Genomic DNA, 57,671 nt, shown 5'->3' with positions numbered 1-57,671 from the left:
GCCAAAGTCGGTGTCAAACACACCAAAACCCGCGCTTTTTCCTGCAACACTCCCGGTTCAATCTGCCAGCCACAATTATCCCAGCTTTCACACCAAGCGGGATTTGCCCATGCTTCAAACCAAGTTATTAAATCAGCAATTTTCATACTATAATTTCCAGGCAATTATTTTGTATATAGCAAGTAGCTAAATACTTGCCTTTTAAAGGGTTCCATTTTTGAATTTTGTTAGCGCAGCGTTAGCGAGTCCGCGTACTCTTACAGAGAAGCAAGCTACGCTTTTAGCGTCTCGTAGAGAGCGTCATTTTGAATTTTGAATTTATTATCAGTGTCTCTGTGGTTGAATATCTAATTTTAATGCTAATTGCTGGCGCATTTCCTGAAAAGGTTTGTTCCATACAGGGCTAGCATTCCAGTTCCACACTGCCACCGGGATAAGTTGTTCTTCAGCAAGATAAGTTAACAGACGATATTCATCTTTTGGTTCACGAGAAAAAGTGAAGGGATTTCGGTAGCCAGTATCACACAGTTTATAAGATGTGATCTGACCATGATTAATACGTTGTAAAAGTTCTTTACCTTTGACGAGCAAATAATCTAAAAAAACCAGACTAAAAGGCTCTATATGTGCGCGTTTATGTGGCTCTTTTTGTACCCATCTTGCCCAGTCAAATCCATACATAAAATCGTGAACGTAACGAAAGCGCATTTCCGTTTTATTTCCGAACATCTCTGTCAGAGAAACCATCTTTTCGCCAAAAACTGTTAAAAAAGGTATAGCGCCCTCATCTGCTACTAAAGCCTGCCTAAGCATACTACTTACCAGAAAATCAAAATCCCAGAAGATGTTTTCTGGAAAATTTTGCAACTGAGTATATACTATGCATTCGAGAGTTTCTTGAAGGGTTGTGAGGAGTTGAATGTCAGGGTTTTGTTCAGTAATCAAATTTCCCAATTCTGTAAAACTGGTAATTAATGTCTTTTGGGGATTAAGTGATAATAGGTTTACAGACTGCTGGGCAAAGATTTCATCAATCAATCGGAAAGTATGAGTTGGTGTCAGTTCTTGCTTCATAGTAATTGAAATAGCCCAGGCAACTTACACTAAACATTAGTGTATATCGCAATAAGTAGATGATTAAATAATCACAAATAAACTTAACTTTTGAATTTACAAATTTACACAAATTATTTAGGATGTGCCTGATTAATTTTGCACCAATAATTTTCATCAGAAAGTTACCACTGCAAAATTTATTGAATATTTACAAATGGTTACAATATTACACTTACCTACTTACGCAGTAGAAACTGGGTATTTAAACTCTACAAAGCTACACTTTAAATAAATGAAACATGAGAAATTTCTATCCAGAAATATGGACAACCAATTCTCTTAAATGACTGCGCTGGCGGTGTTCCCAAATATAAATTCCCTGCCAAGTTCCTAGCACCAAATGACCACGATTAATGGGGATATGTTCAGAAGTATGGGTAAGTGCGGTACGAATGTGTGCCGGCATATCATCGGTGCCTTCTGCATCGTGGATGTATTTGCCTGATTCTGGGACGAGTTTTGCCATAAAATTAGCTAGATCCACAAGAACATCAGGATCAGCATTTTCTTGGATAACTAAACTGGCTGAAGTGTGGCGTAAAAATAAAGTACAAAGACCAGTTTCAACTCCCGACTCTGCAACTGTGGCTTCAATTTTTGCAGTGATATTGTAAAACGATTTGGCAGTGGTGGAAATTTTTAGTAACTTTTGGTAGTGACTCATTTAAAACAGTAATTATTGATGAAAGTAAAAGCTAATTAGCAGTTGAATCTACTTGATTTGGTTGTTGTTCTGCCGTTGGTTGATCACTAGACTGAGTATCTCTTCTCCTGAATAGGCTTAACACGGCATTTACAGAATTTTTTCGGATATCTGGGATGATCGGTGTGTTAGGCAGATTGTGAGATAAAGCTGTAATGTTAGCCCGATCTGGCTCTGGCAGCTGTAACCTGTTTTTCGAGGATGTTGTATCCTCTTGGTTGGTATTCGTAGTTTTTGTAGTTCAGGAATGAAATAAACTGTTACTTGATGTAACAAGGCAACAAAGGCAATTCCGGCAGTCACAAAAGTAGCATATGTCAAGGATTGAGAAATATCCTCTACTTGCTTCTGGTTTTCATTATATAGCCGTTCTCGGTTAAATGAGGTACAAGAACCCGACCCCCAAACCCCCTCCCCGCTCTTCGAGAGGGGGCTATGATGTACCTCATCTGATTAGGAAACCCTATAAGTCTCTCTCAAGTTAACTAACATCTGTGACTGATACTCTTGAGGTGAGAACTTCAAATATTTATTGTGGTTTTGAATAACTTTATTTTGAGTCGAAATACTTAATAACGGCATGAGCGATCGCTTCATTACCATCCTTAGCAATTGGTTGAGATTGCTTTGGTGATTGAGGTAAATCATGGAGAAAATCCCAAGTTTCTTGAAAAAACTCAGATGGGGTGATGATTTGATGCTGATTATAATTAGTTATACCTTCTATTATAAAAGTTGCTTCGGCAAAGTCCTCACGTGGGATGCTAACAATAGGTACTCCTAGTAGTGTGGCTTCCGAAAAAGTGCTGTAACCAGGTTTAGAAACGACTCGTCCACAAATAGGCATAAAATCTACAGGGCGATATTTACGGTCATTAATTTTCACTAAATTAGGTAAATCAGGGGCAGATTGATCAAAAACGATAAATTGCCAATCTGAAAATCGCCGCAGGTTATGATATGGGATTTGCTGCAAACCCAAGCCGCCAAAGGTCAACAAAATAGTTTTTTCAGCTGGTGCAGTTATTCCCCAAAGAGAGCGTAAATCATCAGCAGAGTGACGGGGAGAACCGCCTGTTAAGCCGACATCTGTGATATTGTTAAAAGCTGGCATTGGTTCGTGGAAGGGAAGACGAAACAGGCGATCGCACTTTGAATACCAATCACTAATCCAATCAGCAATTGTGGTAAATTCGCCTCCCCAATCTCGGTAGATCAAGTCCCAGCCAAAGTTACTCATCATCCAGCAGGGAATGTTTGCAGCTTTGGCAAACCCAGGAGCGAGGAAGGGAATATCTGCCAAGATGAGATTAACGCGATTTTGGCGGATAAAATTCACTTCTGAAGCAATCAGGGAATTTTGATGCTTCTTAATATCGAGCAACTTTTCTAAAGTCGCTACTTTATCCATTGTCAAACTATCCGTTTGCACCACACCCAAATCAAATGCACGGGGACGATAGATAAAATCGCCTTCTATATAGCACTCTAACAACCAGCGTGGGGCAGTAGTCGCTAGAATTAGCAGAACTTCTGGACATAACTTTTGAATTGTCGCAGCGACAGAAGCCGTGCGGGCAGCATGACCAAAGCCGTGGTTAGTTATGGCTAAGTATAAGATTGGACGTTCCATTTTTAAGTTAAGAGTTAGGAGTTTAAAGTCTGATTGACTGACAAAAGTCCTCAAGGTCTTGTTCTTTCGCTTTCATCCCCCTTGGGAATCAATTCCCAAGCTAATAGCTTAAGTCTACTAAAGTAGACTCAAAAGTATATTCAGTCCACTTTAGTGGACTTGAGCTATTAGCCCGCAATTTATTGCAGGGCGGGTTAAGGTGAAACGCATTCATATTAGGACTTACGCAACAAAATATCTATAACTCCAAATTTTTAACTAAGTTTTGCAAAAACCTTGAATCGCCTCAACCAATTGGTCGATTTCCGATTCTAAAGTCAAGTAATGAACAGTGGCGCGTATACAGCTAGGATCGGCAATTGTCCGAGTTAATATTCTTTGTAAGTCTAAAAATTGCACCAACTTCAAATCAGCTTGCGGCTGATTATTTATTAGTTGAAAAGAAACTATACCGCTTTCGGGTGGAGAAGTTCGCAAACATTTAATATCGGGTAACGCCGTCAATTCTCGCCAGAGGTACTCACTATTTTGACAAATTTGCTCGTAACGTTCCTGTGACGTTCCCCATTGCTGATGAATTGCGATCGCCTCGCGTAACCCAACATATAATGGAGAAGCTAATGTAGACACTTCGTATCGTCGCCCATCTGGAAGCCAATCCACAGACTGCTGAGATTCACTATCAAAAACAATACCACGCAAGCCAATAAACGTAGGTTTCAAGCTTTCTCGTGCTTCTGGTCGAACATACAAACCACCAGCACCCGCAGGGCCACATAACCATTTGTGACCAGTGAAAGCATAAAAATCTACTCCCAATTCAGTCAAGTTTAAAGGCAACAAACCAGCAGATTGAGCAGCATCTATCAATAGTAAAGAATGATTATTTCTGCATACTTCGGCAATTTTATCCAGAGGTAAAACTTGACCAGTATTCCAGAAAACATGACTCAATATTACAAGACGGGTATTTGGGCGCAAGTGCTGGGCAATAACTTTTACAGGATCGCCCTCATTTAAAGTCGCTTTTAGAGGACAGGTGCTAACTTCCACAACGAATCTCCGCGCGATTTCCTGGGCTATGGCAATCACGCCTGGGTGTTCGCAGTCTGAGAGCAGCAGATGGTCGCCAGCTTGCCACTCAATGCCCCAGATGGCGATATTACAGCCAATAGTGACATTCTCGGTGAGAGTAATTGTTTCAACTGGTGCATGTAACTCGGAAGCGATCGCAACTCTAGCAGCTTTAGTCTGAGGCGCTATCCAGCGATACGCCTCATTGCCAAAGGGTCCAATATGCTGAATATGAGCTTGAGTTTGGGTCATAACATCCATTGCCCTTTGGGGCATCGGCCCTTGTCCCCCATAATTGAAATAAGTCTTATTCGCTAAAGCGGGAAATTGCTCTCGATGGCTATGCAGCCTAGTTTGTGCAACAGAAGTACTGGTCATACCAATTTTAGATTTTAGATTTTAGATTAGTCATTCGGCGTCGGACATAAAAAAGTGAAGTTCTAAGTTTCGTTAATGGAGTTCAAAGACTCATCTACAAAGCTCGGAGGTTGATTCACAAAGCTCGGAGGTTCATTCACGAGTTCCATTTATACCAATTCGCTAAATTATAGCTACTGACCGAAGGAGGAAAGGATACAGAGCAAATAAATTTATTTATGGGGATTTGAATTTTGAATTTTGAATTTTGAATTCCCCGTTCGCGTAGCGTCTCGCAGAGAAGGGGTTGATCTCTGCTCCCCATCTCCCCTATCTCTCTTGTCTCCCGTACTCCATTATTACAGCAGATTTAAAGGAAAGTGAAGTACACAACGATTCGTCTTAAACCAAGGTATAAAGCCTATTTTACTTCTGAATTCTGACTCCTGAATTCTAACTCCTGAATTTTGAATTGTGCTGTAATTGTCTGAGTTACTCCCAGAGTGTGCTAATTCTTGTTAACTTAAAAGAATGCTAATTAATGCTGAATCCCTACTGCAATACCAACGCTGTAAACGCCGGCCTTTTCTAGATATCCACGGTGACAAAAGTCAGCGCGATGCTCCCAATGAGTTGCTAGGGAAACTCCAACAGGACAAAATCGCCCATCAGCTAAGTGCTTTGGCACAGGTGACTTATGATCAACCAAATTATTCTTATGGAAACTGGGAAAACGCAGAGAAGGCAACTTTAGAATTGATGCAGCGTGGCGTTGAGTACATATATAAAGGAGTACTGTCAGCAACTTATTCTGAAGCATACACCTTACTAAGTCGTCCAGATTTACTCGTGAAACGGCCAGGAAAATCCTGCTTTGGAGATTGGATGTACGTTGCAGCTAGTATTGAACTCGGTAAGCGCCCTAAGCAAGAATATCAAGTTGTTGCCGCATTTCACACGCAAGTATTGGCAACAGTACAGGAGTTTGCACCAGAAACAGCTTGGCTGATATTGCGTACCAAAGATAGAAATTATCCTGTGGATTTGTTTAAATGGATGCCACGAATGCAGCAGATTCTGGAGGAGTTTATTCAAGTTTTAGAGTTACCAAATCCGCCAGAGGTGTTTATTGCTCGGCAAAAGTGCAATCTTTGCCATTGGTATAGTCAATGTTATGCGATCGCACAATCTGAAAAACATCTCTCACTGGTACCAGGCGTAACACCCATTCGCTACACTCAACTGCAAGCCTTAGCCATCACCACACTGGAATCTCTCGCTAACACCAATCCCAGCACTCTCGAAAATCTGCTTGGTTTTGACAGCGAAGTAGCGCCTAAGCTAGTAGTGCAAGCTCAATCTGCACTGGAAAAACGACCGCTTATTTTACCCTACCCGCTACCAATAAAAGATATTACATTTACAGCACCCATAGAGCTTTACTTTGATATTGAGGCACAGCCAGACTTAGATTTAAATTATCTTTTGGGGGTTTTAGTCGTTGATAGACTTGCCAACACAGAACAGTTTTATTCGTTTTTAGCAGACAAACCAGAAGACGAAGAATTAGTTTGGCAGCAATTTTTGGATTTGGTTTGGCAATATCCCGAAGCACCAATTTATCATTTTTGTGTCTACGAGGTTGATACAGTCAAACGGTTAGCAAAACTTTACCGCACTCCCTACGCCTCAGTGCGTCCTGTATTGAGTCAATTTGTGGATGTGTATGAACAATTAACCCAAAGTGTAGCATTGCCGATAGAAAGTTATGCCCTGAAAGCGATCGCTCGTTGGTTAGGATTTGAGTGGCGGGAAAAAGAAGCCAGTGGTGCCAAGTGTATTTATTGGTATGATCAGTGGCTAGAAACAGGCGATCGCACCTTACTAGAAATTATCCAAAGCTACAACGAAGATGATTGCCGCGCTACCCACAGAGTCAAAGATTGGCTTGTCAACTTTTTTCAGGATGAATATGGTTTGCGACGAGCTTAATTAATTTCGTATTTTCTAAAAGTTTTTAATTTGTTGGAATATATATTATACCAATTCAAAATTAAGAAAACCTGATTTCATAAGAGTTTTCAGGCTTGTATCTTTCACATTCTTTTTTTTCATTGGTATTATTTGTAGGGGCGCATAGTTGTCATACGTGTCAACTTAACGTGAAAGTTAGTCTAGAACCAGCTTTTAGAGATTGTCTCGTTAAGAGTCTCTGACTGGGAATGCCTATGCGAGGCTCCGCCTCTTGACTTGCAGCACCGCAATGAGCAACATTTCCAGCCAGAGGCTGGAAACGAGGTTTTAAAAGGGTTTTGGCTTAAGTTGATACCAATGAGCTTTTTCTGTGCCTCCCTACCGCCTTTTAATTTAACAAAAAAATTATATGCAGCTAATTAAAAAAATCTTCGTATTCCCACGAATTATTTACTTCTTTATCCCGATTTTAATTATCATTTACTTCTTCATAAACTTACTTTCAAATGCTGTTGAAGTTAGTAGCATAGAATTTATCGGTGAAGGGACTTTACCGAAAGGTTTAATCTTTAAAACAACTGAAGTTGGAGGTTTATCTGGAATTACTTATGATCCAAAAAGCAACCTTTATTATGCTATTTCCGATGACCGTGGGCAAAAAGCAGCCGCCCGTTTCTACACCTTGAAAATCGACTTAAGCAAGGGTTCCCTACAAAAAGGTGGAATTATTCCAGTCAGTGTTACCACATTATTAAATGAAAATGGTCAAACATTTCGCCCTGGTGAAACTGATACAGAAGGTATTGCCTTAACTAATCAAGCAACTGTGTTTATTTCTTCTGAGGGCGATGTGAGAAAATTAATCAATCCTTTTATTAAAGAGTTCTCCCTATCTTCTGGTAGGGAAATTAAAACACTTCCCATACCAAACAAATTTTTGCCAGATAAAAGTAGTCAAAAAGGTATCCGCAACAATTTGGCTTTTGAAAGCCTCACCATCACACCCGATAAAAAGCATATATTCACAGCCACCGAAAATGCTCTAATTCAAGATGGTATCGCAGCTAAACCTAACATCGGTAGTCCTTGCCGGATTTTGCAATACAACTTGCTCAACAATCAGCCAGAAAAGGAATTTCTTTATCAAACTGAACCAGTTACACCATTTTTGGATCTGACTGGCAAATTCGCTAGTGGATTACCTGATTTACTTGCTCTCGATAATCAAGGACACTTCCTAAGTTTAGAACGGTCTTTTACTGGTTTAGGATTTGCTATTTCCCTGTTTCAGGTTTCTTTAGAAGGAGCGGATGATATTCATAAAATAGATAGCCTTTTAGCAGTTGACTCTAAGAATATTAAACCAGTTCAGAAAAAACTGCTGTTAGATTTGAGAACCCTAGATGTACTGCTAGACAACATCGAAGGCTTAACTATTGGCGCTAAACTACCCGATGGACAGCAATCACTAATTCTCGTCAGTGATAACAATTTCAACTCCTTGCAACGCACCCAGATACTAGCCTTTAAAATTAAAATTGAAACACCATTAATTAGATTATTACGCCGTTTGCTCCCGAATTTTAACCATTAGCTGTACGGAGATAAAAGTGCGTTCGTGTCTTTACTGTTATTTACTTATTTGCAGCCTATTTATGTGTATTTACGGAATCTACTAGACAACTTTTTCTAGCGTTTTTGTAGTTTACGTGTAATTTCTCAACCGGATTCATTAATAAATATGTTATAGAATGTTTAGGAAATTTTGCAGAGTGATTAACTATGATTACAGGAGATAATTAGTTTTTTCCAAATCATGATATTTTTTAGATTTAAATTTAATAATTAGTCTAGACTTATTAAAGGATTTTGCCAACAATATTTTTTATAAATAATTTTTATGTCACAAAATAAAATCGATAAAATGGTAGGGCAAAAAGCAGAGTTAGACAATTACATTGGACAATTTTTAAATAATCGCTATTTAATCAGAGATTTGATTGGCAAAGGGGGGATGGGTAGAGTTTATTTAGCAGAAGATACTGCTAAAGGTGGTATGGCGATCGCAATCAAAATCTTATCACTCAGTTTGGCAAACCAGCAAATGTCCCAACGCTTTGCCAGAGAGATTTTTATTGGCGCTCAATTGGGTCGAAAAAGTGAACATATTGTGCGGATTTTAAGTTACGGAGTTACTGAGGATAAAACTCCGTTTTATGTAATGGAATATCTCCAAGGAAAAAACCTCAAACAAATTCTCAAAATTCAGCCTTTAACATTATCGGAGTTTTTAGATATTTCTACTCAAATTTGTTTAGGCTTACAATGTGCCCACCAAGGAATCAGCCTCAAAGGAGAGATTTATCCCATTGTTCACAGGGATATAAAACCAGAAAATATATTCATTAGTGAAGATAGTAAACAAGGAAAAATTGTTAAAATATTAGATTTTGGGATTGCCAAGTTTTTAACGGAGCGAAGTGGGATGACCTTGACAGATTCTTTTATTGGCAGTTTGCCTTACTGTTCTCCAGAACATATGGAAGGGCGCAAATTGCTAGATGTCCGCTCTGATATTTACAGTTTGGGAGTACTAATGTTTGAGATGCTAACAGGAAAACATCCATTTCAGACAAAAAGTAACTCCTTTGGTACTTGGTATCAAGCACATCGTTTTCAAATGCCACCTACAGTTGAGCAAGTGAATCCGCAAGTCAAAATCCCGCAGATATTAGAAAAAATGTTGATGAGTTGTTTAGCTAAAGAAATAAGCGATCGCCCTCAAAATATAAACCAAATATTAGAAGATTTAGAAAAGGTTAAGATTCAGCTTAATGAAGTTAGTCATAACAATAGTAGTGACATTATTAACCTCTCAATTCCCATCCAATTAGTACCTGTAACATTATTATCAGAAAAAGAGTGTTTGCAGAAAAAATGGCCTAAAAATAAACCAATTGCGCGAATTGGATTTCCCCATTTACTACATACTACTCAAAGACCTATACCAACTTTTTGGGCAATGTTGCCCAAACAAGAGATTACAAACTTTTCGGACAAAATACATGGCACTGAATTTATTACTCAAATGAATGTATACCCGATGCTATTATGGGTTACAGTCTTATACAATTCCCAGCCTTCTCTGACTAAGTGGCTACCTTATTTTTTGGATTTGAAAGATAATAGAGGGGAAAAGATAGCGCGTAGTTTAGCAGAAGTAGGCTACTACCATCTGCTATTTTTTGCCCTAGAAGATCCAGACTGTTGCTCTCACGTAATGACTTTAAGCCTGACGGCTAACCAGCGCCAGCAACTTGTAGATTGCTTAGATATGAATCAACAGTCAAATGAAATAATTTTGCCTAATCAAGCTAAAAATCTGCTAAAAACAGAGTATGAAAAACTGAAATTAGATATCTTACGAAAGTTAGCCGCAAAGCCAAAAAATGAGAAAGAAGTTTCAAAAAATTGGATGGCTAAATTTTTGGAGATTTTTTTAAAACTTTTATCACGTCATTGAAAGTCCGCTATCAAAATAAAAAGCCTTGCCATCATTACCTAATTATATTCTTATGTGTGTATTGCTAACTTTAAATGGACTCAGCAGCAAAGGTGATCAAAGTGAATCAAAGCCTATTTACATCTCCAATTAGTACGGGCTTGCTTGCCAATCGTTATCAACTCAAGCAATTAATTGGCAGTGGTGGCATGGGAGAAGTTTTTTTAGCAAATGATATTTTGTTAGGAGGTATACCAGTTGCTATCAAGTTTTTGACTCAGACTTTTGTCAATACCAAGATGCAACAAGACTTTGCTCGTGAAGCTTTAATGAGTGCAGCTTTGAGTCAAAAGAGCCTACATATAGTACGGGCGTATGATTATGGTATAAATGAGCAAGGAAAACCATACTACGTTATGGAATATCTAAGTGGTAAGAGTTTAAAGGATTTAATTCCGTTGCCCCTGCCCATGTTTTTAACTCTCTGCCGGCAAATTTGTTTGGGCTTACAGTGCGCTCATCAAGGTATTAACATTGATGGCAAAATTTGTCCGCTAGTTCATAGAGATATTAAGCCTGCAAATATATTAGTAATTCCCGATCCGATATTGGGTCAGTTAGTTAAAATTCTCGATTTTGGTATTGCTAGATTTTTGAATTATACATCAACAGCTAGTACAAGTAGGGGATTTAATGGCACCTTACCCTACTGTTCTCCAGAACAGCTAGATGGGGAAAAATTAGATAGTTGCTCTGATATTTATAGCCTGGGTGTGATGATGTTTGAGATGCTCACAGGTAAAAAACCTTGGCAACCAGAAACTGATTACTTTGGTGCTTGGTATAAAGCACATCACTTTGAACAACCAAAAGCGATCGCAGATATTAAACCCACTCTTGAAGTACCTGAAAAACTAAATCATTTAATCATGTCTTGTCTTGCTAAAAAAGCAAGCGAGCGCCCACAAAATATCGCTCAAGTTCTGGAAGTATTAAACAGTTTAGAACAGCCGAATTATCCCAGCTTACCGACAATCTTAGCTCCTACTTCCATCCTTACCCCTCCCTTATACTCTGGATTACCAATCACAGTAGAACAAAGCTGTCAGCAACTTTTGTGGCCTGAAAATAAACCAATTCAAGAAATTGTTTTTCCCCAGCTTTTAGACACCGCACAAGCATCGATGACAGCACTATGGTTGATGTTGCCTAAAGAAGAAATCAAAAAGTATGCCCTTTCTACTCGTTACAACCAATTTATCTTCATGACATCCCCTCACCCAATGCTGTTGTGGGTGACTGTACTGTACAATCGGCAATTGGCTCCTAAATGGCTACCGTGCTACTTTGATATGCAAAATCCCCAAAATCTTCGGCTGGTAAGTTTCCTGGCTGAAAATGAACGCTACCCTTTGATTTTCTTTACCCTAGAAGCACCACATTCCTGCACCAACGTTCTCACAAGTGGCATTGAGCCAACTCAGCGGCAAATGTTGAAAACCTGGATGGAACAGTGTCATAGTCTACCAGCTGCTTCTCAACTCCAGTTGAGCAAACAGCTATTAAAGCAGCAGTATAAACAAATGCAATCCCGGATATTGCAGTATCTGGAATCAGAGCCACTGGTTGTATTATCAGGCTCTATTTAACGAAGAATTTGCACCTTGGAGAGACTGGACAAAAATAAGTTCTAATTCCCAACTCCAAAACACTTGACAAGTAGAAAATAAATAGCGATAATAGCAAAGTTGACAAACAAGGGACTGTAGTTCAATTGGTTAGAGCACCGCCCTGTCACGGCGGAAGTTGCGGGTTCGAGCCCCGTCAGTCCCGTTTTAAATTTATCCTTCTTTGTTTTGGTTGGAGATCCAACTTTAAGTAAAGCTAAGTTTGGGTGCTTCAGATATAAGCTACATTGATCATGCTTTGCGAAAGAGAGAATTAGCTGTGACTGTCAGAGTCCGAATTGCACCGAGTCCAACCGGAAATTTACATATTGGTACAGCTAGAACGGCTGTATTTAACTGGTTATTTGCCCGCCACCACGGCGGGAAATTTATCCTGCGAATAGAAGACACAGACTTAGAGCGATCGCGTCCCGAATACACCGAGAATATTCTTGAAGGACTGCGCTGGCTAGGACTGAACTGGGATGAAGGACCATTTTTCCAATCCCAACGCCTGGATCTTTATAAAGAAGCAGTAGAAAAACTGCTAGATCAAGGATTAGCCTATCGCTGCTACACCACTTCCGAAGAACTAGAGGCTCTGCGAGAAGCCCAAAAGGCTAGAGGTGAAGCTCCTCGCTATGACAACCGTCACCGTCACCTCACGCCAGAACAACGCGCCGCATTTGAAGCCGAAGGTCGTTCCTCTGTGATTCGCTTCCAAATCGAAGATGGGCGGGAAATTGTCTGGAATGACCTAGTAAGGGGAAAGATGTCTTGGCAAGGTAGCGATTTAGGTGGTGATATGGTCATCGCCCGCGCTTCAGAAGAGGCTAGCGGTCAACCTTTATACAACTTTGTAGTTGTAGTGGATGACATCGATATGCAAATCACCCATGTCATCCGGGGAGAAGACCACATTGCCAATACTGCCAAGCAAATTTTACTCTATGAAGCAATGGGTGCAAAAATTCCAGAGTTTGCTCACACGCCACTGATTTTGAATACGGAAGGGCGCAAGCTTTCTAAGCGAGATGGTGTCACTTCTATTTCGGAGTTTCAGCAAATGGGCTTTATTGCTGAAGGCTTGGTGAATTACATGACATTGCTGGGTTGGTCGGCACCAGACTCGACGCAAGAAATATTTACCTTAGAAGCAGCAGCTAAAGAATTTGGCTTTGAGCGTGTAAATAAAGCAGGTGCAAAATTTGACTGGGACAAGCTGGACTGGTTGAACAGTCAGTATGTCCACAAGACACCAGTAGATAAACTCACAGATTTAGTCATACCCTATTGGCAAGCGGCTGGGTATAAATTTGATGGTGGAAGAGAACGCCCCTGGTTAGAGCAACTAGTAACTTTAATTAGCCAAAGTTTGACTCGTTTAGTAGATGCAGTACCTCAAAGCCAACTGTTTTTTAGGGATACAGTTGAATTTAGCGAGGAAGCCAGTACACAGCTGAAGCAAGAAGGTTCGGCTGCTGTGCTTGAGGGGATTGTCACAGCTTTAGAAAACCAGCCGCAACTCTCGGAAGCCGCCGCCCAGGAGATTATTAAACAAGTGGTGAAAGAGCAAAAAGTCAAAAAAGGCTTAGTAATGCGATCGCTCCGAGCAGCCCTAACTGGAGATGTTCATGGCCCCGATCTGATCCAATCTTGGTTACTACTAAATCAGATTGGTTTAGATAAGTCGCGCTTGAGTCGGGCGATAACGGAAGTTAATTAGTGATTACTTCCAGATTTTAGAAATATTTTAGATTTTAGGGGCGCACAAACGTGCGCCCCTAAAATCTAAAGTAGAGCAACTATAGCAACAATAAATCATTGACTAATTACTAATGAATTATCCCCAATTTCCAATCTAAAATAGGTAGTCAATTCTCCTCACATTGGGAACTTGGTGTGTAAAATTCATGTCTTCAAAAACACTTAGAAGCGAAGTAATTACAATGCCGACAAAAGCGCTCAAAAGAGGGATGAGATTATCGTTCATGATAGTTACGCTCTTCATCACACCGACAGTTAATGCTGTTACTGATGCTCAGGAAGCGCCAACGATATTTGGAGATGTCACCATTGACCCCCAGTTTTCGCCAGACCCCCTGACAGTTCGCGGGATGAGTGGTGGTTCAATATCTGGGAGTCAAGTAGCCGGGAGGAGCGAAACAGCCACTGGCCCTTGTACTGGATTTGTTGATGAAACACCAGACCATACATTAGCGCTAACAAGTAAATTTGACTACCTGAAGTTACAAGTGCAAAGTCCTGAAGACACCACCATAATTATCAAGGGACCCGGTGGTACTTGGTGCAATGACGATTTTGATGGCAAAAATGCCGGTATGATTGGCGAATGGCTGGCTGGAAGTTACCAAATTTGGGTTGGTTCCTACGAAAAAGGCAAGTATCTTCCTTACACTCTACAAATTACAGAAGTTAAATAGGGCATTGAGCATGCGGCATTGGGCATTGTCGGGAAATAATAACTCCTGTTACAGACGCGATTAATCGCGTCTCTACTTCAAACTCCTAACTCCCCACTCCCCCAGAATGATGATTGACAGGGACTTAAACGACACGAGGAGCATTCTGGAGAAATTCTCCGTGTCTTTGCATCCCGTTGCGCTCCCTTTTCTGGTGCGATATTGTATTAAAATTAAGTTAACTTTGATTAAGATTCTTGTTGGCATCGCCATAATGCGCCGATCGCTCTATGGGAGTGCATATAAGAGATCAAATTAAACAAAATGGAGTTATAAACATCCGTTTAACAGCCCAAAGTGACAGAGTAATAGAACATTCGGTTGCTAAGGCTGATGAGTTGTATAGGCATCTAGAGGCAAATTAAGATGAAATTCTCTTGGAAAGTACTAGGACTCTGGACATTGCCGGCTTTGGTAATTGGCTTTTTCTTCTGGCAAGGAGCCTTTGCAGGCGCTCCTGTTGACGCCAGTAAGAATACAGCCAATACCCGCATGACCTATGGTCGCTTTCTAGAATACTTGGACGGCGATCGCGTCACCAGCGTGGATCTGTACGAAGGCGGTAGGACAGCAATTATAGAAGCTCGCGATCCTGACATCGAAAACCGTGTCCAAAGATGGCGGGTGGATTTGCCTATTAACGCTCCTGAGTTAATTAGCAAGCTGAAAGAAAAAGACATCAGTTTTGATGCTCACCCGATGCGGAATGATGGCGCAATTTGGGGATTGTTGGGCAATCTCATATTTCCAGTTTTATTGATTACTGGGCTGTTCTTTTTGTTCCGGCGTTCTAGCAACCTCCCCGGCGGCCCAGGTCAAGCAATGAACTTCGGCAAATCCCGCGCCCGCTTCCAAATGGAGGCAAAAACTGGGGTGAAATTTGACGACGTAGCCGGAATCGAAGAAGCTAAGGAAGAATTGCAAGAAGTCGTCACCTTCCTCAAACAGCCAGAAAGATTTACCGCAGTAGGCGCACGCATTCCCAAGGGAGTGTTATTAGTTGGACCTCCTGGAACTGGTAAAACTTTACTAGCAAAAGCGATCGCTGGGGAAGCAGGCGTACCTTTCTTTAGTATTTCCGGTTCGGAATTCGTGGAAATGTTCGTTGGTGTGGGTGCATCCCGCGTCCGCGATTTGTTCAAGAAAGCTAAAGATAACGCCCCCTGCATCATCTTCATCGATGAAATCGATGCCGTTGGACGCCAACGGGGTGCTGGTATCGGTGGCGGTAACGATGAGAGAGAGCAAACCCTCAACCAATTGCTCACCGAAATGGACGGGTTTGAAGGTAATACAGGCATCATTATTATTGCTGCCACCAACCGTCCTGACGTACTCGACTCAGCCTTGTTGCGTCCTGGTCGCTTTGACCGCCAAGTAACAGTCGATCCACCCGATATCAAAGGGCGCTTGGAAATCTTGCAAGTCCATGCGCGGAATAAGAAACTAGACACTAGCGTATCTTTGGATGCGATCGCTCGCCGCACTCCCGGATTCACTGGTGCTGATCTAGCCAACTTACTCAACGAAGCGGCAATTCTCACTGCTAGAAGACGCAAAGAAGCGATTACCCTCCGCGAAATTGATGATGCGGTCGATCGGGTAGTTGCGGGGATGGAAGGTACTCCTTTGGTGGATAGCAAGAGCAAGCGCTTAATTGCCTACCACGAAATTGGACACGCCTTAGTTGGGACTTTGTTAAAAGACCATGACCCAGTACAGAAAGTCACCCTCATCCCAAGAGGACAAGCACAGGGTTTAACTTGGTTTACTCCCAACGAAGAACAGGGGTTAATTTCCCGTTCTCAACTCAAAGCCAGAATTACTGGTGCTTTGGGCGGTCGCGCTGCCGAAGAAGTGATTTTTGGGGCTGCGGAAGTTACCACTGGTGCAGGTGGAGACTTACAACAGTTGTCGGGAATGGCACGCCAAATGGTGACGCGGTTCGGGATGTCAAACTTAGGCCCACTTTCCTTAGAAAGCCAACAGGGAGAAGTCTTTTTGGGTCGTGACTGGACAACCCGATCTGAGTATTCCGAATCCATTGCCTCGCGCATTGATGCTCAAGTTCGAGAAATTGTTGAACAGTGCTATGACAATGCTAAGAAGCTGATCCGCGATCATCGCACTGTCACCGATCGCTTAGTCGATTTGCTGATCGAAAAAGAAACCATTGACGGCGAAGAATTCCGCCAGATTCTGGCTGAGTACGCTGAAGTCCCTGAGAAGCAGGAGTATGTACCGCAACTGTAATAGTTGACTCTTTTCTGGGCTAATACCTGGAAATCAGCAAGGAAGCAAAAAATCGAATGAGGATGCTATGTGCCATCCTCATTTTTTATGTAAAATTTTATAGTTTTAGGAAGACGCTTGCTGCTACGACTCGCTTGTTTATTAGACTTCTTGCATAAATCAAAAAAAGAACCCCACCCCGCCTTTGACTTACGTCAAATTCTCCCCTCCCCGCCTGCGGAGAGGGGCTGGGGGTGGGGTGTTAGGGACTTTTGCAAGAGGTCTATTGATTTCAAAGCTAGTTCTTTCCTTACACTTTTATATTAAAAAGCCAGTCATCTTAGGAGTTTGCGCTTTTCTTAGTGCTATTCGGTTCTAATTACTTAGCTCCTCCAACTGGAATATCTCCACCTATACCCCACAAACGGCTGAAGGAGTTGGTGAAGTTGCTAGAGGATGTAAGCACAAACCACGTACCAAGAGCGCCAGGAAAACCTCCATTGTTAGGAGGCCACACCACCATATCGTCTCTGCCGTCCTTATCAAATTCTAAATTCCCTATAGGAATATCCCCACCTTAGTCAACAGCTTGAAAATCCAAAATTGGCAATATGACTATTGTATATAAATATCTACCCCTTATTATTTGCAGAAAATGAATAGCAAAGTTAAATTATTGACTCTTAGTACCCTAACACTTGCCCTTTCTTGTTTGACAATCGGCACAGTTTTAGCACAGGCAAAATTAACCAACAAATCGAAATTGTCCATCAATGGTATCGGACAAGTTAGAGTTGGGATGACTGTTTCCCAAGCGAGGAAAGCTGCTGGTACTCAGCTAATTGGCGATTCGGCGAATAACAGTTGCTACTACGTTAAGCCACAAAACGAACCCAAAAATCTTTTATTTATGGTTACAAAAGGTCGCATTTCTAGAGTAGATGTGCGGCAGAATACGCAGATTACTACCCTCAAAGGTGCAAAAATTGGCGACAGTGAAGCGCAAATCAAGTCTCTCTACCCAGGACAAATTAAAGTCACATCTCATAAATACGTTCAAGGCGGACACTACTTGACATTTATCCCGAAAGACCGTGCTAACCAGAACTATCGTGTGGTCTTCGAGACTGACGGTAAGCGTGTTACTCAGTTTCGGTCATGTAAATTGCCGGAAGTTGAATTTGTTGAGGCCTGTTCTTGATCTGAGATATCATCAAACTCATTTCCTTAGCTTCCGCAACTTGCGTAGGTTGCCGCACTTCTCTACGAGAAGCTGCGCCAACGGCAAGACTCAGTGACCACCGTAAGCATCGCTGCACTTTACTCCCAAGATGATACAATGCCGTACAGCGCCTTTAATCTTAGCAAAGTAAAAACGGACTTTAAATTAATCTTTGTTGAAAATCAAGATTTATTTGGGGATGTACAGGCAGTTTCGCCTAGTGAATATCTAAATTTGATTTTCTCTGAGCATCTACCTTTGGTGACAGCAATAAATACAGAAAAAGCTCGTTCTGAACTAATTATTATGCCTGTTTTAATTGAAGTTAAACGCTTCTTTAAATACCAAATTAGTATATTTTCTGGTTCAGAATTTAATGTAGATGTTTCTAAAGGCTTAGAAGGACGCTGTGATTTTATTCTGAGTTGCTCACCAGAACAATATGATATTACCAGCCCTGTGGTGATTATTGTAGAAGCTAAAAATGAAAGTATTAAATCTGGTTTAGGACAATGTATTGCGACAATGATTGCATCTCAATTGTTTAACCAGCAACAAGGAAATATTATCAATGAAATTTATGGTGTAGTCACAACAGGAACAGATTGGAAATTTCTCAAACTTTGTGACAATACCATCTTTATCGATAAGAACGATTACTTTATTAAAGAAATAGATAAAATCTTAGGAATTCTGACAACGACTTTGATGGCTTGTCCGCAATTTTAGCTTAGGGATGGTGTGTACCATCCCCATTTTTTATCGTTCCACTTCATCCACTGCCTTGGGAACTCCCGCAGTTAACACTTCATGTCCCCCAGGTGTAACTAACACATCATCCTCAATCCGAATACCAATACCAATCCATCGAGGATCAGTCTCTGGTTGGTCTTCTGCTAGTTTGGTGTCAGGTACAATATAAAGTCCTGGTTCCACTGTCAAAATTTGACCTGGTTGCAAAATCTGCGGTTTATCTTCACCGTGCTGGTAAACCCCCGCATCATGGACATCCAAACCTAACCAATGGCTGGTGCGGTGCATATAATATGGCTTATATTTCTCTTCTTCAATTAACTTATCAATTTCACCTTTAAGAATGCCAAGTTCAACTAAACCTTCGGTGAGGACGCGCACTGCTGTATCATGAATTAATTTGAAAGGATTACCTGGTTGAACTTGAGCGATCGCTTGTTTTTGTGCCTCCAAAACAATCTCATACAGCGTCTTTTGTTCTGGCGTAAATTTACCCCCCACAGGAAATGTCCGGGTAATATCCGAGTTGTAATAACCATAGGTACAACCGGCATCAATTAGCAATAATTCTCCATCCTGCATTTGACGATTATTCTCAATGTAGTGCAGTACGCAAGCATTCACACCAGAAGCCACAATCGAAGGATAAGCCGGGCCTAAACCACCTCGCAGTCGAAAGATGCGTTCCATCTCCGCTTGTATTTCATACTCATAACGTCCGGGTGCGGCGATTTCTTGCGCGTAATTGTGTGCTTCAGTTGCGATCGCAACTGCTTGACGCATCAATTCCAACTCAGCTTCACTTTTAATTAGTCTCATGCTATTGAGGACAGTACCAGTATCTTCAATAGCGATCGGTCCTGTACCGCGTTTTGGATAAGTCCGTAGTAAACTTTGATAATGTCCCAAGATTTGGTCATTAAAAGTGCGATCGCGTCCTAAGTGATAGTAAATGCGGCTGGCTTTTTCCAAATACTGCGGTAACTTTTCATCTAACTCGCTAATCGGGTATGCTTCATCAGCACCATAAAATTCCTTAGCTGCATCTACCCCAGAAAGATAACCAGTCCATACTTCCTTTTCGCGATCCTTCGGTTGGACAAACAGCACAAACCGATGTTCTGAATGATGCGGCGCTAACACTGCAACTGCCTGTGGTTCGTTAAAACCAGTCAGGTAGAAGAAATCACTGTCTTGGCGATAAACATACTCGACATCGTTGTGCATCACTGCCATTGGCGCACTGCGAAAAATGGCTGTACCATCACCAATTTTTGCCATTAACTGCTCACGACGCTGCCGATATTCTGCTTGCATAGCTGATGTATGTATTAAAGTATTGTCTTATTTTACACTTTTGACAACCAGAGGATGTACAGATCATGCCTCTTAATAGTTGCTAATCTAAGTTATTCTAACCAATATTTGTTTCAACTCAAGTTATAAATCCTTGGGGAATAATCAATTATCTCCAAAGTCTCAGATCCCCGACTTTTTTAAGAAGTCGGGGATCTTGTTGTTAATCAATAATTTAGACTTACTATATAAACCACTATGTAATTACATCACAATTATCTCGCATAAATATTTTTTATAGTTGTTATTTAATTACCTAAATGTGTATGGTTTAATTCGATATTTAAAATATCAAATAAAACAGATAAACCACGTCTATCTTGAAATCTGTATTTCTTCGGTGATCAAAAGGATTTGCTCTCATCCCCCAACCCCTTCTCCCAGATATGGGAGAAGGAGAGCCAGAATTTCAAAGTCCCTCTCCCATATATATCTGGGAGAGGGATTTAGGGTGAGGGCAAAAACTACGCTTATAAACTTATACCCTTTCACTTTAATACAGTTCGGTTAAGGTACATAGTCCTTAAAGATCCTCCTTAAAAAGGGGGAAATGGAGTCATTATTAGCCCCCCTAAAAAAGGAGGATTGGGGGAATCAAGTCTGATCAGAACCGTATTGATAAATCATCAGATACAAAAAATATTTTGCAATTGTTTGTATAGAACTTGAAACTTTGATAATAATCATTTAAAGAAAACAAATATTTATCTTCAAAGAATGATATTCACAAAGAAAAAATAGTTATAAAGAAATATTGAAAGTCTAGTAAATGTTATTGGGTTACAGAAAGACATCTCCAAAAAAAGTTAAAAAAATATAACAACCAATCATAAAAATACACCATGTCTGGAAATAGCAATTCCTCACCCTTAACTTTGAATACATCTCAATGGGCATCAGACTCTTTCGCAAAATCACAAATATTGACATCTTCTTTTGAGAATTTAAATTATGATTTGGGGTTTGGGAAAAGTTCCTCACAAGCACTACAAAGTGAACCGTTGACCACACCTGTCAAAACTTCAGCAAATCCTAATCCTAATCCTTACTTAACTAGTGCGGCGATTACTCCTGACTTTAACGGTGATGGCAAAACGGACAAAGTTTGGGCCGATTCTCAAACTGGTGAAATTATCATTCGGTTGATGGATGGAACAAAAGTTTTGGAACAGGGTTCTCTAGGTAAATTCGACCTAACTGCCTATGATTACAAAATTGCTGACTTCAATGGTGATGGCAAAACCGACTTCTTATTACGCAATAAGAAAACCGGTGAGAATACCATTGTGCTAATGGATGGAACCAAAGTTGCTAATGCGACTTCTCTAACCACCGTTGACCCAGCCTGGACTCCTCAGATTGGCGATTTCAATGGCGATCGCAAAACCGATATCTTCTGGCATAATGCCACAACTGGTGAGAACGCTATTTGGGAGATGGATGGCACCACAGTCCTGAATGCAACTGTTCTAGATAAAACAGACCCAGCGCTAACTCCTACCATTGTTGATTTTGACGGCAATGGTAAGAGTGACATTTTCTGGCGCAATCAGACAACCGGTGCTAACAGCGCTTGGTTTATGGATGGTACACAAAAGAGTGAATTTGCGCTGCAATCACAAGACCCCGCCTGGACTGCTAGCCTTGGTGATTTCAACGGCGACTATAAGACTGACATTCTCTGGAGAAACGCTCAAACAGGTGAGAACAAGGTTTGGACGATGAATGGTATCTTAGCCACAGAGGGTACTCTGGGGACACTTGACTCATCTTGGACTTCTAAAATTGGCGATTTCAATGGTGATGGCAAGACCGATATCTTCTGGCACAATGGAACCACTGGTGCGAACACCGCTTGGTTGATGGATGGTACAACGGTTGCTACTGAAGCGTTCTTACCGGCTAATAACGCGGCCTTGACACCAACCCTTGGCGACTTCAACGGCGATGGTAAGACCGATATCTACTGGCGCGATCAGACAGCTGGTGCAGACAAGATTTGGACTATAGATGGGACGACAGCCACTGAGACTCCCATCAGCGATGCAGATAAGCTTGGCCCAGAGTGGTATACGTTCTAAAAGCTAGAGTTAGGAGTTAGGAATTCTTACCCTGCTTCCCCTACTCCTCAAAACTTGTAACTCAAAACCTGAATCACACTATTTTCCGGTAAATCTTTAGGGCTAATGGAAATACTATCTCCGTTGCTACGCCGCACTGTCATACCTTTCATCAAAGTGAGAAAATTATCGAGTGGCGAAATATTGCACGTAGCAGCATCAGCGGCCTGTGTCCGGTAATGGGTCGGAATCACTAACTTGGGATTTAACACTTGAACAGCCTGCTTTGCTTCCTCAGCATTGTAGGCTTTTCCACTGCCTCCCACTGGAATGAATGCCACATCAGGACGCCCCATCAGGATTTTTTGCTCAATGGAAATGGGTGCAGCAGCTCCCCCTAAATGTAAAATATTAATTCCGCCTTGCTTCCAACTCCAAGCAGTATTTAAGCCAAACTGCCTACCACCTTTGCGATCGTGGTCTATGGCAATTCCTTGGAATTTAATGTCTTTGAACTCGTAAACTCCTGGTTCGTAGATCAGTTTTGGATTTCCCGGTAGTACGTCCACAGCCCCTTCATCCAGCAGTTGGCTGCTAATCAGCACCAAATCTGCTGCAACTTTTGGTGGACGATACCCAGCAGTACAACCGACCGCCCGAAATGGATTGACGAGAATTTTCGCACCGCCACCACTAAAAAGAAAGCAAGTATGACCCAACCACTGAACTGATAAACCGCCAGATTGTGCGTCAGCTTGAGATTCCGAATCCAAGGTAGTAACTAAAGCAGTTACCAAACCCGCCCCAGCATAGCCCATCAACTGTCGTCGTTTCATTAATTATACTCTTGACTATAACTGTTCCAGAAAATTTCGCAATAACTGTTTTCCTGAAGATGTCAGGATACTCTCTGGGTGAAACTGGACGCCCTGAATGTGAGGATAGTTCCGGTGTCGGACTGCCATAATGGTGTTATCTTCAACCCAAGCCGTGATTTCTAACACATCTGGGCAAGTCTCACGTTCGATCACCAAACTATGATATCTAGTGGCAGTTAGAGGATTTTCTAATCCCCGGAAAACCCCCACCCCACTGTGAGACACCTGAGAGGTTTTGCCATGCATCAACTCTGGAGCAGCAATTATTTTACCACCGAACACTTGACCGATGCTTTGATGTCCTAAACAGACTCCCAAGATTGGCAACTCTTGTCCTAGCTGTTCAATCAATTCTAAAGAAATGCCGGCATCTTCCGGGCGACCTGGCCCAGGAGAAATAACTACGGCTTCCGGCTTTAATGCCCGAATCTCATCTATGGATATCTTGTCGTTACGAAAAACTTTAATATCATCTGCTACTGGCAACTCTGATGCCAATTCTCCCAGATACTGCACTAAATTATATGTAAAACTGTCGTAATTGTCGATAACTATAATCAAAGCTCATCACTCCTGGTTTTTACCACTGATCAGTTGCAAAAAGCATAGACCAGTATCTCATGCTATTTGTTTGCTAGGGTAAAAATAACGCTAACGTGGATCGACTTAGGTAAGCTTTACAATAAGTCACTTCCTAAAGATTACCAAGTAACCCTTTAACCAGGATGCTTGGCGCCGCAGCTACGCCCGCACTTCTCTACGAGACGCTGCACGAACGGCAAGTGTTACCCTGAGCTTGTCGAAGGGCTCAGTAACCATCGTAGACATCGCATTATTTAAATTTTGAATTGCTGATCATGTGTTCTCCAAAGGGGATCGGACAGAGTTTGATCCTGTTACCAAGTCACTTGGCAATGCCTGGGTTGGGCTAAGTCGAAGCAAATCACATCTACAAAGCCGATATAATTAACCTTACCAGAGGAGGAAGCAATAGTATACCAGCTACCAGCACCGCTACTAAAGCAGAGACAAGGACTGCACCAGCCGCACAATCTTTAGCAATTTTTGCCAAATCATGGTATGTCTGCTTAACGGTTAAGTCCACAACGGACTCGATCGCAGTATTTAGTAACTCTAATGCCAAAACTAAACCGCTAGTTATGCCAATTACGGCTATTTCCACCGCTTGCAGATGCAAAAAAACGCTTAAACCGATCGCTAAAGCGCAAACACTTATGTGGATGCGAAAATTACGTTGAGTTTGAAAACTATAGCTGATTCCAGCCCAGGCATATTTAAAACTAACAAATAAATTAGAGGCTACTTTCCAAGAAAATTCCCGTTCGTTAGACACGAGTGTTTGTAACGAGGTGGGCGTTGGTGATGGAGAAATTTTTTGGGACATAGACTTAAAAACACAAGAACAGAGTTGCTACAGTGGGAATATTCGCCGATCTTAATGGCGGAATTAAGTTTCAGGCAATATTTAAGCAATTTTCCCCAAAAGTATTATAAAAGTATTGCTCAAAATTGGCACTAAGAGATACACATACTGCTATTCCATGTCAATAGCAATACCTATTGCATTCAGCAAATTCACTTGCTGTTCTAACATTCGCCCCAAACTTTCTTCATCAGGATGATCCCAGCCCAACAGGTGTAATAAAGCGTGAGCCGCTAACCAGGCTAGCTCAGTTGGTAAGCTATGTTCTTGCTGTTGAGCTTGACGTTGTGCTGTATCTACAGAGACAATAATATCACCTAAATATAATGGTACAGAGGCAAGCATTTCTTTGCTTTGAGGAAAATCTACCTCCAAAGCAGCAAAGGCTAAAACGTCTGTGGGCTTATTTTGTTGACGATACTGGGCATTCAGTTCTTGAATTTGCGAGTCATCTGTCAAACGCAGCCCGATTTCATAACTTGGCGCTGGCGGAATATGAGGGTGAAGTATTTCTAACCAGTGATTAAACCAATTTTCCCAAGTTTCAGGAGTAATTCGGGGATGAGTGTCCCCAATCTTTACAAATGTCGTCGGGGACAACTCGTAAAAAGAATCCTCCACATATAGTTCAACTCTCAGGGGCACAGAGTCTCCTAGTCTGAGGTTTACGGTTTGTCGTTAGTGAGTTAGGTAAGCAAGACCAACAAGGAGAGCTAGAAGCCCTACGGCAGTCAACGCAAAATGTTTCAGGGAAGTTCCACCCTTCCGCACCATGTTTCGCATGGCAAGCTTTACGTAGCTAGGTTGAGGTTCTGTTGAAGGAGAATTGCTCATAGTTATTTGTCCACAGACTCTTTTATAACTGTAACAGTTGGTCTGGGATAGAATTGCGATCGCCTGTATATTACTAAGGGATATTTTTGAAAAGACACTAATGAGATCGGGTGCTATGCGATGTCTACGCCTACGCGCTCATCTTAGAAAAATAAGGGACTGACAAATAAAAAAAATATTCAATTATTTATTGTGGGGTGGGCGTCTCGCCCGCCCAGTTTATATGGCGGGCGAGACGCCATTGGTGTCAAGTTAAGAAAATTAGAGTCTTGTCAAGAGGGTAAAACTCAATGGTTAAACTCAAGACAGTGGTGTTGATACTAGTCATGAGTAAACCCCGGAAAAAACAAGGGAATCCAGATTTTCGGCATCGAGTCACCTCCCCCGCCCCATCAAGCCATTACCCAATGCGCCAAGTTTCAGTACTTTGGGGTCAAACTTGGTATCATTATTTAACTAATGTCCTTGACCCACAACAGCTTTCTCCACAACAATTATATGATTTGTATCGCCGACGTTGGAAAATTGAGGATGCATTTTTACTCACAAAAAGATTGTTGGGTTTATCTTATCTGTGGGTCGGTGGCACTAATGGCGTACAAATGCTTTCTTTATGCTACATGGATTTTCTATGCTGTCCTCAATGATTTGTGTACTGATGTTGCTGTCGCTTTGCAACAGCCTATTGAACGCATTTCTTTTGAAATGGTCTTTCGTAGTTTATATTTTTTCCACCGCGCACTCCTGAAAAACCCATAACTGCTACTTATCCCTTGGTTGGTTGAGTATCAACGCTCTATGGGCTTGGTCAAAGCCGTGCGTCGGCGACACCGACGCAACGCTGCAACCTCACTTGACATTTGGGCATCTGCCTTAACTTGACACCAATGGCGAGACGCCCACCCCACAAGTAGTAGTAATTTATTTCTTGGAGTTCCCTAAATAACAAGTACTAAGTAATATTAAAAATAATCACTTAGCACTTGTAAATAATCCCCAATTATGCTGGAGTGTTTTCCACTAGTTTATTTTCTTGGCGCAGATAAGCCTGGATGAATGTATCAAGTTCGCCATTCATCACATCGCCGATCCCGGTTGTTTCAGTATTTGTACGTAAATCCTTCACCATTTGGTAAGGGTGAAACACATAGTTACGGATTTGGTTTCCCCAGGAGGCTTCCACCATATCGCCACGAATTTCAGCAATTTCTTGGGCACGTTGCTCCTTGGCTATGACCAACAGCTTTGCTTTGAGACGATTTAGGGCTTTTTCTTTATTTTGCAGCTGCGATCGCTCTTCTGTACAGCGCACGGCAAGACCGGTGGGAAGGTGAACAACCCGTACCGCCGTTTCTACTTTGTTGACATTTTGCCCCCCTTTACCACCAGAGCGAGTTGTGGTGATTTCCAAATCCTTGTCTGGAATATCCAACTGCACAGAGTTATCTATCTGCGGCATCACTTCCACCCCTGCAAAACTGGTTTGTCGCTTGCCGTTGGCATTAAAAGGTGAAATCCGCACTAAGCGATGTGTACCCATCTCCGATCGCAAATAACCATAGGCATAGCGACCAGTAATTTCTAGAGTTGCCGATTTAATTCCGGCTTCATCACCCTCCGACTCTTCAGCTAAAGTTACTTTATACCCGTGAGCTTCACCCCAACGGGTGTACATTCGCATCAGCATAAATGCCCAGTCTTGAGCATCTGTGCCACCAGCACCAGCATTAATTGTCACTACAGCACCTTCAGCATCATAGGGGCCAGAAAGTAACTGTTGTAACTCCCACTGATCCAGGTCACGATTCAGTTTAGTGATGGTAGATTCCGCTTCTTGGAGTAGTGCCTCATCGGTTTCTAACTCTAACAACTCAACAACAGCCTTAGTATCTTCTAGATTCGTATGCCAGCGATCGTATTGCTGGAGGTGGGCTTTCAGGTCGTTGAGTTCTTGCAGCGTTTGTTGGGCTTGGGTTTGGTTATCCCAAAATTCTGGTTGAGCGGATATTTTTTCCAGGTCTTGAATTTTGGCTGTCAGTGCAGGTACGTCAAAGATAGTCCTGGGTTTTACCCAGGCGGCTAGACAACGTTTCGATTTCGCGTTTGAGTTCTAAGACTTCCATAGTGCTTGCTGAATGAGAGATAGAGCGCTTTGGATTTGAAAATTGCTCTTTATTAATTTTAGCTGTAGTTGGGCAAATTCTCTCCGCACTAATTATATAAATCACGTCTATCTTGAAACCTATAGTTCTTCTGTGATCAAAAGGATTTGCCCTCATCCCCCAACCCCGAATCCCAGATTTGGGATTCGGGGAGCCAGAATTTCAAAGTCCCTCTCCCATGTCTGGGAGAGGGATTTAGGGTGAGGGCGAAAACTACGGTTCTCAACTTAGATAAGGTTTAAGTTACAAAAATTACTTGAAATTATCAAGCCTTTCTTGGGTAACAGAAGTGGTTTGATTTTGCTGTTGCAAATAGGCTTTGATAAACAAATCAATTTCACCGTCCAAAACTTCTGCCGCAGCAGGTGTTTCTACATTGGTAACTAAATCTTTCACCCTGATGTAAGGATGTAAGATATATTTCCGGATGAGCTTGTTGAATAGGGATTTTATCTGCCAAGGTTGAATTTTATTAACTTGTTGGACACCTTGGGCTAGTGCGATCGCTGATATTGTTTCTTTTGAGCCTTGAGTGATTCAATTTCTTCAAGTTTCTGATAGAAAGTGACAGAATTATCCCAGAAAGTAGAATCAGAAATTAATTGATTCAAGTCCTCAATTTTTGCACTCAGTTCTCGGAGGTCAAAGACAGGCTTCAGCCTTGGTCAAGATATTAGACAATCTTTCTACTTCGCGCTTGATAGTTAAGAGTTCTAGCATCCTTTTGCTCACCTGAGGCCGAACTTATCTACATATTCCACTATTAAAGCGATGAAAAAAACCGTGGGTGTCAAAAATTTAACCACGGTTTTTACTTTATAAAACTTTACTTTTGTTAGTACCTACAGACAATTAATTGCGGCCATTTAGGGAAATTAGCAACCGCAAGATAAACACAAACAAGTTGATGTAAGTGAGGTACATCGACAAAGCAGCAGGCAGATATTGGTCATCGCTGTAAGTGCGGGGCAAGATATAGAAATCGACAACAGAAACCCCAACAAATAGGAATACTCCTAAACCGGAGATGGCAATTTCTAACCAATTTGGCGTGTAAACACCAAACATGGCAAATCCGAATTGGGCTAGACACACAACCACCAAGGCAATAACGCCGAGATTAATGGTTTTCGTCAAAGCCATGCCGTCTTGTTCAGAAAGATTTGAACCAATTTGACGGGCGAAAATAAAGGTGACGCCACAACCAAGGGCAGCCAACCCAATGCCTTGAATGCCAACACCTTGGGATCTCAAAGCGACAAATATCAAACCACTGAGAGTATATCCAGACAAGAGGCTGTAGGTTGCCAACAGGGGTAGTGCAAGACCCTTGTTACCTTTTTGGGCAACATTTTGGGCAACAAAGAACAAAACTAACTCCAAAATCACCGCACCAATGAAGGTGGGAAAGAATATTCCGGGGTTAGTACGGATAACTCCCAAACCGCCGTAGGTTCCTAATGCCGTTAGCACCAATCCACCACCGACGTAGGGGAGGGCGTTAGCAATCACATTTGGGCCAACGAGGGCGTGAGATTTAGCCTCACGGATAGCTTCACGAAAATTACTGGTATTGCTCATATTGAAAAACTGTTTTTTAGGAAAACGTTCTGCTTATTCCTATTTTTACCAAGATTTAGGGCAACAAACCAGGAAAGGGTGACGCAAGTTAGAAGACAACTAAACAAAAAAGATTATGCAATGTTGAAATTTTTATCTAAAAAACAAAAATAACCTGCAACAGAGAGGTTAGCAAAATCATGCGTAAAAATACTGAACTCTGGAGTGCGACCCCCTGATAAGTTCAGTGAAACGACGATAGCTAATTCCGACTTGACTAGGGAAAATAATGACAGCTTAAAAGAAAATATACGCAACTCCATTTTCTTAGGAATAGGAGTTACAACAAGGGAATGTATATGGCAACAAGTGAGTCCTCTTTACGAATTGATGGTATAGAATTATTACACTTGTACCACCAGAATCCTTCTATAAAACTTCGTAATGAACTTGTAGAGTTACATACTGGCTTAGTGCGAAAGATGGCTCATAAATTCAGCCATCAATGTAATGAACCTTATGAAGATTTAGCACAAATCGGTTATATTGGTTTGATTAGGGCAATTGAGCGCTTCGACCCTAGCCAAGGATTTGCCTTTAGTTCCTTTGCTGTACCATACATTCGCGGTGAGATGCTGCACTTTTTGCGCGATCGCAGTACTCTATTAAGAATTCCCCGTCGTTGGCAAGAACTGTATAATGAAGGGCAAAAGATTCGCAAGGACTTGGCAATGTCTTTAGGTCGCCTTCCCAAAGATGCTGAAATCGCCAAGGAACTTCAGGTATCTCTGCAAGAATGGCAAGAAACCAAGTTAGCTGCTCAAAACCGTATGCCTTTGAGTTTAGATGCGACCGCACTTAACTATGTTGATTCCCAAATCACCTTGGGTGAGGCACTTCCTTGTCCTCGTTCTCATGTTCTCCTCCAAGAAGAAGAAGAACGGCAACAACTCCAAGGTGCAATAAATATGTTAGAAGACAAACCCCGCATGGCAGTTGAAATGGTATTTTTGAAGGAACTTTCTCGCAAGGATGCGGCTAAAAATATTGGCACTAGTCCAATGACGGTAACGCGGTATCTGCAAAAGGGAATTCAAGATTTGATATACTATTTACAACCACAGGTAATGCCCACAGGGTCTTAGTAGTGCTAAGTCAAAAACCCAATGACCAATGACCAATGACTAAATTATCGAGATTTTAAATCAGCGATCGCACCTTTGGTCATAGCAGCAATAGCTTGATCTGTCGCTTTCGGCAAATGATAATATTTACCGCCTGCTGTTTGCGATAATTCCTTAGCAAAGCCCGTGGACACAAATTTACTTTCCGTATCAATTACTAATAGTTGCATTCCTAAAGCCCGGATTCTGGCAGCAATTTCTAATAATTCTCCTTTGATATCTGGCTTTTCTCCTGGTTCTAGTTCTTCACCTAAAGAACGCGCTAAGGGAATATTACCCCGCCCATCGGTGATTGCTACAACCACAACTTGCCCAATATCTCCGCTCATCTGGGCATTTAAGCCGACGCGCACAGCTTGGGTTAAACCATGCGCTAAGGGCGAACCCCCACCACAGGGCAACCTTTCCAAGCGGTTACGCGCTAAGGCAATAGAACGTGTTGGAGGCAATAATACCTCAGCCCGTTCTCCCCGGAAGGGAATCAATGCTATTTGGTCGCGGTTTTGATAAGCTTCTGTCAACAGTTGCATCACCGCACCTTTCGCCGATTGCATTCGATTCAAGGCCATTGAGCCAGAAGCATCTACCACAAATACTACCAACGCCCCAGCTTTGCGTACCAGGCGTTTCGAGCGAATATCACCCTGTTCAACAATAACTTTTCTGTCTGGGTGTTTTTCTCTCCGGGCTTTTTGATAAGGAGCCGCAGCTCTCAAGGTGGCATCTACTGCAATGCGTCGCGCTTTCCCCTTGGGCAACATTGGCTTAATGTAGCGTCCCCTGTCATCGGAAAATATCACACTACGACTACCAGATTTAGCTTGCCGCTTCGCCATTTGAGTAAAGTAAAGCACGCTGTCATCAAGAATTACCCCTTCTGGATCAAAAATGAATTCTTCAGGGATGCTAGGGGGTTCTTGCTCTTGATTTTCTTCTTGTTCTTTTTGTTCTTCCTCTTCTTCCTCTTCTGATTCCTCCTGAGGTTCTTCTTGATTCTGTGGTGGAGGTGGAGGCGGTGGTGGTGATTGTTCTGGTGGTGGTGTCTGCACAATTGTGGCGCGTGGAACAATCACCAGTTCCACAGCACGGCGCAAATCTTCAGCATTGACTGTTGTTCGTCCCTCCAAAGCCGCCGCCGCCTTAGCAACCCGCGTGGCGAATAACTCGGCGCGATGTCCCTGAACTCCACCGCGAATCGCCTCATCTACTAAGTAGGCAATTTGTTCATGGGTGATGATTACTTCTTTCAACCATTCCCGCGCCAAGATGATTTGGGTTTTGAGGGCGTCTAAATCTTCGTTGTACTGTTCGAGGAAGTCTTGGGGAGATTTAGAATAGGCGATCGCAACTTCTACTGCTTCTACTCTTTGATCTAAACCGAGTACACCGTCAGCAGAGAGTGCGATCGCAATTCTATCTAACAAATGCTCCCGTAATCCGCCTTCTTCTGGGTTGTAGGTGGCAATAAATAAGGATTTGCAAGGATGCTGAAAACTAATCCCTTCCCGTTCAATTTGGTTGCGCCCGTCAGATAATACTGTTAGAAGCTGATTTGATATTTGGTCATCTAATAAATTAATTTCATCTACGTACAGTACACCCCGGTTTGCTGTAGCGAGTAAACCGGGCTGAAAAATGGTATCACCTTCTTTTACCGACTTTTCCACATCTACAGAACCGAGGAGTCTGTCTTCAGTGATACCTAGAGGAATTTGCAAAAAAGGCGCTCTGATGATTTCGACGGGAACATCTTGAATATCTTTGTCTGCGTACTCCGCCAACAGTTGATCATCCCATTCTTCGCGGTGATTAGGGTCACAATTGCTGATTGAACCTTTGACAACTTCAATCGGCGGTAGTAGAGCGTGGATAGCACGAGCCATCACAGATTTTGCCGTACCGCGACGACCTGCGATCGCCACTCCCCCCAAACCAGGATCAACTGCGGCTAACAGCAAGGCTAATTTAATTGCTTCTTGACCGACTACGGCACTCAAGGGAAAGGCAGTGATCGTGGAGTTGATAGTAGGCGCAGGCATTGTTTGCTTTTATAGCGAGTCTCGGTCTTTAGCATACCAATTTCTGACACATTTACAATATAGGGGCGATTACGCGATCGCATTTCCCTTGGGAGGATAATTTATGAGTATTGCTCAGACTAAACGCTTCACGCTGGATGAATACCACAGGCTTACTGAATTGGGCTTTTTCCATGAAGATAACCACATTGAATTAATCAACGGCGAAATTATTGAAATGGCAGCCAAAGGTACAGCCCATGAAACTTGTTTGCGAAACTTGTTGCGGAAACTTCCAAAAATTATAGGTGATCGGGCAACTTTGCAATCTCAAGCTCCGATTGCTTTGCCACCTAATAGCGAACCTGAACCGGATTTTGCTATTCTTCAAAACCGAGATAATAATTATCTTTCTGGTCATCCTCAACCTGCTGATGTGTTATTGGTGATGGAGGTTTCAGATTCTTATTTGGGCTATGACCAAGATGTGAAAATTCCTCTCTATGCTAAAGCAGGTATTACTGATTATTGGATATTTAATTTATTCGATAATTATTTGGAAAGCTACAGTGAACCATATCAGAATGTTCAAGGTAAATATGGTTATTTAAATAAACGAATTTTCTTGTCAAATCAGGTAATAAATTTTCCCTGCTTTCCTGATTTATCTCTTGATTTAGTTAGGGTGTTTCCGCCCAAGTAAAGTATTAGGGGAGTATTGGACGAATAGAATTCGCAACTACACAAACCAAGTCCACCTCTGTGGACTAATATAAAATCAAGGTTCTTAACTCACGGAGGCGGTCACTGAGCTTGCGTTGCCCTGAGCTTTGTCGTTCGCGTAGCGTCTCGTAGAGAAGGGTCGAAGTGTGGGTTTTGTCTGTGTAGCCGCGACTTCTACTTGCCAGGGCTTTTCAAACATCCTCTAAGACCAAGCAAAGAGTAATTTTTATGGCTTATAGTGATTTCAAACTTATTGAAGTTATTGATTCTTTTGGTTTAGTTATTCGCGAGTCATCTGGACTATTTGCAAATATACAGGAGCAAGAATGTAGTGATTTATTATCTACTATTCTTAGAGAAAATGTTGATTTAGCAGTAGCGATAAGTACAGAAAAAGCTCGAAGCGAAATGATAATTAGTCCAATTTTGTTAGAAATCAGACGCAAATTTAATTATGAAATCAGCTTTTTTTCTGGAGTTGATTTTACTGTTGATAGCCAACGAGGATTAAATGGCTTTTGTGATTTTATTTTGAGTCTTTCTTCAGAGCAGTTGCTTGTACGTAGTCCGGTGATTGTCTTAGTAGAAAGTAAAAATGAAAATTTGAGGTCTGGTTTAGCGCAATGTATTGCCGAAATGGTAGCTGCTCAGTTATTTAACGAGAGAAGTGTAAATCAAATTAAAGCTATATATGGTGCTGTTACTATCGGTACGATTTGGCAATTTCTCAAACTTGAAGGCAATGTAGTTTCGATTGACTTGAGTGAGTATTATATTAAGGATATTAAGAAAATTTTAGGTATTTTGTATAGTGCGATCGCGCAAAGTAAACTGTAAATGAATAATCATTATAATCAGTTAATATCCTTGCTTTCTTTCCCAATATTGCTTTTTATTTCAATAGGTGTTTCTGCCAGATATATTATATAGTCTAGCAAGTTGATAAATAAAAGATTTAACCAGTACCCATTGACGGTACTCCGATTATATGTGTTATATTTATCGTCAACGTAGCAAAGGAGTCATCATCTAAAAGTTTCTAACTGAGGTTAGTGGTTTCATACAGATCAGCTTTGAACCATTGGAAAAGCGTAAAAATATTTAATTTACGCTCTGCTGATGGCTAGTTGTTTTTACGAATGCAACCCCTGTATACACTCGTCTTTGCACTTACAAAGAGTGAATTTAATTGAATTAGTTATATAGCTATTCGGGCAATAATTTTGCTCAGTGTAAATATAGTACTAAAGCAATTTATTAATGCTAGATACGTGATTTACTAACCCTGCGGAGTAAACACAACGCCAAAAGTTAAGAACAAATGAGCAGAATGAATTCTGAACGAAAACGCCGCAAGAAACAACAAATTAAAGACAGAGATGGAAATTGCTATCACCGGTGTAATAAACATCTCTGGGATTTGCAAATGACTTTAGATCACTTAATGCCTATTAGTTACGGCGGAGGTGACTCGAATGATAACTTAGTTATTTCTTGTTTCCGTTGCAACAATTTACGTGGTAATACTCTCGATTATCCTGACTGCTGTCAAATAGTTTAGATAACTTTTTGAAACTATCTTCTTACAATTTTAGGAATATTTATTGTGAGGTGGGCATCTTTGCCTGCCTTTTCACTCAATTAAATTGACAAACAAGTAAAACTTAAAAATGCACGAACTTTTGATTTTCAAAAATGAAAAACTTTTACGACAAGCACTTACCCACCGTTCTTATGTCAACGAGCATCCTGGAGAAGGGGAACATAACGAACGCCTAGAGTTTCTTGGTGATGCTATCCTGAATTTCTTAAGCGGTGAATATCTCTATAAAAAGCATGGAGAAAAGGGAGAAGATGAATTAACTCGGCGACGTTCTGCACTGGTAGATGAGAAGCAATTGGCAAAGTTCGCCAAGGAGGTAGGTTTAGACTTTAGGATACGGTTAGGAATAGGTGCAATTCGAGACGGAGGCTACCAAAATCCCAATTTACTTAGCAGTACCTTTGAAGCTGTTCTTGGTGCTTACTATTTGGATAATGGTTCCGATATTGGAAAAGTTCGTGCAATTGTAGAACCACTGTTTGATTCTGTACCTGAGAATATTGTTGTGTCTCGCTCTAATGTAGATTCAAAAAATCGCTTTCAGGAATGGGTGCAAAGCAGAGGGATCACTACTCCACCGATATATAATACAAGACAAATAGGTGGTGAATCTCACGCGCCAAAGTTCCAATCCGACGTATTTGTGGAAGGAGAGGAAAAAGCATCTGGAACGGGTGAGGGACGTAATAAAAAAGAGGCTGAGAAAGATGCTGCTGAAAATGCCCTAGCTAAGTTGAAAAAACAAGGTTTGTTGTAGAGATGAGTCAAACAGAGAGCAATACTTCGCCTAAAACTAAAGCTAGCCCTTGGTGGCAGCGTATCCCTCTGACGTTACAAATTGTCATCGCCTTAGTAGCCGCAGTCAGCGTCGGAATTGCCCTTGGTGCAGGGAATCCTAACCCCAGCAATGCCCTCTTAATCAACAATTTAGCAATTCCGGCTGAATTGGTATTAAAGGCTCTCCGCGCCTTGGCTACACCCCTGATTCTAGTAGCGGTACTGCATACTTTGATGACTACCAATATCCCTGGTACAGCCGGACGGCGGCTAGCAGTGCTACTTTTAACTAACACCACCGTAGCTATCTTGGTGGGGCTTTTCGTAGCGAATGTGCTACATCCAGGGACTTGGGGTAATGTAGCCACCTCAACAAGTACACAAATAACTCCTCAGAATCTTGACCCTTGGGGAATACTCAAAGATGCTGTACCGGAATCTGTCCTCAAGCCATTAGTTGATAATAATGTCATCCAACTAATTGTGATTGCCCTGAGTTTTGGCATCGTCCTGCGGGGATTAAAATCTGAACAAATCGTCCAAGGAAAAAACGGATACCAGCCGATAGAGGATGTCATCGGGATTTTATTTGAAGCAGTAGTGCGTGTCCTCAACTGGGTAATTGCCTTAGTGCCTTTCGCCGTCTTTGGAATTGTTGCTAAAACCCTTGCTATGCAAGGATTTACACCGTTTAAATCTTTGGGTGCATTTATCGTGGCGGTGCTGTTGGCACTGGTATTACAAGCATGCTACTACCTAATTAGAGTAAAATTTGGTTCTTGGGTACACCCGCTAAAATTCCTCGCTGGCGGTTCTGATGCCTTTTTGACAGCTTTCTCAACTTCTTCCTCGGCGGCGGCAATGCCCATAACCTTTGAGGTTTTGCAAACAAAAGTCGGTTTAAGGGAATCTTCTGCTGCCTTGGGGGCATTAGTAGGGGCAAATTTCAATAATGATGGCACTGCCCTTTAGGAAGCAATGTCTGCGTTGTATATTTCCCAACTGATTGGGCAACATCTGAGTCTGGGACAGCAGTTAATTGTCATTCTTACCTCGATTTTTGCATCCGTAGGTGCGGCGAACATTCCCAATGCTGGACTAGTAACGATGACACTGGTGTTCACTTCTGTAGGCTTACCTACCCAGTACATCGCTTTGCTAGTTACTGTAGACTGGTTTCTGGATCGCTGCCGCACCGCGATTAATGTCATGGGAGACATGACTGTTAGTGCTTTACTTGACGGCAAAAAGCCCCGTTCTGTAGATGAGGCTTAGTTTGTCAGCTTTTAGTTGAGTGTAGCAGCTTTTGAGATATCTAATGTTGTTGAGGCCCTTTGGCATCACATTCTCTAGTCCAGCAGCGTTCTAGAAGTCGAAGCCGCCAGATCAATGCAAAGCGATGGGGATTCAATACTAATTTAGTCTCCTCACCAAATAAGGGCTGGTTGAGATACTGCCAAAGGGGAAATTTAATCTTGGTGTGTTTTGGAGTCATAAGAACAACAAAATATTATAAAAGTTTAGTGACAATACTTAACATTTTATCTAGGAACTGCCTGATACTGTTTTTCTAGTTAAAGGCTACACTCTGTTTTTGCAATTGTCTTGGTGGCAATTGCGGAATTTTAGCAAGTTAATTTATGTTGTTTACGCTTTAATACTGAAATTGAATGGTAACGCTATTTTTTTAGTTGCTTCTCATCCCATCGTTCCCACCCGCCGAATTTGATCGCTGCAAGACGCTGGCCGGGCGTGGAAGCCAACAGATAAGGGATTTATAGCTGAAGTTGACACCTATGAGCAATGCGCTTTACCCCAATACGGCGCGAATCTATTTACCATCAAAGTAAGGATTAATCAAAGCCTGAAACGACCTATTTTGGTAGAACCATATCTCGACAAAAAAACTGGGACGGGCAAGATGCCCATCCCACAAGAAAAAAGATAATTGATGTCATAAAAGACCTTAGCTATGTTTGATCTAAGGCATTTTCGTTAAGTTAAATTTCTCACTATCTAATAATGAGTGCCGGTTTTGCGATGGTTAATGGCAGTCACAGCATCAGGCTTGAGTAATTTACCTTCGTCCACAGTTGCATACACAACCCAGTGATCGCCACATTCCATACGTTCCTTGACTGAGCATTCCAGATATGCTAAAGCGTCGGTAAGGATGGTACAGCCGTTATCTGCAACTGCTGTACTAAAGTTGGCAAATCGATCTTCCCCAGGTGCGAAAGATTTACGGAAATGCTTCATGTAATCTTGATGATTGCCTTCAGGTAAGATATTTAAGGCAAACTTACCGCCTGGATACATCAAAGATTCGATCGCTCGGTCTTTAGCGATCGCAACGGTGAGTCCCGGTGGGTTGAAGGTAGCTTGAGAAACCCAAGCGCCTAACATTCCGGTAGAGACTTCTCCTTGTTTGGCTGTCACCACGCAGACAGAACCAACGATCCGACCAACAGCCTGTTCCACTGGAGTAGCAGCTTGTTGTGGTACGCGTACCTTTTTAGCCTTTTTCAAACTCTGGGCAAAGTCTGTACCTACTTCTTCACAGAATTTGAGAGTGACATCATCAGGCTTAAACTTCACCTTCAGGGTGTCAAAGCCAAAGCGATATCCAGCATCTCGGAGTTTACCTTCTATTAAGTCAAAAGCTTCGCCACTCCAGCCATAGGAACCAAAGACTCCAGCGAGTTTGCTGTTGTCACCGCTTGATAAGACAATACCTAAAGCAGTATGAATGGGAGTTGGCGCATGACCACCAATGGTAGGAGAACCGATGATAAAACCCTCTGACTGTGCTAGGCTAGTCCGAATTTCATCAGGGGTGGCAAATTCGCAGTTGATCGATTTAACTGCAACTCCACCTTTGGTTAGTCCCAGAGCGATCGCTTGGGCTAAAGTCCCCGTATTTCCGTAAGCTGAGGCATAAAGTAGGGCAACGGAAATCTCGCGATCGTTGTGAGCGTGGCTCCATTCTCCATAAGCTTTGGTAAGCTCGATTAAGCTGGTGCGTACTAGGGGACCATGACCCACAGCATACATTCTCACCTGCAAATCTGATATTTTTTCTAAGGCTGCTTCCACATGAGGAGTTTGGGGAGCCATTAGGCAGTTAAAGTAGTAACGCTGGTCTTCTTTGAGCGCTTCCCAATTATCATCAAACACTTCATCACCACAAAGATGAGTTGCAAATAACTTATCTGTGTAGAGAATTTGAGTTTGCTGATCGTAAGTACAAAGTCCTTCTGGCCAACGTGGACTAGGAGTGGGGAGGAATTTTAAAACATGACCCTTGCCTAAATCCAGAGTTTCTTTCCCCCGCATCACCAAGACTTTTAAATCATGCTCTAAAAAAGCAGCACGCAAATTATTCGCACCCGGAAGAGAACAGACAAAAGTTACCTGTGGTGCCAGTTCTAAAATTGCTTTGAGGGTTGCAACTCGATTGGGATTAAAATGACCCAGGATTATATAATCCAAATGTTGCAAATCTAAAGTCTGGCGCAATGCCTCTAAATAAATTTCGGTAAAGCTTTCTGGCGGTGGGTCAATAAGTGCGGTTTTATCAGCTTCAATTAAATAGCAATTGGAGGTAGTACCTCTTTCAAGTGCGTATTCAATTTCAAACCGCAGACGTGACCAACTACGTGCTCTAAGAGTCTTGGTATTTGTAGCAATTGGTAAAACTTGTACGTCGCGTGGCTTGGAATTGGTCATAGATGTTAAATAAAGTTGGCGAATAGGGCATTGGGCACTTGTACTGAGCGGCGTCGAAGTAGCGACGTCGTTGGCGCAGCCTCTCGTAGAGAAGTATTGGGAATAGGGCATTGGGCATTGCGAATAGGAAGACAAGGGGAACAAGGAGAATAGTCCATACCCCATGCCCCGTGCCCAATGCCCCATGCCCAATCTTTAGTAGTAATTACCCACTTTCCGATGACGAACAGCTGTTAGTCCGTCGTTTTTGGAGACACGACCTTCTTGGACGCTGCAGTATAAAATCCAGTGGTCGCTGCATTCCATGCTGCTCTGTATTTCACATTCCATATATGCCAGAGCATCAGTTAGAATCGGAGAACCGTTTTTCGCAGTTTGAGTTTTCACTCCCGCAAAGCGGTCAGCACCGGGATGCAAGCGCTTGAGAAAGTGCTTTTTCAATTCTTGATAATTGCCTTCTTCCAAAACGTTGAGGACGAAACGATCGCCTACTTGCATTAAGGAATCAATGGCGCGGTCTTTAGCAACGGCAATTGTCAATCCTAATGGTTGCAAACTCGCTTGCGTCACCCAGGACGCCAGCATTGCACTTGACATATCTCCTTTTTTAGTAGTGACTATATACAGTCCACTACTAATGCGACCCAGCGCCTTTTCCATGTTGACGTCGAGGGACTTGATTTGCTTGATGTTGCGATCGCGCACTAGCAATTGTCCGAAATCTTTACCCGCTTCTTCACACAACTGGAATGTGGATGCGGTAGGAGCCTCTCTAATCCGAATCGCTGGGAAAGCTTCTTTGATGCCAGAGTCGAGAAATTTTCTGCGGAGTGTATCGATAGGTTCATCATCCCCACCGTAACATTCAAACAGTCCAACCATTTGCTTGTTCTTGGCGACAGCTAGCACCGAACTGATACTAGCTTGGGCGGCGGCGGCGGAAGTCGGCGGCATACCGATAATGATCCCAGCTGCTCTCCCGGCTAGTTCTTGAATTTCTTGGCTCTCAGCAGTACTCAGATCCAGTACTTCTACCCCAACCCCGGTTTTCAGTATACCTTCGCCAATTGCATGAGCAAGGCGTTCGCCATACCCGTAATCTGAGACAAAAAACAAGCCGATGGTGGTTTCTGCTTTAGTTTGTTTTTGGCTCCAATTTTCGTAGCAACCGGTTAGAACGTCTAGATGGTGGTATAATAATGGGCCGTGACCGTTGGCGATAATATTAATCTTCCCTAGATCACCCATGCGCTTCATCGCATTCAGCAGTGAACGAGCGTTAGGTCCCATCAAGCAGTCGTAGTAAAATCTAAAGTCAGCTTCGATCGCTTCTAAATCTTCGTCGAAGGTGCGATCGTCACAAAAGTGCATCCCAAAAGCATCACAGGTGTAAAGGATTTGGGTTTTGCGATCAAAGCTAAAGATTGTATCCGGCCAGTGCAGGTTAGGCGCACTCACGAATTCGATTTCGTGTCCTTTGCCGATATCGATGCGATCGCCTGTTTTGACAACGCGCTTAGAAAAAGGATCGTGTACTAAGCCTTCCAAAAACTGAAGCGCAACTTTTGAGGCTAAAACAGTGGCTCTAGGAGCTAATTGCAGGACATCTTCTACTAAGCCGCTATGGTCTGGCTCTGTGTGACTAACAATTATGTAATCAATTGTTTTGGGGTTGACAAGACCTTTTAGAGTCTCTAAATACAGATTGCGAAACTTCTGGTGAGAAGTATCAATCAAAACTGTTAGTTCGCCCCTAATTAGATATGAATTGTAGGTTGTGCCGTTTTGCAGTCCGAATTCGATATCGAAGCGATCGCGGTCCCAATCAAGAGAGCGAATCGCCGTTGTGTTAGGGGCAATTTCTACAGTTTGTATAGTTAGCCGATGTTGAACGTTCTCTGCGACCGCTACCATTATTCGTCTCCGAGCGCAAATTAACAGGTTTTTCTTCTGCCCCCATTCTCCCTATTATTATTTGTTTTAGTTGTAATGAATGTCAGTTTTTTGAAAATTTAAGTTGTATCAATTATTGCTGTTTTTTAGCAAAAATTATGAATCAATAAATCTACTAAATATTAATTTATTCAGAGAAATTTACTGAGTATTTAATTTTGCTATTTATCTGTTTTTCTCCTAATTCAAAAATATCATGTTACTCACATTATTTGACAATAAAAACTTAAAAATTAAATTTATTTGGAGTTCATACCAGTTTTCAAGCAAAACGTTTTAGATTCCCCTAAATCCCCCGATAAATTGGGTGACTTTAATTCCGGTTCCCCCCTTTTTAAGGGCAGGGCTGTTTCATTCCCTAAAAGATGTAAAATGACAAGCGTCGAGGGGATGAAAACAATGAGTGCAAATCTGAGTCAAAGATGGGCAAAGACATCCCCTGCAAATCTATCGCTACTCCAAACGTTCACACTCAATATTTTGCGCCGAAATGGTTATTCCTCCATCACCTCAGTTCAAAGATTTACCTCTAATGATATTGACAAACTCTTATCCTTTGTGGGATGAAACAGCCCTGCTTTTTAAGGGAAACTAAGGGGGATCAATAAGTGCCTATGCACCTGTAACCGAACCGTATTGGAAGTGGCGAGGTAAAAGTTGAGCCTTTGAGGCTGAAGGTTGAGCCTTTGAGGCTGAGAGTTGAGCTTCAAAGACTCAACTTTTAAGTTTTAGCTCTCCCTACTTCCCCTGTTCCCTCAGATCCTAGGTCAGTTCCAGCCCACCTTGATAACCGGTGACAATGCGGCCACCATCCTTGAGGATGTGAACTTCTATCTGGTCGCTAGCCCAAGTAATCTGGTCTTGGAAAGCCGGGTTTAACACCCGAACCCGTTGATTGCTAGAAGAGACTGGAGAGTTGGGAGAATTAATTGCCAGAGATTGTACAAAAGGCCCGTCAATCAGGATATCAAGTTGTTCTAACAATGCTTGCGAACCTGGCGGCGCAGATTGGGACTGTAGCTGCTTAAGAGTGAACCCAGTAAAAGACATTACATTTAACCCAGCAGCTTTTACCTTCCGAGCTAAAGATGCCAGTGCAGTTGCTTGCCAAAACGGTTCTCCACCAGAAAACGTTACACCCATATTGTGGGGATTGCTGAGAATATTCTCCGCAAGGGTATCAACAGCAATCAATTGATTAGCCTCAAATGACCAAGAGTCAAGATTAAAGCAGCCAGGACACTCACGAAGACAACCTTGTACCCAGACGACTGCACGACAACCAGGGCCATTAACTTCTGACTGATCGACGTAACCCATAATGTTGAGATAGCCTGGGGGAATTTCCATGAGTGCTAGCGATGGGTCAGTTGGCTTAATTTCCATCTCTTTAACTCCTTTTAGCCATTGCCTGTTAACCGTTAACTATAGCGAATCTCCAGTTATATAACCGTGACAATGGTCATATAACTGGAGAAGCAGGAGCAAAGCCGGAGACGTTTCCTTTGTTCTCCGGTCAGGAGTCAAATGAATATGGTTTGGTTAAGCCAAAAACCAGATAGACTGAGGGTTAGTATAAAAGTTTATACTGCCACTGACGCTGGTAATCAGGCTATGTCCGCGTTCCTGATGACGTTACCCACCACATCATTAGGAGAGTTATAAGCGATCGTGCTGTTGTAGTTCACTGTGGTAATGCCAGAGTTATAGTTGTAAATGCCTCCACCATCACCGATCTCGTAACCACTAGAACTGAGTTTGATTTTGAAAGCGGTATTGAGAATGATAATGCTGTTGTCCACCGTTAGAGCGGCATTATTGTAGACGCCACCGCCAAAGTGTGCTTCATTGTCACTAATGATGCTATTACTGAGGGTAACGATACCTAATTTATTAGGGCTGCCGTTATTAAGGGCAGATCCATAGATGTCGCCGCCATCGTCGCCATTATTGTAAATCCCACCGCCGGCTTTGCCTGCGTGATTGCCATTAATGATGCTATTAATCACGTTAACAATGCCTAATTGATTGTAGTCGCCGTACTCGTTAGAGCTAGAGTTGTAGATGCCGGCACCGTAGTCGCTGGCATAGTTATCACTGATGCTGCTGTTATTACTTACCAATAGATTGCCATTATTGTAGATGCCGCCCCCAGTGGATGCATAATTCTTAGTCACAGTGCTATTGTTCACCTTAAAAGTGCCATATCCGAGAATATCTGGGCTATGGTAGCCAACGAGGATAAAGCCCTGGTTATAGATGCCGCCGCCGACCATTGCCGTGTTGCTACTGATGGTACTGTTATTCACGATGATAGTGCCATAACCAGCGATACCGCCGCCGTAGTGGCTGTTGTTGCCATTAATGGTGCTGTTAGTCACGGTTATAGTGCCAGTGATTATACTAGGACTGCCGTCTGTCCCGCCGCCATTATAGATACCGCCGCCAAAGCCGTCTTTCCCTGCAAAATTGTTACTTATGTGGCTGTTAGTCACGGTTATAGTGCCATTGCCCACGTCAAGACTGTTGCCGCGATCATCGATCCCGCCGCCATCATAGATACCACCGCCGTTGTAAGTGCTTTTGTTGCCACTGATAGTACTGTTATTTACCGATAGCGTGACACCAGTGTAAATGCCGCCGCCGTAGTCGCTGTTGTTGCCACTAATGGTGCTGTCACTCACGGTTATGGTGCCTTCATAGATACCATAGATACCGCCGCCGTATGACCCAGTGTTGCCACTGATGGTACTCTTACTTACCAATAGAATGCCAGAACTGAAGATGCCACCGCCGCCGTAGTAGCTGGATCTGAAGTTGACGCTGTTGGCATTGATCAGGCTGTTAGTCACGGTTATAGTGCCAAAACCATAGATACCACCGCCGTCGTATTCCGCAGTGTTGCCGCTAATGGTGCTATTACTTACGGTAAGGATGCCATTGGTGTAGATGCCGCCGCCATCGCGGGACGCGGAGTTATCATTAATGGTGCTTTTACTCACCAATAAGGTGCCAGAGTTGTAGATACCGCCGCCGTTTGCCGCCGAGTTGCCAGTGATGAAGCTGTTGTTGACAGTGAGGTTGCCAGAGTTAGAGTTGTAAATGCCACCGCCGTCCGCCGCCGAGTTGCCAGTGATGGTGCTGTTGCTGAGGGTAAGGATGCCTGCATTGGAGATGGCACCGCCTCCGCCGGGGTTTTTGTAGCTATTGGTAATGGTCAGCCCGTTGATTGCAGCTGTTACACCATTGCCAATGTCAAAAACACGGTCAGCACTATTATCATTAATAGTTAATAAGCTCGGACTTGTGCCTTTAATGGTAAGATTATCGGTGATACTCAGACTACTACCAGCTAGACTGATGGTATGAGCGATCGCATCAGTAAACAGTCCACCAAATTTGATGATGTCGCTTCCTGTAAGGGCATTGGCATCTAGAATTGCCTGTCGCAGTGAACCTGTACCACTGTTGTTGATGTTAGTAACGGTAAATATAGACATTGAGATTACTCCGATTTTTTTCAGGTGTATAAAGGTTGCGCTCAAGGGTCATGTTTTTACTAATACGAGTCTTGAGTATTTTTTCTACTGCTCAATGAATATTTAAGAGTGAGTTTTGTCAAAGAGCATGAACTTTTCCGCTGTTGTAAACAGCGCTGGGTGTTGTGTATCAAAAAATACTCATTTATGGGATTTGCTGAGTTATCGTCAAACCCAACTCCATTTTGGGTTTTTCTATAACTCAATCCAAATTACTGATTTTCATAGCCAAATCTTTAGTACAGCACGGCGTCAATCCAGCTACCCTCTTAATTAACAAGACTTAGGGCTTAACACCCTTGTTAAAGGTAAGCAAACTTACGCCACACTATATTGGGAAATTGCCTTCTCAAACTCTAAAAGGTTCTGAAATATACTTAAATTCCAAACCTTTTGTAGTACAGATTACATACAAGTATGAAGTGATAATTTAAAATTTACTGAGAGTTTATTTTACTTCATATTTGCTTAGTTCGGAATCCGATTTGAGTTTTAAAAATACTAAGCAAGAATTACGATATTCAGCTGAAATCTGCTGTTTAAAGAGTGACTCCAGACGTTGGGTAATGTTCAACTGATGGCTGATGATTAATGACTAATAAGAGAAAAACTTTGAGAGGTTTGGAAAAGTCCGCTTTAACTTACTAGACTGAAGTTAGTTGCCCAATTAGCATTGACTCTCCCATAGATAGAATAGATGACTCAACAAACTTCTAGAATTTGTATCCTTGGCGGAGGCTTTGGTGGTCTCTACACAGCCCTGCGCTTAAGCCAATTACCTTGGGAATCTACGCAAAAACCGGAAATTGTTCTGGTAGATCAAAGCGATCGCTTCCTATTCTCTCCTTTACTTTACGAATTACTCACTGGGGAACTGCAAACCTGGGAAATTGCCCCACCGTTTGAAGAACTTTTACAAGGTACAGGGGTGCGTTTTTATCAAGGGGTTGTGTCGGGAATTGACATCGACCAGCGACAGGTAAATATAGATCAAGGGCCAGAAATCCCTTACGACCGATTAGTGCTGGCGCTAGGAGGTGAGACACCGCTAGATTTAGTGCCAGGTGCAACAGCCTACGCCTACACATTCCGGACAATCTCTGATGCCTATCGTTTAGAAGAACGCCTGCGATTTTTAGAAGAATCGGATGCTGATAAAATTCGGGTGGCGATCGTTGGGGCTGGCTACAGTGGTGTAGAGTTAGCCTGTAAGTTAGCCGACAGATTAGGGGAAAGAGGACGTTTTCGGATTATTGAAATCGCTGACCAAATTTTGCGAACTTCTCCAGAGTTTAACCGGGAAGCAGCAAAGAAAGCAATAGAAGCCCGTGGCGTGTTTCTTGATTTAGAAACCAAAGTGGAATCAATAGAGCAAAATACCATTTCCCTAGAGTACAAAAACCAGTTAGACACGATTCCGGTGGATTTGGTAATTTGGACAGTGGGAACCAGAGTTGCACCGGTAGTAAAATCTCTTCCCCTGAAGCAGAATCAGCGTGGTCAAATCAGCACTACATCTACTCTGCAAGTCTTTGATTATCCAGAAATCTTTGCCTTGGGAGATTTAGCAGACTCTCATGATGCCGAAGGCCAGCAAATCCCCGCTACTGCCCAAGCAGCTTTTCAACAAGCTGATTATACTGCTTGGAATATCTGGGCAACTCTGACTAATCGCCCCCTCCTTCCTTTCCGCTACCAACAGTTAGGAGAAATGATGGCACTAGGAATAGACAACGCCACTCTCACCGGTTTGGGAATTAAACTAGATGGGCGCTTGGCATACGTCGCCCGCCGTATTGCCTATTTATATAGGTTGCCAACTTTAGACCATCAACTCAAAGTTGGTTTTAATTGGCTAGTCCGTCCAATCATTGAAACACTTTCTCGCTAACTTAAAGTTGGGAATTGGGCATTGGGCATTGGGCATTGGGCACTTGTACTGACTTGTACTGAGCGACGTCGAAGTAGCCTTGTCGTTGGCGCAGCCTCTTGTAGAGAAGTATTGGGCATTGATGCCCCAGTCCCGATTCAATTTTGAGTTAGTCAAGTACTAAAGTTTTTAACAAACCAAAATCTAAAATTCAAGATTTTAAATCTTCAGACTTTGATGGAACAACCGAAAGTTATTTTTTTAGATGCTGTAGGCACACTCTTCGATGTCAAAGGTGGTGTAGGTGAAGTTTATAGTCAGATAGCTCAAGAATTTGGCGTTACAGTTGCAGCCGAAAGATTAAATACAAGCTTTATCCAAAGCTTTAAAGCAGCACCACCACCAATATTTCCAGATGTAGAAGTACAAGATATTCCCCAACGCGAGTTTGATTGGTGGCGGATAATTGCCTTGAACACTTTTGAAGGTGCAGGTGTTCTCAAGGAATTTTCTGACTTTTCGGCTTTTTTTAGCGAACTTTACATCCACTTTGGCACAGGCGAACCGTGGTTTGTCTATCCCGATGTCATACCAGCTTTAATTAATTGGCGGCGGTTGGGAGTTAGCTTGGGGGTGCTGTCCAATTTCGATTCGCGGATTTACTCAGTATTGCAAAGTTTGGGATTGAGAGAGTTTTTTACCTCCGTGACCATTTCTACCCAGGTACGTGCAGCTAAACCCGATCCTCAAATTTTTGCTATTGCCTTAGATAAACATAAATGTTCGCCAGAGGCTGCATGGCATATTGGCGATAGCATTAGAGAAGATTACCACGGCGCTAAAGCAGCTGGCTTGAGAGGTGTTTGGATTAACCGTGGGACATGAAGCAGATACGTAAGGTTACGGAAGAATATGGGTTTGTGCTGATGGTTTTGGGCTGAGGCGATCGCTTACCGACTTACTTGATAGCGATCGCAGCTGAGTTACTGATCATCAAATTAGAAGAAGATTCAGCAAATCCTCTACACTGGCTAAAATGAGCGCTTGATCAGACTTCTGAAAATCTTTTTGTTCTCCCATCTTGTTACTCGTATGTATAACAAAATAGGAGGAGGCAGTTTTCCTCCTGCCTCATTCAAGATGATATTCTGACCATAGACTAGATTATTTGCCCTTATACACTGAGGGCTTTAATGTCTTATTATTAGCTCAAAAACCTATGCCAGCCCCGTAATTATCGTTAAATGCTGAAGCAAACTTTTCCTTCTCCGGAAGCACTCCGACGGTTCCCTTTTGGACTAGCTGATATTGCCCTGATTCTTGGCACATTAGTATTACTGGCACTGATTGCGCGTGTCGGTGCTGGAACGTTGGTGAGCTTTGTACCACCAGATGTAGTGCCAGGTATCAGCCTCGACCCGCGTAATCTGCCGTATTATGCTGGGCGCTCAACCCTGCGAATGTTTATTGCTCTGTTTTACTCAACGCTGTTCACCTTAATTTATGGCTACATTGCGGCTAAAAGCCCTCGTGCTGAACGAGTTCTGATTCCGCTACTCGATATTTTACAGTCAGTTCCAGTACTAGGTTTTTTATCGATCACAGTTACAGGTTTTATTGCCCTGTTTCCCGGAAGCCTATTAGGACTAGAGGCAGCATCGATTTTTGCAATTTTCACCAGCCAGGTCTGGAACATGACTTTTTCGTTCTACCACTCACTGAAAACACTGCCACCGGAACTAGATGAGGCGGTAAAACTCTATCGGTTGTCGGGATGGCAGAGGTTCACCAAGCTAGAATTGCCTACGGCGATGATTGGGCTGCTTTGGAATGCAATGATGAGTTTTGGGGGTGGTTGGTTTTTTGTCGCTGCGAGTGAAGCGATCAGCGTACTGAAGCAGCAATACACACTACCGGGAATTGGCTCCTACGTAGCAGCCGCAGTTGTCGCTGAGAATTTACCTGCTCTGGGTTGGGCGCTATTGACGATCGCGGTAGTGATTGTGCTAGTAAATCAACTGTTCTGGCGACCCTTAATCGCCTGGGCGGATAAGTTCCGCCTAGAACAGAGTGCAGCCGCCCAAGCACCCGAATCCTGGGTCTACGATCTGCTAAAAGCAGCCCGAATTCCTCGGATGCTGGGGCGAGTGCTAGATCCTTTGGCTGAAGCGATCAACCACATTCTGTCATTGCTAACGCCACCTCGGACTCCCCGGACTGTGGAGACTAGTCAGCAGGAAGTAGGCGATCGCCTCTACAACTTTATACTGCTGGCTGTGATTGGTGCACTATTGGTTGTCGGGTTGCACTTCATTGTGACAACAGTGGGACTGGGTGAAGTCCTCAAGACTTTTGGGCTGGCATTACTGACTCTGTTACGTGTACTCGTGTTACTAGTATTTGCAACTCTAGTTTGGACACCTGTGGGAGTGGCAATTGGGTTTAATCCCCGACTGGCAACTTTGTTGCAGCCCGTGGTGCAATTCCTGGCCTCCTTTCCAGCAAACTTTATCTTTCCCTTCGCTACACTATTCTTCATCCGTTCCCATATCAGCATTGATTGGGGTAGTATTCTCTTGATGTCTCTGGGCGCCCAGTGGTACATCCTGTTCAACTCCATTGCTGGAGCGATGAGCATCCCAACGGATCTGCGCGAGATGGCAACCAGCCTCGGTTTACGTGGTTGGCGGCTGTGGCGCAAATTAATCATTCCTGGCATCTTCTCCGCCTGGGTAACAGGTGGCGTCACTGCTACCGGTGGGGCATGGAACGCCAGCATTGTCTCAGAGGTTGTCGCTTGGGGGCAAACCACTCTGACGGCCAACGGGTTGGGAGCATATATTGCTCAGGCAACAGCAGCAGGTGACTGGCCTCGCATTACACTGGGGATTGGGATGATGAGCTTATTTGTTGTCGGGTTGAACAGAGTGTTTTGGCGACGACTGTATGAACTAGCAGAAACCAAATACCATCTTTAAAACATCGCTTACTAGAGGCGCAAGCATGACATCTACGCAAGTTACTAATAATGTACTAATCGCTGTCGAACAGGTCAATAAGAGTTTTCCGCGCCCAGAGGGCAAAGGTGAGTTTAACGTTCTCCGCAATATTAATCTGACAGTAGCTACGGGTGAAGTCCTAGCCTTGCTGGGGCGCAGTGGCAGTGGCAAAAGTACCTTACTGCGGATTATGGCAGGCTTGATTCCCCCAAGTGAAGGAAAGGTGAGCAGCAATGGTAAACGTCTGCAAGGTGCCAACCCTGGTGTAGCAATGGTATTTCAAAGCTTTGCACTGCTGCCCTGGCTGACAGTACAAGAAAACGTCGAGTTAGGGCTAGACGCGCAGGGTGTTCGTCGGGATGAGCGACGACAACGAGCGCTTAAAGCTATTGACTTGGTGGGCTTAGATGGTTTTGAGAGTGCCTATCCTAAAGAGTTGTCTGGGGGGATGAGACAGCGAGTTGGATTTGCTAGGGCATTTGTGCTGGAGCCGCAAGTACTATTTATGGATGAGCCGTTTAGCGCTCTAGATGTGTTGACGGCTGAGAACCTGCGCGGTGAAATTGATGATTTATGGAATGCTGGCACCTTTCCGTCCAAAAGTATTTTGATTGTTACCCACAATATTGAAGAAGCGCTGTTTCTGGCGGATCGAGTAATTATCTTGGGATCAAACCCGGGGCATATTCGCGGTGAGGTTGTGATTGATATGCCACGACCTCATGACCGCACCAGCATCCGCTTCAAATCGCTGATCGACTATATCTATACGGTGATGACTAACCCAGAAGTGGAAGTAAGTGGGGCTGTTGCAGCATCTACGTCAACTGTACAAGCACCGCGACCCGGCGCAATCCAACAATCGCCCTATGCCAAACTCCTGCCCCACGTCAGAATCGGTGGTATTAGCGGTCTACTGGAGCTAATTGTTGATCAACCAGAAGGTAAGGATGATATTCCTCGCCTAGCAGAACGAATCCAATTATCAGTTGATGATCTGTTACCAATGCTTGATGCAACTGTGATGCTGGGCTTTGCTGAAGTTGCACAGGGAGATGTCAAGCTGACCGAAATTGGGCAAGATTTCGCAACTACAACCATTCTCCGCAGTAAAGACTTATTTCGGCAGCAGGTGCTGGAAAAGGTGCCAGTTGTAGTTAGCATGGTACAGACATTGCGGGAAAAACGGAATCGGTCAATGCGTGCGGATTTCTTTATCGATTTACTTGAAGAATACTATCCCCATGAAGAAGCGGAGCGGCAATTTGCCACAGCTGTAGATTGGGGGCGTTATGCCGAACTGTTTGAGTATGATGCTAGTGAAGATAGACTGTATTTGCCGGAGCCAGTAGTAGCGCAAACTCTTGAATCTGAAGCGATGGAATGAGGGATGGGGGGGATGAGGGGGATGAGGGGGATGTTTTCAATTCAGCAATGCTAAGTTTTTAAAGTGGAATCCAATCCAATCTATCAATCCACTCTTCTGCCTCAGTCGCTTCCCAAATCAAATAAATTGTTTCTGCCCAAATACTAAATACACGTCACCGTAAAAGGGGTTCGGAAATATTGAGACTTGATGTTGGGTTCCACTTCGTTCTACCCAACCTACGAATAATTAAATTCCATACCCTTTTTGTGGTGTTCTGTACTTAGGCGACAAATTTTCATCAAGGAGAAAACGTACCTTCACTAAGAGTTTAGCAACGCCTGCTCACGTTGCGCCTTTAATGCTCTTAAACGTTGCATCAAAGGTGAAGGATTAGCTGATGATTCTTGATAGCGCTGTTCTCGCCACTTTGCTAGCCGCAACATATAAGCATCTATAAACTTAAGTCGCACACTTCCGCAATGGGAGGATATTTGGGTAAAGGTATGACTATTCTAGCGATCGCCTGATCAATTCTCCACTCATTGCAAAACCTAACTACTCCAAAAACTTCCTATGTTCTGCTCAAACGATGAGGAATAAGGGGATAAGAAAGAGTTAGAACTGCATTAATGAACCTTGGAACTGCATTAATGAATCTTGGAACTGCATTAATGAACCTTGGAACTGCATTAATGAACCTTGGAACTGCATTAATGAACCTCGGAACTGCATTAATGAACCTCAGAACTCCATTAATGCCCCTCAGAACTCCATTAATGCCCAATGCCCAATTCCCAATACCAAATGCCCAATTCCAATACCAAATGCCCAATACCAAATGCCCAATACCAAATGCCCAATGCCCAATGCCCAATTCCCAATACCAAATGCCCAATGCCCAATGCCCAATGCCCAATTCCCAATACCAAATGCTGCCCTAAGACCCGTATGATCAAAATATCAGGAAAACATAACAGCCAGATTTTTACCGCAAAACATGGGCAGTATTTGGGAAATCGATTTTTACTCTCGTCCGATTTTGGACGCTAATCAGAAAAAAATTTGGGAAGTCTTAATCTGCGAAAGTCCCTTAGATATCAGCACAAAACCAGATTCTTTGTTTCGCTATGCTCAATATTGTCCCAGTACCCAGGTAAATTCGGGCTGGTTGCGGACAGCATTGCAGGAGGCTATTAATCAAGCTGGAAAAGCACCAATTAAAATCCGCTTTTTCCGCCGCCAAATGAACAACATGATTACTAAAGCTTGCCAAGACTTAGGCATTCCCCCCCAACCTAGCCGCCGCACTTTGGTTCTCAATCAATGGTTAGAACAGCGCATGCAGGAAGTATATCCTCAAGAACCAGGGTATCAAGAGGGGACTAATCCCTCAGTCCGGTTGGAAAAACCTTTGCCGCAACGTTTACCAGATGCTTTGGAAGGACAGCAGTGGGTATTTGTTACCTTAGATGCTGCGGCTTTGGCAGAAATGCCGGAGTGGGAAATTGGCTTTGGTGAAGCTTTTCCTTTAGAGTTGGCGCAAGTTTCACCCGAAGCCCGGATTCCTGGTATTTTGATTTTCTCATCGAGAGCGTTGCCCTTGGCAGGCTGGATGTCTGGTTTGGAGTTGGCTTTCTTAAGATTTGACACCAGCCAAGAGGCGAGATTGCTTTTAGAAACTGGTGTCACTGAAAGCTGGATTGTGGCGAATATCAAAAAACCTCAAATCTTAGCAGAAGCCAAAGGTTTTGAACAAGCCAAGCAAAAAGCTAACGGAGTGCATTTTATTGGTGTACAGTCTGATCCCAAATCAGAATCTTTTGCTGGTTTTTGGTTGTTGCAAGAGGTTAATCTCTAAAATGGGCATTGGGCATGGGGCATGGGGCATGGTTTGAGAATGACTAATGATCAATGACAAATGACTAATGACTAATGACTAGATCCGTTGAGATATGCCGATGATTTGGGATAATTAACTGCGTCCATCAGCGTTGAGCTGTGGTTCCAAATCACAACTGCCGAAACACGCTGATGATTTTTGGATAGTTATCTGCGTGCATCGGTATAAAGTGCGATCGCTAGGGATCAGACTTTTAAGAGACAGCGTTGATATGCGGTTCAAAATCCACAATTCACTAAGGGGTCATGGGTTCTGAAAATTTGTCACAAGATACACTAGCAGAACAGCTGCTGGAACTAGCTATAAAATCTGGAGCAGAAGCTGCTGAGGTGTATCAGTCGCGATCGCTTTCTCGTCCGGTGTTTTTTGAGGGAAACCGACTCAAACAGCTAGAAACTAACCAATCTGAAGGCACAGCATTACGGCTTTGGCGAAACGGGCAACCAGGGCTGATGGTGGCTTACGGTTCTGTCACAGCCGAAGTAATGGTGGAAAAAGCTCTGGCACTGAGTCAACTTAATCATCCCGAAACAGTAGAATTAGGTTCTAACTTTCAGCCCTCCTACCCAGATTTGGGGGGAAGTGTGTCAATAGAAGTTTTGGTAGATTGGGGCAAAGAAGCGATCGCACTCATCCGTGATGTCTATCCAGATGTTGTGTGCAATGGTGACTGGGAATGTGATCTTGAAACCACTAGACTAGTCAATACCAAAGGTTTAGATTGTCATTACACTGATACTACCCTCAGCTGCTACATATCAGCAGAATGGGTGCGTGGCGATGATTTTTTGAATGTTTCCGATGGACAAACTCAGCGCGGTGAACTCGACCCAGAAAAATTAGCTAATCAAATTTTACAGAGGTTAATTTGGGCTAGAGAAAATGTCTCACCTCCGACTGGCCGGGTTCCGGTTTTGTTCACTTCTAAAGCCGCCGATATGCTTTGGGGTACTGTGCAAGCAGCTTTGAATGGCAAGCAAGTTTTAGAAGTAGCTTCTCCTTGGGCAGAACGCTTGGGTAATCCAGTTGTTGCACCTAGTCTCACCCTTTACCAAGATCCCCAAGCAGGCCCTTACAGTTGCCCTTTTGATGATGAAGGTACTGCTACTAAATTTTTAGTATTTATCGAAAACGGGACTTTACAGCATTTCTATGGCGATCGCACCACCGGGCACCAACTGGGTACTGACACCACTGGAAATGGTTTTCGCCCTGGTTTAGGTAGCTATCCCACCCCTGGTTTATTTAATTTTCTGATCCAGCCCGGTTCAGCATCCCTACCAGATTTGATTCAACAACTAGATGATGGCTTGATTGTGGATCAAATGCTGGGTAGTGGCGGCAGTATTTCTGGAGATTTTTCGATCAACGTTGATTTAGGCTACCGCGTCCAAAATGGTCAGGTAATTGGACGCGTTAAGGATACGATGGTTGCAGGTAATGTCTACACAGCCCTGAAGCAATTGGTTACACTGGGCAACGATGCTGATTGGAATGGTTCTTGTTATACTCCATCTCTGATAGTAGAAGGGCTATCCACCACCGGGAGAAGCAATTAATTCGTAATTCGTAATGACGCTTGCCGATTCGTTAACGCTTGTTAAAAACTCTTGACTTAAACCCTCAGAACTCCGTTAAAAATTCTAAATTGATCGCCACTAACGGGTTTTGCAAGTAGCAAATGTTGCCTTTGATTCGTTGAAAGTTTAGTAAATCATCTCCGAATAACACAAGAAAGTTGACATCATGTGGTATACACCTATCTTCCAGCGCTTTCGGCAGCTGCTACAACCACGGCGTCGTTTAGCAATTTTTGAAGCTTGTCTGATTGGTTTGGTTTCTGCTCTTGCAGCAGTATTACTGAAATGGGGGGTGGGATTACTAGGTTCCTGGCGAGTGCAGACATCGCTGCTGCTACCAGCTTGGTTAGTGTTACCAGTTATTGGCCTCGCCTTTGGATTCCTCGCAGGATGGCTGGTTGAGCGCGTAGCCCCAGAAACTTCCGGGAGCGGCATTCCTCAGGTGAAAGCAGTGCTGGCCGGTATACCAATTGCTCTAAATTTGCGTGTTGCCCTGGTGAAGCTAGTCGGTGGGATTCTGGCACTGGGTTCTGGACTAGCTTTAGGGCGGGAAGGGCCAACAGTTCAGGTCAGCGCCGCTTTAGCATCTCAACTTAGTCGATGGTTTGCGACTTCCCCTGACCACCGTCGCCAGTTGATTGCAGCTGGTGCGGGAGCAGGGTTAGCGGCTGCCTTCAATACGCCGATTGCAGGTGTATTGTTTGTAGTGGAAGAACTGTTACAAGATTTCTCGGAATTTACTCTGGGTACTGCAATTCTGGCTTCTTTTATCGGTGCTGTCGTCTCGCGCGTATTGGGTGGTCGCAGCCTGGATTTGAATCTAGCATTAACTGCTTCCAAGACAGAGTTTTTTGTTCAAGATATTCCCTTCTATTTGGTGTTGGGGATTCTGGCTGGGTTGATGGGGGCGCTGTTCAATCGCGGGATTATTGCCAGCTTAAGTGTTTACCGCCGCTCTCTGCGTTTTGGATTACCTGCTCGTGTGGCACTAGCTGGGTTAGTCTCTGGGGTAATTGTGGCATTACTGCCGGTAGCGTTTCGAGATAACACCGGACTACGGGAAATTTTAATTACAGGTGAGGCTAGCTGGTCAATGGCGGCGATCGCCTTTATCTCCCAGTTTATCCTAACTCTGGTAGCCTATGGCTCTGGTGTGCCAGGAGGATTATTTGCTCCGGCATTGACCCTTGGGGCTGCCCTTGGCTACTTGGTGGGTATGGCAGAACACAGTCTGCTTGTTCCTTTGGGGATAGCGGCTGGATTCCCAATTACCTATGCTTTGGCAGGAATGGGCGCATTTTTTACTGCGGTGGCGAGAGTGCCAATGACGGGGATAGTAATTGTGTTTGAAATGACTACAGATTTCAATTTAGTACTTCCCTTAATGATTGGCTCTGTAACTTCGTATCTAGTCGCCGAAAAGTTGGCGCCAGGATCACTCTATGACCAACTTTTGGCGTGGAATGGCATAACTATCCAAAAAGCAGCACCGGCGGGGGGGATAATGACAAATTTGACTGCCAAAGATGTCATGCAGCAACAAGTAGAAACTCTGGATACAGAGATGCCTTTAGATGAAGTGATGCAGGCATTTGCCCGTTCCCACCATCGGGGCTTTCCAGTGGTAGAGAATAGCAAGCTTGTAGGGATTGTCACCCAATCAGATTTACTAAGTATCCGCGATCGCAACTTACCAAATGACACTCCTTTGCGGGAAATTATGACCGCCGCTCCGATGAGCGTAACACCCATCCACAACTTGGGCAATGTGCTATATCTACTCGATCGCTATCAAATCAGTCGCTTACCAGTCGTAGATGGACGGAAACTGATTGGAATTATTACCCGTGGAGATATTATTCGGGCGGAAGCAGACCATCTCAATGGTGAAAATGACACCCCGAAATTGCGACCAGAACGTTCATATATAGTTTACCAAACGCGATCGCCCAGCACCGGCAGAGGTAGATTATTAGTGCCAGTAGCTAATCCCGAAACCGCCGGTATTTTATTACAAATGGCAGCAGCTATTGCCCGCGATCGCCATTATGAAATAGATTGTGTGCAAGTGATGCTGATACCCCGCCACAGTTCCCCATCGGAAACAGAGGTAAGAACGGCAAAAAGTCGCCGCTTGCTACGACAGGCGGAAGTCTTAGCAAAAAAATGGCAAATTCCTCTGCACACGCAGATTCGAGTTACCCACGATGTCGCGCAGGCAATTTTGGAGACAATCAACGAACAACACATCGACCTAATTTTAATGGGATGGAAAGGTAGCACATCTACCCCGAATCGGATTTTTGGCGACGTTGTAGACAGCGTAATTCGCCAAGCCCCCTGCGAAGTAGTTTTAGTAAAATTAGGCACTACTCCCCTCTTCAATCGTTGGTTAGTACCAATGGCTGGTGGCCCCAATTCGCGGCTGGCGATTAAATTGCTCCCAGCTTTACTGACATTAGGAAATGATCCCCAAATTCGCCTTGCACAGGTGTTTAAGACATCTGAATTAAGGCCAGATATGTCAGTTTCAGAACAAGCCATCCGCCATTTGATGCGGCGTCGCAAATTGTCGAGTACTGTAGTTGCTCTCCCAGTGCAAGCTAATTCAGTTGCTGAAGGTGTAATTAACCTAGTGAAAACCGAAGGCTACGATGTTGTAGTTGTGGGAGCTTCGCGCGAGGGATTGTTGCAGCAGGCGATTCAAGGTAATATTCCCGAAGCGATCGCTTCTGGTGTAGAAAGTACAGTGATTTTGGTTAGGGGTGCAATTAATAATTGAAGAAGAGGGATTGGAAGATAAATACTGATTTTACTAACGATAAAATATACCAATAATCAGAGAAAAAATTATTGGTATTAGGATTGGAATAGCAACTATAAGTCCCCACTTACCAAACTTAATTTCCTCACACTCAGATTTTAAAAACGCAATCAAACCTACAACTCCCATCACAATCCAAATACACCCAAAGGCAAGAAATATAACAAACACTGAATCTTCCATTTTTCATCAATTAATTAATAATTATTTTAATCATAACTTTCTAGTTGTGGATACTTGTTTGACAATAAAAAACAAAGCCTGCCGATGCAGGCTTTACCCGTAATTATCTTTAGAACTTACGCCAAATTGAACGCAACTTGTTATTAATAGTTAGAACGGGAGCCAGAAGAACCTACCACATTAGACTCACCATAATTGACCTTCTAAGTAGCGCTGCTCATCAAAACCACTTGATAGCGATCGCTTCTGTACGGGTGCAAGAGCGCCATCGCTCCTCCTGAGTTTTCCTCTTTGAATTTTTGGAATTGGGGCCTAGGCGCAGCCCGTCGTAGACATCGCTGGTAAAATTATCCTTGCTTGAATTAGAGCGATCGCCCCAGTTAGGGTCGAGGTGTGCATTACTGCATCAC

Annotated in this window: 49 protein-coding genes, 1 tRNA gene and 2 pseudogenes (1 of these 52 running past the window's edge); 27 read left to right on the top strand and 25 right to left on the bottom strand. The window is 43.0% G+C overall.

The genetic code is table 11. The annotated features are described in order from the left end of the window. The 5 genes from HWQ38_RS32120 to HWQ38_RS32100 all read right to left on the bottom strand — a co-directional run. Nucleotides 1-146, bottom strand: the start of a protein-coding gene (locus HWQ38_RS32120; RefSeq protein WP_292801927.1) for a Nif3-like dinuclear metal center hexameric protein. It extends 643 nt beyond the left edge of the window; only the first 146 of its 789 coding nucleotides appear in the window; its start codon is at nt 144-146; its stop codon lies beyond the left edge, outside the window. Nucleotides 147-324: 178 nt separating this feature from the next. Then, nucleotides 325-1,074: a hypothetical protein gene (locus HWQ38_RS32115; RefSeq protein ID WP_292801925.1), complete on the bottom strand. Its 750-nt coding sequence runs from the start codon at nt 1,072-1,074 to the stop codon at nt 325-327. Nucleotides 1,075-1,366: 292 nt separating this feature from the next. Further along, complete coding sequence (locus tag HWQ38_RS32110; protein WP_292801923.1) at nt 1,367-1,780, bottom strand: secondary thiamine-phosphate synthase enzyme YjbQ; 414 nt, start codon at nt 1,778-1,780, stop codon at nt 1,367-1,369. 589 nt (nt 1,781-2,369) lie between these two features. Further along, entirely contained in the window at nt 2,370-3,452 is a 1,083-nt protein-coding gene (locus HWQ38_RS32105; protein WP_292801921.1) for a glycosyl transferase, read from the bottom strand. A gap of 258 nt (nt 3,453-3,710) precedes the next feature. Beyond that, the gene (locus tag HWQ38_RS32100) at nt 3,711-4,904 is read right to left on the bottom strand and encodes an aminotransferase class V-fold PLP-dependent enzyme (RefSeq protein ID WP_292801919.1); all 1,194 of its coding nucleotides are present in this window, start codon (nt 4,902-4,904) and stop codon (nt 3,711-3,713) included. A gap of 510 nt (nt 4,905-5,414) precedes the next feature. Between HWQ38_RS32100 and HWQ38_RS32095 the strand changes: the two genes are divergently transcribed. The 8 genes from HWQ38_RS32095 to ftsH2 all read left to right on the top strand — a co-directional run bounded on the left by HWQ38_RS32095 (nt 5,415) and on the right by ftsH2 (nt 16,762). Beyond that, on the top strand, nt 5,415-6,875 hold the full coding sequence (locus tag HWQ38_RS32095; protein WP_292801917.1) for a TM0106 family RecB-like putative nuclease: 1,461 nt from the start codon (nt 5,415-5,417) through the stop codon (nt 6,873-6,875). Nucleotides 6,876-7,266: 391 nt separating this feature from the next. Next, nucleotides 7,267-8,451, top strand: a complete 1,185-nt coding sequence (locus tag HWQ38_RS32090) for an esterase-like activity of phytase family protein (RefSeq protein ID WP_292801916.1) — start codon at nt 7,267-7,269, stop codon at nt 8,449-8,451. 306 nt (nt 8,452-8,757) lie between these two features. Beyond that, entirely contained in the window at nt 8,758-10,380 is a 1,623-nt protein-coding gene (locus tag HWQ38_RS32085) for a serine/threonine-protein kinase (RefSeq protein WP_292801914.1), read from the top strand. Between the two features lie 101 nt (nt 10,381-10,481). Further along, a complete protein-coding gene (locus HWQ38_RS32080) occupies nt 10,482-12,008 on the top strand; it encodes a serine/threonine-protein kinase (RefSeq protein ID WP_292801912.1) in 1,527 nt (508 codons plus the stop codon). Nucleotides 12,009-12,118: 110 nt separating this feature from the next. Then, a tRNA-Asp gene (locus HWQ38_RS32075) sits at nt 12,119-12,192 on the top strand. 114 nt (nt 12,193-12,306) lie between these two features. Further along, the gene (gltX, locus tag HWQ38_RS32070; RefSeq protein ID WP_292801910.1) at nt 12,307-13,752 is read left to right on the top strand and encodes a glutamate--tRNA ligase; all 1,446 of its coding nucleotides are present in this window, start codon (nt 12,307-12,309) and stop codon (nt 13,750-13,752) included. Between the two features lie 223 nt (nt 13,753-13,975). Further along, nucleotides 13,976-14,470, top strand: coding sequence for a hypothetical protein (locus HWQ38_RS32065; protein WP_292801987.1), 495 nt, complete (start codon nt 13,976-13,978; stop codon nt 14,468-14,470). Between the two features lie 405 nt (nt 14,471-14,875). After that, entirely contained in the window at nt 14,876-16,762 is a 1,887-nt protein-coding gene (gene ftsH2 / locus HWQ38_RS32060) for an ATP-dependent zinc metalloprotease FtsH2 (protein WP_292801908.1), read from the top strand. 358 nt (nt 16,763-17,120) lie between these two features. Here the strand turns inward: ftsH2 and HWQ38_RS32055 are convergent, their stop codons facing one another. Further along, nucleotides 17,121-17,264 (bottom strand): hypothetical protein, encoded by a 144-nt coding sequence (locus HWQ38_RS32055; protein ID WP_292801906.1) that lies wholly within the window; start codon nt 17,262-17,264, stop codon nt 17,121-17,123. A gap of 132 nt (nt 17,265-17,396) precedes the next feature. Here HWQ38_RS32055 and HWQ38_RS32050 point away from each other — a divergent pair, with 132 nt between their 5' ends. After that, on the top strand, nt 17,397-17,942 hold the full coding sequence (locus HWQ38_RS32050; RefSeq protein WP_292801904.1) for a hypothetical protein: 546 nt from the start codon (nt 17,397-17,399) through the stop codon (nt 17,940-17,942). Between the two features lie 138 nt (nt 17,943-18,080). Continuing rightward, complete coding sequence (locus tag HWQ38_RS32045) at nt 18,081-18,692, top strand: hypothetical protein (RefSeq protein ID WP_292801986.1); 612 nt, start codon at nt 18,081-18,083, stop codon at nt 18,690-18,692. Between the two features lie 30 nt (nt 18,693-18,722). On the opposite strand, the gene HWQ38_RS32040 is transcribed toward HWQ38_RS32045, so the two are convergent. After that, a complete protein-coding gene (locus HWQ38_RS32040; protein WP_292801902.1) occupies nt 18,723-20,033 on the bottom strand; it encodes an aminopeptidase P N-terminal domain-containing protein in 1,311 nt (436 codons plus the stop codon). 881 nt (nt 20,034-20,914) lie between these two features. Between HWQ38_RS32040 and HWQ38_RS32035 the strand changes: the two genes are divergently transcribed. Next, nucleotides 20,915-22,153, top strand: coding sequence for a VCBS repeat-containing protein (locus HWQ38_RS32035; RefSeq protein ID WP_292801900.1), 1,239 nt, complete (start codon nt 20,915-20,917; stop codon nt 22,151-22,153). Nucleotides 22,154-22,200: 47 nt separating this feature from the next. On the opposite strand, the gene HWQ38_RS32030 is transcribed toward HWQ38_RS32035, so the two are convergent. The 5 genes from HWQ38_RS32030 to HWQ38_RS32010 form a co-directional block, all read right to left on the bottom strand. Continuing rightward, a complete protein-coding gene (locus HWQ38_RS32030; RefSeq protein ID WP_292801898.1) occupies nt 22,201-22,968 on the bottom strand; it encodes an MBL fold metallo-hydrolase in 768 nt (255 codons plus the stop codon). A 15-nt stretch (nt 22,969-22,983) separates the two neighbouring features. Then, nucleotides 22,984-23,571 carry an aminodeoxychorismate/anthranilate synthase component II gene (locus tag HWQ38_RS32025; RefSeq protein WP_292801896.1) on the bottom strand — a complete coding sequence of 196 codons (588 nt, stop codon included), beginning with the start codon at nt 23,569-23,571 and terminating at the stop codon, nt 22,984-22,986. A gap of 388 nt (nt 23,572-23,959) precedes the next feature. Continuing rightward, entirely contained in the window at nt 23,960-24,415 is a 456-nt protein-coding gene (locus HWQ38_RS32020) for a diacylglycerol kinase family protein (protein WP_292801894.1), read from the bottom strand. 150 nt (nt 24,416-24,565) lie between these two features. After that, nucleotides 24,566-25,093, bottom strand: a complete 528-nt coding sequence (gene ybeY / locus HWQ38_RS32015) for an rRNA maturation RNase YbeY (RefSeq protein WP_292801985.1) — start codon at nt 25,091-25,093, stop codon at nt 24,566-24,568. A gap of 39 nt (nt 25,094-25,132) precedes the next feature. Next, nucleotides 25,133-25,288, bottom strand: coding sequence for a DUF3285 domain-containing protein (locus HWQ38_RS32010; RefSeq protein WP_104904774.1), 156 nt, complete (start codon nt 25,286-25,288; stop codon nt 25,133-25,135). A gap of 407 nt (nt 25,289-25,695) precedes the next feature. Here HWQ38_RS32010 and HWQ38_RS32005 point away from each other — a divergent pair. Continuing rightward, nucleotides 25,696-26,170 (top strand): annotated as a pseudogene (locus tag HWQ38_RS32005) (IS4 family transposase); the annotation flags it as partial. A gap of 118 nt (nt 26,171-26,288) precedes the next feature. On the opposite strand, the gene prfB reads toward HWQ38_RS32005, so the two are convergent. The 4 genes from prfB to HWQ38_RS31985 all read right to left on the bottom strand — a co-directional run bounded on the left by prfB (nt 26,289) and on the right by HWQ38_RS31985 (nt 29,031). Further along, nucleotides 26,289-27,411 (bottom strand): peptide chain release factor 2 gene (prfB, locus tag HWQ38_RS32000; protein WP_292801893.1). Its coding sequence is split into 2 segments (ribosomal slippage): nt 26,289-27,338 and nt 27,340-27,411, totalling 1,122 coding nucleotides; the frame shifts between segments, so codons are not numbered across the junction. Beyond that, nucleotides 27,337-27,567, bottom strand: a complete 231-nt coding sequence (locus HWQ38_RS31995; protein WP_292801990.1) for a hypothetical protein — start codon at nt 27,565-27,567, stop codon at nt 27,337-27,339. Before HWQ38_RS31995 ends, prfB begins: the two co-directional genes overlap by 75 nt. A 135-nt stretch (nt 27,568-27,702) precedes the next feature. Continuing rightward, on the bottom strand, nt 27,703-27,846 hold the full coding sequence (locus HWQ38_RS31990) for a hypothetical protein (RefSeq protein ID WP_292801891.1): 144 nt from the start codon (nt 27,844-27,846) through the stop codon (nt 27,703-27,705). A 456-nt stretch (nt 27,847-28,302) separates the two neighbouring features. Further along, nucleotides 28,303-29,031, bottom strand: coding sequence for a Bax inhibitor-1 family protein (locus HWQ38_RS31985; protein ID WP_292801889.1), 729 nt, complete (start codon nt 29,029-29,031; stop codon nt 28,303-28,305). A gap of 338 nt (nt 29,032-29,369) precedes the next feature. Between HWQ38_RS31985 and HWQ38_RS31980 the strand changes: the two genes are divergently transcribed. After that, the gene (locus tag HWQ38_RS31980; RefSeq protein ID WP_292801887.1) at nt 29,370-30,155 is read left to right on the top strand and encodes an RNA polymerase sigma factor SigF; all 786 of its coding nucleotides are present in this window, start codon (nt 29,370-29,372) and stop codon (nt 30,153-30,155) included. A gap of 44 nt (nt 30,156-30,199) precedes the next feature. On the opposite strand, the gene bchD is transcribed toward HWQ38_RS31980, so the two are convergent. Beyond that, nucleotides 30,200-32,233 carry a magnesium chelatase ATPase subunit D gene (gene bchD, locus HWQ38_RS31975; protein WP_292801885.1) on the bottom strand — a complete coding sequence of 678 codons (2,034 nt, stop codon included), beginning with the start codon at nt 32,231-32,233 and terminating at the stop codon, nt 30,200-30,202. 103 nt (nt 32,234-32,336) lie between these two features. On the opposite strand from bchD, the gene HWQ38_RS31970 reads away from it, so the two are divergent. From HWQ38_RS31970 to HWQ38_RS31950, 5 genes and pseudogenes are all read left to right on the top strand, one after another. After that, complete coding sequence (locus HWQ38_RS31970; protein ID WP_292801883.1) at nt 32,337-32,915, top strand: Uma2 family endonuclease; 579 nt, start codon at nt 32,337-32,339, stop codon at nt 32,913-32,915. A 248-nt stretch (nt 32,916-33,163) separates the two neighbouring features. Beyond that, a complete protein-coding gene (locus HWQ38_RS31965) occupies nt 33,164-33,772 on the top strand; it encodes a hypothetical protein (RefSeq protein ID WP_292801881.1) in 609 nt (202 codons plus the stop codon). Between the two features lie 493 nt (nt 33,773-34,265). Further along, the gene (locus HWQ38_RS31960; RefSeq protein WP_292801879.1) at nt 34,266-34,496 is read left to right on the top strand and encodes an HNH endonuclease; all 231 of its coding nucleotides are present in this window, start codon (nt 34,266-34,268) and stop codon (nt 34,494-34,496) included. Between the two features lie 109 nt (nt 34,497-34,605). Further along, on the top strand, nt 34,606-35,295 hold the full coding sequence (gene rnc, locus HWQ38_RS31955) for a ribonuclease III (protein WP_292801877.1): 690 nt from the start codon (nt 34,606-34,608) through the stop codon (nt 35,293-35,295). 2 nt (nt 35,296-35,297) lie between these two features. Beyond that, a pseudogene (locus HWQ38_RS31950) lies at nt 35,298-36,590 on the top strand (dicarboxylate/amino acid:cation symporter). A 40-nt stretch (nt 36,591-36,630) separates the two neighbouring features. On the opposite strand, the gene HWQ38_RS31945 reads toward HWQ38_RS31950, so the two are convergent. The 3 genes from HWQ38_RS31945 to HWQ38_RS31935 all read right to left on the bottom strand — a co-directional run bounded on the left by HWQ38_RS31945 (nt 36,631) and on the right by HWQ38_RS31935 (nt 40,958). Continuing rightward, nucleotides 36,631-36,810 (bottom strand): hypothetical protein, encoded by a 180-nt coding sequence (locus HWQ38_RS31945; protein WP_292801875.1) that lies wholly within the window; start codon nt 36,808-36,810, stop codon nt 36,631-36,633. Nucleotides 36,811-37,331: 521 nt separating this feature from the next. Continuing rightward, complete coding sequence (locus tag HWQ38_RS31940) at nt 37,332-39,044, bottom strand: diflavin flavoprotein (protein ID WP_292801873.1); 1,713 nt, start codon at nt 39,042-39,044, stop codon at nt 37,332-37,334. Nucleotides 39,045-39,239: 195 nt separating this feature from the next. Then, nucleotides 39,240-40,958: a diflavin flavoprotein gene (locus HWQ38_RS31935; protein WP_292801871.1), complete on the bottom strand. Its 1,719-nt coding sequence runs from the start codon at nt 40,956-40,958 to the stop codon at nt 39,240-39,242. Nucleotides 40,959-41,369: 411 nt separating this feature from the next. Between HWQ38_RS31935 and HWQ38_RS31930 the strand changes: the two genes are divergently transcribed. After that, the gene (locus tag HWQ38_RS31930; RefSeq protein WP_292801869.1) at nt 41,370-41,564 is read left to right on the top strand and encodes a hypothetical protein; all 195 of its coding nucleotides are present in this window, start codon (nt 41,370-41,372) and stop codon (nt 41,562-41,564) included. A gap of 195 nt (nt 41,565-41,759) precedes the next feature. Here HWQ38_RS31930 and HWQ38_RS31925 read toward each other — a convergent pair whose 3' ends face one another. Then, nucleotides 41,760-42,383 carry a 4Fe-4S single cluster domain-containing protein gene (locus HWQ38_RS31925; protein WP_292801867.1) on the bottom strand — a complete coding sequence of 208 codons (624 nt, stop codon included), beginning with the start codon at nt 42,381-42,383 and terminating at the stop codon, nt 41,760-41,762. 221 nt (nt 42,384-42,604) lie between these two features. Then, on the bottom strand, nt 42,605-44,497 hold the full coding sequence (locus HWQ38_RS31920; protein WP_292801865.1) for a hypothetical protein: 1,893 nt from the start codon (nt 44,495-44,497) through the stop codon (nt 42,605-42,607). Between the two features lie 736 nt (nt 44,498-45,233). On the opposite strand from HWQ38_RS31920, the gene HWQ38_RS31915 reads away from it, so the two are divergent. Beyond that, complete coding sequence (locus tag HWQ38_RS31915) at nt 45,234-46,427, top strand: NAD(P)/FAD-dependent oxidoreductase (protein WP_292801863.1); 1,194 nt, start codon at nt 45,234-45,236, stop codon at nt 46,425-46,427. On the opposite strand, the gene HWQ38_RS31910 is transcribed toward HWQ38_RS31915, so the two are convergent. After that, entirely contained in the window at nt 46,424-46,546 is a 123-nt protein-coding gene (locus tag HWQ38_RS31910) for a hypothetical protein (protein ID WP_292801861.1), read from the bottom strand. The two genes, HWQ38_RS31915 and HWQ38_RS31910, sit on opposite strands and share 4 nt — an antisense overlap. Before the next feature lie 97 nt (nt 46,547-46,643). Between HWQ38_RS31910 and HWQ38_RS31905 the strand changes: the two genes are divergently transcribed. From HWQ38_RS31905 to HWQ38_RS31895, 3 genes are all read left to right on the top strand, one after another. Beyond that, a complete protein-coding gene (locus tag HWQ38_RS31905) occupies nt 46,644-47,291 on the top strand; it encodes an HAD family hydrolase (RefSeq protein ID WP_292801859.1) in 648 nt (215 codons plus the stop codon). A 359-nt stretch (nt 47,292-47,650) separates the two neighbouring features. Next, a complete protein-coding gene (locus tag HWQ38_RS31900) occupies nt 47,651-49,384 on the top strand; it encodes an ABC transporter permease subunit (protein WP_292801857.1) in 1,734 nt (577 codons plus the stop codon). Nucleotides 49,385-49,409: 25 nt separating this feature from the next. Further along, nucleotides 49,410-50,792 carry a nitrate/sulfonate/bicarbonate ABC transporter ATP-binding protein gene (locus tag HWQ38_RS31895; protein ID WP_292801855.1) on the top strand — a complete coding sequence of 461 codons (1,383 nt, stop codon included), beginning with the start codon at nt 49,410-49,412 and terminating at the stop codon, nt 50,790-50,792. Between the two features lie 302 nt (nt 50,793-51,094). On the opposite strand, the gene HWQ38_RS31890 is transcribed toward HWQ38_RS31895, so the two are convergent. After that, nucleotides 51,095-51,244 (bottom strand): hypothetical protein, encoded by a 150-nt coding sequence (locus HWQ38_RS31890; protein WP_292801853.1) that lies wholly within the window; start codon nt 51,242-51,244, stop codon nt 51,095-51,097. A gap of 201 nt (nt 51,245-51,445) precedes the next feature. Between HWQ38_RS31890 and HWQ38_RS31885 the strand changes: the two genes are divergently transcribed. The 4 genes from HWQ38_RS31885 to HWQ38_RS31870 all read left to right on the top strand — a co-directional run bounded on the left by HWQ38_RS31885 (nt 51,446) and on the right by HWQ38_RS31870 (nt 57,036). Further along, entirely contained in the window at nt 51,446-51,715 is a 270-nt protein-coding gene (locus HWQ38_RS31885) for a hypothetical protein (protein WP_292801851.1), read from the top strand. Between the two features lie 56 nt (nt 51,716-51,771). After that, nucleotides 51,772-52,632, top strand: a complete 861-nt coding sequence (locus tag HWQ38_RS31880) for a Tab2/Atab2 family RNA-binding protein (RefSeq protein WP_292801849.1) — start codon at nt 51,772-51,774, stop codon at nt 52,630-52,632. Nucleotides 52,633-52,919: 287 nt separating this feature from the next. Further along, a complete protein-coding gene (locus tag HWQ38_RS31875; protein ID WP_292801847.1) occupies nt 52,920-54,233 on the top strand; it encodes a TldD/PmbA family protein in 1,314 nt (437 codons plus the stop codon). Between the two features lie 187 nt (nt 54,234-54,420). Beyond that, nucleotides 54,421-57,036 (top strand): chloride channel protein, encoded by a 2,616-nt coding sequence (locus tag HWQ38_RS31870; RefSeq protein ID WP_292801844.1) that lies wholly within the window; start codon nt 54,421-54,423, stop codon nt 57,034-57,036. A gap of 33 nt (nt 57,037-57,069) precedes the next feature. Here the strand turns inward: HWQ38_RS31870 and HWQ38_RS31865 are convergent, their stop codons facing one another. Then, nucleotides 57,070-57,261: a hypothetical protein gene (locus tag HWQ38_RS31865; protein WP_292801842.1), complete on the bottom strand. Its 192-nt coding sequence runs from the start codon at nt 57,259-57,261 to the stop codon at nt 57,070-57,072. Between the last annotated feature and the right edge of the window lie 410 nt (nt 57,262-57,671).

The sequence above is a fragment of the Nostoc sp. NMS7 genome (assembly GCF_017115085.1).
GTDB lineage: Bacteria > Cyanobacteriota > Cyanobacteriia > Cyanobacteriales > Nostocaceae > Nostoc.
This window is presented reverse-complemented; position numbering and strand designations above follow the sequence as displayed.

Bases quoted from the DNA above. Each gene is read 5' to 3' on its own strand.
- HWQ38_RS31905 (WP_292801859.1), top strand. From the start codon at position 46,644: ATGGAACAACCGAAAGTTATTTTTTTAGATGCTGTAGGCACACTCTTC.
- HWQ38_RS31965 (WP_292801881.1), top strand. From the start codon at position 33,164: ATGGCTTATAGTGATTTCAAACTTATTGAAGTTATTGATTCTTTTGGT.
- HWQ38_RS31865 (WP_292801842.1), bottom strand. From the start codon at position 57,261: ATGGAAGATTCAGTGTTTGTTATATTTCTTGCCTTTGGGTGTATTTGG.
- HWQ38_RS32055 (WP_292801906.1), bottom strand. From the start codon at position 17,264: ATGGTGGTGTGGCCTCCTAACAATGGAGGTTTTCCTGGCGCTCTTGGT.
- HWQ38_RS31940 (WP_292801873.1), bottom strand. From the start codon at position 39,044: ATGACCAATTCCAAGCCACGCGACGTACAAGTTTTACCAATTGCTACA.
- HWQ38_RS31910 (WP_292801861.1), bottom strand. From the start codon at position 46,546: ATGCCCAATACTTCTCTACAAGAGGCTGCGCCAACGACAAGGCTACTT.
- HWQ38_RS31925 (WP_292801867.1), bottom strand. From the start codon at position 42,383: ATGGAAATTAAGCCAACTGACCCATCGCTAGCACTCATGGAAATTCCC.
- HWQ38_RS31930 (WP_292801869.1), top strand. From the start codon at position 41,370: ATGACAAGCGTCGAGGGGATGAAAACAATGAGTGCAAATCTGAGTCAA.
- bchD (WP_292801885.1), bottom strand. From the start codon at position 32,233: ATGCCTGCGCCTACTATCAACTCCACGATCACTGCCTTTCCCTTGAGT.
- HWQ38_RS32090 (WP_292801916.1), top strand. From the start codon at position 7,267: ATGCAGCTAATTAAAAAAATCTTCGTATTCCCACGAATTATTTACTTC.
- HWQ38_RS31880 (WP_292801849.1), top strand. From the start codon at position 51,772: ATGGGCAGTATTTGGGAAATCGATTTTTACTCTCGTCCGATTTTGGAC.
- HWQ38_RS31980 (WP_292801887.1), top strand. From the start codon at position 29,370: ATGGCAACAAGTGAGTCCTCTTTACGAATTGATGGTATAGAATTATTA.
- HWQ38_RS31945 (WP_292801875.1), bottom strand. From the start codon at position 36,810: ATGACTCCAAAACACACCAAGATTAAATTTCCCCTTTGGCAGTATCTC.
- HWQ38_RS31920 (WP_292801865.1), bottom strand. From the start codon at position 44,497: ATGTCTATATTTACCGTTACTAACATCAACAACAGTGGTACAGGTTCA.
- HWQ38_RS32105 (WP_292801921.1), bottom strand. From the start codon at position 3,452: ATGGAACGTCCAATCTTATACTTAGCCATAACTAACCACGGCTTTGGT.
- HWQ38_RS32020 (WP_292801894.1), bottom strand. From the start codon at position 24,415: ATGTCCCAAAAAATTTCTCCATCACCAACGCCCACCTCGTTACAAACA.
- HWQ38_RS31985 (WP_292801889.1), bottom strand. From the start codon at position 29,031: ATGAGCAATACCAGTAATTTTCGTGAAGCTATCCGTGAGGCTAAATCT.
- HWQ38_RS32100 (WP_292801919.1), bottom strand. From the start codon at position 4,904: ATGACCAGTACTTCTGTTGCACAAACTAGGCTGCATAGCCATCGAGAG.
- HWQ38_RS31900 (WP_292801857.1), top strand. From the start codon at position 47,651: ATGCTGAAGCAAACTTTTCCTTCTCCGGAAGCACTCCGACGGTTCCCT.
- HWQ38_RS32115 (WP_292801925.1), bottom strand. From the start codon at position 1,074: ATGAAGCAAGAACTGACACCAACTCATACTTTCCGATTGATTGATGAA.
- HWQ38_RS31960 (WP_292801879.1), top strand. From the start codon at position 34,266: ATGAATTCTGAACGAAAACGCCGCAAGAAACAACAAATTAAAGACAGA.
- HWQ38_RS32085 (WP_292801914.1), top strand. From the start codon at position 8,758: ATGTCACAAAATAAAATCGATAAAATGGTAGGGCAAAAAGCAGAGTTA.
- HWQ38_RS32110 (WP_292801923.1), bottom strand. From the start codon at position 1,780: ATGAGTCACTACCAAAAGTTACTAAAAATTTCCACCACTGCCAAATCG.
- HWQ38_RS31875 (WP_292801847.1), top strand. From the start codon at position 52,920: ATGGGTTCTGAAAATTTGTCACAAGATACACTAGCAGAACAGCTGCTG.
- HWQ38_RS32040 (WP_292801902.1), bottom strand. From the start codon at position 20,033: ATGCAAGCAGAATATCGGCAGCGTCGTGAGCAGTTAATGGCAAAAATT.
- HWQ38_RS32030 (WP_292801898.1), bottom strand. From the start codon at position 22,968: ATGAAACGACGACAGTTGATGGGCTATGCTGGGGCGGGTTTGGTAACT.
- HWQ38_RS32035 (WP_292801900.1), top strand. From the start codon at position 20,915: ATGTCTGGAAATAGCAATTCCTCACCCTTAACTTTGAATACATCTCAA.
- HWQ38_RS32010 (WP_104904774.1), bottom strand. From the start codon at position 25,288: ATGAGCAATTCTCCTTCAACAGAACCTCAACCTAGCTACGTAAAGCTT.
- ftsH2 (WP_292801908.1), top strand. From the start codon at position 14,876: ATGAAATTCTCTTGGAAAGTACTAGGACTCTGGACATTGCCGGCTTTG.
- HWQ38_RS31935 (WP_292801871.1), bottom strand. From the start codon at position 40,958: ATGGTAGCGGTCGCAGAGAACGTTCAACATCGGCTAACTATACAAACT.
- HWQ38_RS32065 (WP_292801987.1), top strand. From the start codon at position 13,976: ATGCCGACAAAAGCGCTCAAAAGAGGGATGAGATTATCGTTCATGATA.
- HWQ38_RS31895 (WP_292801855.1), top strand. From the start codon at position 49,410: ATGACATCTACGCAAGTTACTAATAATGTACTAATCGCTGTCGAACAG.
- HWQ38_RS32095 (WP_292801917.1), top strand. From the start codon at position 5,415: ATGCTAATTAATGCTGAATCCCTACTGCAATACCAACGCTGTAAACGC.
- HWQ38_RS31970 (WP_292801883.1), top strand. From the start codon at position 32,337: ATGAGTATTGCTCAGACTAAACGCTTCACGCTGGATGAATACCACAGG.
- HWQ38_RS31870 (WP_292801844.1), top strand. From the start codon at position 54,421: ATGTGGTATACACCTATCTTCCAGCGCTTTCGGCAGCTGCTACAACCA.
- rnc (WP_292801877.1), top strand. From the start codon at position 34,606: ATGCACGAACTTTTGATTTTCAAAAATGAAAAACTTTTACGACAAGCA.
- HWQ38_RS31885 (WP_292801851.1), top strand. From the start codon at position 51,446: ATGAACCTTGGAACTGCATTAATGAACCTTGGAACTGCATTAATGAAC.
- HWQ38_RS32045 (WP_292801986.1), top strand. From the start codon at position 18,081: ATGCCGTACAGCGCCTTTAATCTTAGCAAAGTAAAAACGGACTTTAAA.
- HWQ38_RS31915 (WP_292801863.1), top strand. From the start codon at position 45,234: ATGACTCAACAAACTTCTAGAATTTGTATCCTTGGCGGAGGCTTTGGT.
- HWQ38_RS32050 (WP_292801904.1), top strand. From the start codon at position 17,397: ATGAATAGCAAAGTTAAATTATTGACTCTTAGTACCCTAACACTTGCC.
- HWQ38_RS31995 (WP_292801990.1), bottom strand. From the start codon at position 27,567: ATGAGGGCAAATCCTTTTGATCACAGAAGAACTATAGGTTTCAAGATA.